The organism is Bacillus sp. FJAT-29814 (assembly GCF_001510715.1).
Lineage (GTDB): Bacteria > Bacillota > Bacilli > Bacillales > Cytobacillaceae > Neobacillus.
In genome coordinates, this window is record NZ_LMTJ01000019.1 from 1 (window position 1) to 45,111 (window position 45,111).

Annotated in this window: 43 protein-coding genes, 1 rRNA gene and 1 pseudogene; 34 read left to right on the forward strand and 11 right to left on the reverse strand. The window is 43.4% G+C overall.

The genetic code is table 11. The annotated features are described in order from the left end of the window. Positions 1 to 493: 493 nt before the first annotated feature. The 10 genes from AR334_RS28235 (at position 494) to AR334_RS28280 (ending at position 10,272) form a co-directional block, all read left to right on the forward strand. Positions 494 to 1,060 carry an MOSC domain-containing protein gene (locus AR334_RS28235; protein WP_082693150.1) on the forward strand — a complete coding sequence of 189 codons (567 nt, stop codon included), beginning with the start codon at positions 494 to 496 and terminating at the stop codon, positions 1,058 to 1,060. A gap of 437 nt (positions 1,061 to 1,497) precedes the next feature. Then, positions 1,498 to 1,842: a TIGR04076 family protein gene (locus AR334_RS28240; RefSeq protein WP_066322182.1), complete on the forward strand. Its 345-nt coding sequence runs from the start codon at positions 1,498 to 1,500 to the stop codon at positions 1,840 to 1,842. A gap of 5 nt (positions 1,843 to 1,847) precedes the next feature. Further along, positions 1,848 to 2,894, forward strand: coding sequence for an aldo/keto reductase (locus AR334_RS28245; RefSeq protein WP_066322184.1), 1,047 nt, complete (start codon positions 1,848 to 1,850; stop codon positions 2,892 to 2,894). Positions 2,895 to 2,951: 57 nt separating this feature from the next. Beyond that, entirely contained in the window at positions 2,952 to 4,406 is a 1,455-nt protein-coding gene (locus AR334_RS28250) for a Na+/H+ antiporter NhaC family protein (RefSeq protein ID WP_066322186.1), read from the forward strand. A gap of 255 nt (positions 4,407 to 4,661) precedes the next feature. After that, entirely contained in the window at positions 4,662 to 6,260 is a 1,599-nt protein-coding gene (locus AR334_RS28255) for a spore germination protein (protein ID WP_066322189.1), read from the forward strand. 35 nt (positions 6,261 to 6,295) lie between these two features. Further along, positions 6,296 to 7,402, forward strand: coding sequence for an endospore germination permease (locus AR334_RS28260; protein WP_066322197.1), 1,107 nt, complete (start codon positions 6,296 to 6,298; stop codon positions 7,400 to 7,402). Beyond that, positions 7,383 to 8,597, forward strand: a complete 1,215-nt coding sequence (locus AR334_RS28265; RefSeq protein ID WP_082693151.1) for a Ger(x)C family spore germination protein — start codon at positions 7,383 to 7,385, stop codon at positions 8,595 to 8,597. The genes AR334_RS28260 and AR334_RS28265 overlap by 20 nt, the downstream gene beginning before the upstream one ends. Positions 8,598 to 8,618: 21 nt before the next feature. Next, the gene (locus tag AR334_RS28270; RefSeq protein ID WP_066322203.1) at positions 8,619 to 8,819 is read left to right on the forward strand and encodes a CLC_0170 family protein; all 201 of its coding nucleotides are present in this window, start codon (positions 8,619 to 8,621) and stop codon (positions 8,817 to 8,819) included. Between the two features lie 190 nt (positions 8,820 to 9,009). Further along, positions 9,010 to 9,330 (forward strand): DUF378 domain-containing protein, encoded by a 321-nt coding sequence (locus AR334_RS28275; protein ID WP_066322210.1) that lies wholly within the window; start codon positions 9,010 to 9,012, stop codon positions 9,328 to 9,330. A gap of 156 nt (positions 9,331 to 9,486) precedes the next feature. Continuing rightward, on the forward strand, positions 9,487 to 10,272 hold the full coding sequence (locus AR334_RS28280; RefSeq protein WP_066322214.1) for a lipopolysaccharide assembly protein LapB: 786 nt from the start codon (positions 9,487 to 9,489) through the stop codon (positions 10,270 to 10,272). A gap of 37 nt (positions 10,273 to 10,309) precedes the next feature. On the opposite strand, the gene AR334_RS28285 is transcribed toward AR334_RS28280, so the two are convergent. Next, the gene (locus tag AR334_RS28285; protein WP_066322226.1) at positions 10,310 to 10,483 is read right to left on the reverse strand and encodes an asparagine synthase; all 174 of its coding nucleotides are present in this window, start codon (positions 10,481 to 10,483) and stop codon (positions 10,310 to 10,312) included. A 171-nt stretch (positions 10,484 to 10,654) separates the two neighbouring features. On the opposite strand from AR334_RS28285, the gene AR334_RS28290 reads away from it, so the two are divergent. The 4 genes from AR334_RS28290 (at position 10,655) to AR334_RS28305 (ending at position 14,372) form a co-directional block, all read left to right on the forward strand. Then, positions 10,655 to 11,086 carry a pyridoxamine 5'-phosphate oxidase family protein gene (locus AR334_RS28290; RefSeq protein ID WP_066322229.1) on the forward strand — a complete coding sequence of 144 codons (432 nt, stop codon included), beginning with the start codon at positions 10,655 to 10,657 and terminating at the stop codon, positions 11,084 to 11,086. Positions 11,087 to 11,152: 66 nt separating this feature from the next. Then, positions 11,153 to 11,935 carry a nitroreductase family protein gene (locus AR334_RS28295; RefSeq protein WP_066322230.1) on the forward strand — a complete coding sequence of 261 codons (783 nt, stop codon included), beginning with the start codon at positions 11,153 to 11,155 and terminating at the stop codon, positions 11,933 to 11,935. 349 nt (positions 11,936 to 12,284) lie between these two features. Continuing rightward, on the forward strand, positions 12,285 to 13,550 hold the full coding sequence (locus AR334_RS28300; protein WP_082693152.1) for an SH3 domain-containing protein: 1,266 nt from the start codon (positions 12,285 to 12,287) through the stop codon (positions 13,548 to 13,550). Between the two features lie 42 nt (positions 13,551 to 13,592). Then, entirely contained in the window at positions 13,593 to 14,372 is a 780-nt protein-coding gene (locus AR334_RS28305; protein WP_082693157.1) for a LysM peptidoglycan-binding domain-containing protein, read from the forward strand. 62 nt (positions 14,373 to 14,434) lie between these two features. Here the strand turns inward: AR334_RS28305 and AR334_RS28310 are convergent. From AR334_RS28310 to AR334_RS28330, 5 genes and pseudogenes are all read right to left on the reverse strand, one after another. Next, a pseudogene (locus AR334_RS28310) lies at positions 14,435 to 14,877 on the reverse strand (GNAT family N-acetyltransferase). A 282-nt stretch (positions 14,878 to 15,159) separates the two neighbouring features. Then, on the reverse strand, positions 15,160 to 15,534 hold the full coding sequence (locus tag AR334_RS28315; RefSeq protein ID WP_066322254.1) for a RidA family protein: 375 nt from the start codon (positions 15,532 to 15,534) through the stop codon (positions 15,160 to 15,162). A gap of 31 nt (positions 15,535 to 15,565) precedes the next feature. After that, complete coding sequence (locus AR334_RS28320; RefSeq protein ID WP_066322258.1) at positions 15,566 to 16,222, reverse strand: carboxymuconolactone decarboxylase family protein; 657 nt, start codon at positions 16,220 to 16,222, stop codon at positions 15,566 to 15,568. Between the two features lie 33 nt (positions 16,223 to 16,255). Further along, complete coding sequence (locus AR334_RS28325; protein WP_082693153.1) at positions 16,256 to 17,620, reverse strand: APC family permease; 1,365 nt, start codon at positions 17,618 to 17,620, stop codon at positions 16,256 to 16,258. Positions 17,621 to 17,783: 163 nt separating this feature from the next. Then, positions 17,784 to 19,004: a MalY/PatB family protein gene (locus AR334_RS28330; RefSeq protein WP_066322263.1), complete on the reverse strand. Its 1,221-nt coding sequence runs from the start codon at positions 19,002 to 19,004 to the stop codon at positions 17,784 to 17,786. 224 nt (positions 19,005 to 19,228) lie between these two features. Between AR334_RS28330 and AR334_RS28335 the strand changes: the two genes are divergently transcribed. The 4 genes from AR334_RS28335 (at position 19,229) to AR334_RS28350 (ending at position 23,445) form a co-directional block, all read left to right on the forward strand. Further along, a complete protein-coding gene (locus AR334_RS28335) occupies positions 19,229 to 19,708 on the forward strand; it encodes a MarR family transcriptional regulator (protein ID WP_066322268.1) in 480 nt (159 codons plus the stop codon). Positions 19,709 to 20,037: 329 nt separating this feature from the next. Next, positions 20,038 to 21,117 carry a Fe(3+) ABC transporter substrate-binding protein gene (locus AR334_RS28340; RefSeq protein ID WP_066322270.1) on the forward strand — a complete coding sequence of 360 codons (1,080 nt, stop codon included), beginning with the start codon at positions 20,038 to 20,040 and terminating at the stop codon, positions 21,115 to 21,117. A gap of 1 nt (position 21,118) precedes the next feature. After that, positions 21,119 to 22,765, forward strand: a complete 1,647-nt coding sequence (locus tag AR334_RS28345) for an iron ABC transporter permease (RefSeq protein ID WP_066322272.1) — start codon at positions 21,119 to 21,121, stop codon at positions 22,763 to 22,765. Further along, a complete protein-coding gene (locus AR334_RS28350) occupies positions 22,762 to 23,445 on the forward strand; it encodes an ABC transporter ATP-binding protein (RefSeq protein WP_066322278.1) in 684 nt (227 codons plus the stop codon). The genes AR334_RS28345 and AR334_RS28350 overlap by 4 nt, the downstream gene beginning before the upstream one ends. A gap of 150 nt (positions 23,446 to 23,595) precedes the next feature. Here the strand turns inward: AR334_RS28350 and AR334_RS28355 are convergent, their stop codons facing one another. Then, on the reverse strand, positions 23,596 to 23,922 hold the full coding sequence (locus AR334_RS28355) for an AzlD domain-containing protein (protein ID WP_066322281.1): 327 nt from the start codon (positions 23,920 to 23,922) through the stop codon (positions 23,596 to 23,598). Next, positions 23,913 to 24,632, reverse strand: coding sequence for an AzlC family ABC transporter permease (locus AR334_RS28360; protein ID WP_066322290.1), 720 nt, complete (start codon positions 24,630 to 24,632; stop codon positions 23,913 to 23,915). Before AR334_RS28360 ends, AR334_RS28355 begins: the two co-directional genes overlap by 10 nt. Before the next feature lie 112 nt (positions 24,633 to 24,744). Here AR334_RS28360 and AR334_RS28365 point away from each other — a divergent pair, with 112 nt between their 5' ends. Next, positions 24,745 to 25,806 carry a PLP-dependent aminotransferase family protein gene (locus AR334_RS28365; RefSeq protein ID WP_253701392.1) on the forward strand — a complete coding sequence of 354 codons (1,062 nt, stop codon included), beginning with the start codon at positions 24,745 to 24,747 and terminating at the stop codon, positions 25,804 to 25,806. A gap of 130 nt (positions 25,807 to 25,936) precedes the next feature. After that, on the forward strand, positions 25,937 to 26,146 hold the full coding sequence (locus AR334_RS30530) for a hypothetical protein (protein WP_253701393.1): 210 nt from the start codon (positions 25,937 to 25,939) through the stop codon (positions 26,144 to 26,146). 104 nt (positions 26,147 to 26,250) lie between these two features. Here the strand turns inward: AR334_RS30530 and AR334_RS28370 are convergent, their stop codons facing one another. After that, positions 26,251 to 26,898, reverse strand: coding sequence for a response regulator transcription factor (locus tag AR334_RS28370; RefSeq protein ID WP_066322293.1), 648 nt, complete (start codon positions 26,896 to 26,898; stop codon positions 26,251 to 26,253). Next, positions 26,876 to 28,954 carry a sensor histidine kinase gene (locus AR334_RS28375; protein WP_066322305.1) on the reverse strand — a complete coding sequence of 693 codons (2,079 nt, stop codon included), beginning with the start codon at positions 28,952 to 28,954 and terminating at the stop codon, positions 26,876 to 26,878. Before AR334_RS28375 ends, AR334_RS28370 begins: the two co-directional genes overlap by 23 nt. Positions 28,955 to 29,225: 271 nt before the next feature. Between AR334_RS28375 and AR334_RS28380 the strand changes: the two genes are divergently transcribed. Next, positions 29,226 to 29,786, forward strand: a complete 561-nt coding sequence (locus tag AR334_RS28380; RefSeq protein WP_066322308.1) for a hypothetical protein — start codon at positions 29,226 to 29,228, stop codon at positions 29,784 to 29,786. 108 nt (positions 29,787 to 29,894) lie between these two features. Here AR334_RS28380 and AR334_RS28385 read toward each other — a convergent pair whose 3' ends face one another. After that, positions 29,895 to 31,895 carry a bifunctional 2',3'-cyclic-nucleotide 2'-phosphodiesterase/3'-nucleotidase gene (locus AR334_RS28385; RefSeq protein WP_253701394.1) on the reverse strand — a complete coding sequence of 667 codons (2,001 nt, stop codon included), beginning with the start codon at positions 31,893 to 31,895 and terminating at the stop codon, positions 29,895 to 29,897. Between the two features lie 661 nt (positions 31,896 to 32,556). Here AR334_RS28385 and AR334_RS28390 point away from each other — a divergent pair. The 13 genes from AR334_RS28390 to AR334_RS28450 form a co-directional block, all read left to right on the forward strand. Next, on the forward strand, positions 32,557 to 33,666 hold the full coding sequence (locus AR334_RS28390) for an AAA family ATPase (protein ID WP_066322316.1): 1,110 nt from the start codon (positions 32,557 to 32,559) through the stop codon (positions 33,664 to 33,666). Continuing rightward, positions 33,659 to 34,909: a CpaF family protein gene (locus AR334_RS28395; protein WP_253701395.1), complete on the forward strand. Its 1,251-nt coding sequence runs from the start codon at positions 33,659 to 33,661 to the stop codon at positions 34,907 to 34,909. Before AR334_RS28390 ends, AR334_RS28395 begins: the two co-directional genes overlap by 8 nt. A 32-nt stretch (positions 34,910 to 34,941) precedes the next feature. Then, positions 34,942 to 35,832: a type II secretion system F family protein gene (locus tag AR334_RS28400; protein WP_066322333.1), complete on the forward strand. Its 891-nt coding sequence runs from the start codon at positions 34,942 to 34,944 to the stop codon at positions 35,830 to 35,832. A gap of 4 nt (positions 35,833 to 35,836) precedes the next feature. Next, the gene (locus AR334_RS28405) at positions 35,837 to 36,700 is read left to right on the forward strand and encodes a type II secretion system F family protein (protein ID WP_066322336.1); all 864 of its coding nucleotides are present in this window, start codon (positions 35,837 to 35,839) and stop codon (positions 36,698 to 36,700) included. A gap of 74 nt (positions 36,701 to 36,774) precedes the next feature. Further along, positions 36,775 to 36,960, forward strand: a complete 186-nt coding sequence (locus AR334_RS28410) for a Flp1 family type IVb pilin (RefSeq protein ID WP_066322338.1) — start codon at positions 36,775 to 36,777, stop codon at positions 36,958 to 36,960. Positions 36,961 to 36,986: 26 nt separating this feature from the next. Continuing rightward, complete coding sequence (locus tag AR334_RS28415) at positions 36,987 to 37,640, forward strand: TadE/TadG family type IV pilus assembly protein (RefSeq protein ID WP_066322341.1); 654 nt, start codon at positions 36,987 to 36,989, stop codon at positions 37,638 to 37,640. A gap of 37 nt (positions 37,641 to 37,677) precedes the next feature. After that, positions 37,678 to 39,921, forward strand: coding sequence for a DUF5702 domain-containing protein (locus AR334_RS28420; protein ID WP_066322344.1), 2,244 nt, complete (start codon positions 37,678 to 37,680; stop codon positions 39,919 to 39,921). An 81-nt stretch (positions 39,922 to 40,002) separates the two neighbouring features. After that, positions 40,003 to 40,815: a TadE/TadG family type IV pilus assembly protein gene (locus tag AR334_RS28425; protein ID WP_172799319.1), complete on the forward strand. Its 813-nt coding sequence runs from the start codon at positions 40,003 to 40,005 to the stop codon at positions 40,813 to 40,815. 20 nt (positions 40,816 to 40,835) lie between these two features. Beyond that, positions 40,836 to 41,399, forward strand: coding sequence for a DUF4352 domain-containing protein (locus AR334_RS28430; RefSeq protein ID WP_066322355.1), 564 nt, complete (start codon positions 40,836 to 40,838; stop codon positions 41,397 to 41,399). A gap of 130 nt (positions 41,400 to 41,529) precedes the next feature. Further along, positions 41,530 to 42,048, forward strand: a complete 519-nt coding sequence (locus tag AR334_RS28435; protein ID WP_066322358.1) for a prepilin peptidase — start codon at positions 41,530 to 41,532, stop codon at positions 42,046 to 42,048. A 15-nt stretch (positions 42,049 to 42,063) separates the two neighbouring features. Then, positions 42,064 to 43,698 (forward strand): DUF6382 domain-containing protein, encoded by a 1,635-nt coding sequence (locus tag AR334_RS28440; RefSeq protein WP_066322361.1) that lies wholly within the window; start codon positions 42,064 to 42,066, stop codon positions 43,696 to 43,698. Between the two features lie 19 nt (positions 43,699 to 43,717). Then, positions 43,718 to 44,611 (forward strand): hypothetical protein, encoded by an 894-nt coding sequence (locus tag AR334_RS28445; protein ID WP_172799320.1) that lies wholly within the window; start codon positions 43,718 to 43,720, stop codon positions 44,609 to 44,611. 441 nt (positions 44,612 to 45,052) lie between these two features. Then, positions 45,053 to 45,111, forward strand: a 16S ribosomal RNA gene (locus AR334_RS28450); the annotation flags it as partial.

Sequence of the window (45,111 nt, forward strand, 5' to 3'; positions counted from 1 at the left end):
AGCTTCTCAGCGCCGATGGTAGTTGGGGCGAAAGCCCCTGTGAGAGTAGGACGTTGCCGGGCAAGCGAAAGACAACCTGAAATATGGTTGTCTTTTTTGTGTTTTTAAAAAGGGTCATTGGCTTTAAAAATGGGGCATCGCGGATATATTGGAATAATCGCGGATATCTTGAATTTAACGCGGATAAAATCAAATTATCGCGGATATATCAAAGATGATCGCAGATATATGAAGAAACACCGCAGATAAAATTTTCTTTGGGCCTAATTAGTGAACAGAATGCCGAAATTCCATCCTAAAACCACGCCAATGGAGTCCATTGGAGCAGTAAACCCCAAATTTTCGCACTCCCACTACTCCAATAGAGCCTATTGGAGCAGTAAACCCAAAAAAATTTTACCTTCCGACTACGCCAATACACCAAAAGAACCTATTGGAGCACCATAAATATTGTGATAAATTGGAAGAAGCATGATTAAAGGGAGTTATGTTTATGAAAAAAGCAAAGGCAACTATCACAGCGGTCTTACTCGCAGATGATCCAGAAACGTTTGTTACTAGAAGGATTTCGGAAGTGGAGCTGGAATTTGGAGGTATTCCTGGTGACCGTCACTTTGGTTTAACCAGCAAAGCAGATTCTCGGCAGCCGATGTATCCAAGGGGCACCGAAATCCTTAACCGCCGTCAGATTACGATTGTATCGGAGGAAGAACTGGACCAGATTGCCAGAGAATTGGGAGTAGAAGTGGTGCTTCCAGAGTGGTTGGGGGCAAACCTCCTAATCCAAGGATTTTCAGAATTTACAAAGCTGACTATCGGTTCGCGAATCCTGTTTCCAAGCGGGGCAGGATTGATCTGTATGGGAGAAAATCTTCCTTGTACATTCCCAGGCGATGAAATCCAAAAGCAGTATCAAGATCATGAAAAATTATCTTCCCGGTTTGTCAAAGCGGGCTACCGGAGGCGGGGAATCGTCTGTGCAGTAGAACGGCCTGGAAAAATTGACGTAAATGACGAAGTCCAGATTTTAATCAATGATTTTGCCAATCCAATGCAGTAACTGGGTAATTCATCAAGACATTTCTAGCGTTGTTACCTTAGTTTGAAAAGTATGGAATAGCGTTACCACCAGGGAGACTGCCTTTGTTTTGATTTGTCTTAATATTAATATTATTCTTGACAATAAAAATCGATGATGCTACCATTTCTGTAAACCAAAGACGAGGGAGTAAAACTGTTAAACGATCTCTCAGCGAATCCGGGATGGTGGAAGCCGGACAGATGACGTAACAGAAAGTGGGCCTCCGAGGGCGAAGTGAAAGAATTTTTTTAGTAGCTTAGACGCAGAGCCAGCGTTATAGGGCTATGGGTGTGCAAGCACTCTGCTGAGAGGGTATGGTTGATCCATACCAAACAAGGTGGTACCGCAAGTTAAACACTTGTCCTTGAATGAATATTTAAGGACAGGTGTTTTTTTATTTTATGGAGGATAGGAGCATGTACATGGATGATAAATTTACGCTCTATAACTTAAAAGTAGAGGTCATAGGTACAGAGAAACCAATGGTATGCGGACATAAGGAAGGTGACTATTTCTTAGTTATCGGGGAAGACCTTATCTTTCCGGAAACGAATTCATTTTCCATGTACGCCTTAAGCGCAATATTACCGTTGCTGCCTGCAAAGCAGCGAGAATTACACGCAAACGACTGGATGTTGTCTGATAGTGTGATTGCCTGCCCAGATCCAAACTGTGGCGCCAGATTTAAAATAACGCGGATCGGGACGAAAGAATTTAGTCATGGGGATTGCACAATAGAACCTATACATAAAGGAGATTGACAATAATGGCAGAACGATTTCAATTAGCAAAAGATTATAGTATCAGCAGGGTGATCAACGGGTGCTGGCAGCTATCGGAAGGCCATAGCTTACAAACAAAATTAGATATGCAAGATGTCACGAAGGCCTTCCATATGCTTGCTGAAAGAGGGTTTACGACATTTGACTGTGCCGATATCTATACAGGTACGGAAGAGTTCCTCGGTGAATTTTTATCGGAACTAAAACATGGGAGCACCCTTTCACCACAAGATATTCAAATACATACGAAGTATGTGCCGGATATCAATTTGCTTAGTGAGGTCGATTATAACTATACAGAAAAAATCATTGACCGAAGCCTCAAACGTCAAAAACGAGATGTATTGGATCTCGTGCAGTTTCATTGGTGGGATTACAATGTGCCCGGCTATATAGAGACAGCGGGAGATCTATTGAAACTGAAAGAAAAAGGAAAGATCCGTAATATCGCCGTTACAAACTTTGATACAAAGCATTTGAGCGAGCTCGTTGATGCCGGTATCCCTATTGTGTCTTGTCAAAACCAATATTCAGTTTTTGATAGGCGTCCGGAAAAAGAGTTACTAGATTATTGTACTAGCAAAGGAATTTCCCTGTTGTGCTACGGTACATTATCGGGAGGCTTGTTAGCGGAAAAATGGCTCGGCCAACCATCGATTCAACCTGAAACGCGCTCACATGTTAAATATTTTCAGGTGATTGAGGATACATTGGGTTGGGATGGCTATCAGGAATTATTGCTATTGTTGCAAAAAATCGCTGCAAAGCATTCTGTTAAGGTTTCTCAGGTTGCGACAAAATATATTTTAAGTCAACAGGGTGTCGGGGCATCGATTATTGGTGTTAGAAATAGCAGGCATGTGGAGTCAAATGCGCAAATATTTGCTTTTGAGCTCGACAGTTCCGATATCGATGAAATAAAACAATTCTTAAACAACTATCCAATATTGGACGGCGAACCTTTTGAGTTAGAGCGTACGGTTGGGTCGAAATATCGCAATATTATGAAGATGAATTTAAATGAAGAATAAGAAGATGGAAGTTTAGTTTAGAATAGACAGTTTAGCATAGAAGAGGAGAGTTCTAGTATGAATCAAAAACTTGAATTTAGAGGCGGATGGGGCACTGCGTTTATCCCAGTGGGAATCTTTTTGTTTTTCTGCATCCAGTATTTTATTGTTTTTAAAGCGTTTGAAATGTATGCACTCGCTATGGGTGCTTTCGTTGCACTCATGGTTGGAGCGATTTTTGTAAAAAAGGGCCACTATGATCGTTTCTGGGATTCCGTCTATGATGGCGTCAAGGAGGCTGTCCCGATTGCGATTTTGCTGTTTGTCATCGGGATGTTCTCGGCGCTGATCAAAGCCACGAATATTTCGTCCGGTTTCGTATGGCTTGCCGATTTGCTTGGCGTGGATGGCGGATTATTTACAGCCTTTACATTCCTAGCCGTTTGTGTCATTTCGACTGCCACGGGTTCATCGATTGGAACCATGTTTACCTGCTTCCCTATTTTCTATCCGGCAGGAGTATTGTTGGGATGCGACCCAGCCATTCTTGCAGGAGCTATCGTCAGTGCTTCTATTTTTGGCGATAATTTAGCGCCTATATCGGACACGACCATCATTTCTGCAGGAACGCAAGAATATACCAAAAAAGAAGGGATTGCTGATATCGGAGGGTGCGTTGCCACCCGGCTAAAGTATTCCTTGGCAGCAGGGACAATCTCGTTTGTTCTTTTCTGGATCTTCGGCGGAGGAGGTACGGCAGGCGCGGGCGCTTCCGACATCCTTGAGAAGAACATGAATCCTGCCACACTGGTCATGCTCGTCCCGGTCGCCGTTATGTTATTCGTGGCAGTGAAAACCCGCGACATTTATAAGGCAATTACGATAGGTACAGTTTTGGGAACGATAACAGGCCTTGCATTTAACCTGTTAACTTTCGAAAATATTATCTCCGTTGCAGATGGTGCTCCAGTAGGATTCTTGACTGACGGCATCAGCAGCATGATGGCAACGGTCACGCTGGTTCTTTCCGTGTACGGGATCATGGGGGTCCTGAACGGTGCCGGTGTGCTTGAAAAGGTCACGACTAGCATTCTGAACAGCAAAATGGGCCAAACGGTTCGCGGAGCCGAGATCGCCATGATGTTGGGGATTTCGTTTACAACGTTAATTTTCGGCGGTGTAACCAGCGCATCGATGACGACATTTGGAAAGGTACAGAATGAGATTGGCAAGCGGGTTGGTCTGCATCCATACCGCCGTGCCAATCTACTTGATGGTTTCGCTAACTCGATTGTGCTAGTCATACCGTTTTTAAGTGTATTTGTATTCCTCGGCGCATTATTGTCAGATGGGTATGATTTTATTGCGCAACTATCACTAACACAAGTCAGCGGCGGCATGATTTATTGCATGGTATTGTTCTTGGTCCTATTGTTCTCTGTCCTAACGGGGTGGGGCCGCCAATTTGAAGGCGCAGATGGAAAAGCCATTAGCAATCCTCAAGAATACGCAAACCAAAGCGCTATCATGTAAAGGGGAAACCGCCGGTACCCCTGTGCTGCCACATAACGCTAATCCAATGCAGTGAACTTAACTTAAAGTGCCAGTGGCCCCCCTGAATTTGTCAACTTCTTCTTGACATTATTCGGGAGGCGACTAGGCACTTTTTTTATACAACCATATCCATTTGGATCCTTTCGATTGAATCGTCCTTCCGCTTCAAATCTAGGAAAAATGACCTAGGTTATTTTATATGATTTTGCGAATGTTATAGTTAGGGAGGCGGGTATGGTGGTTTTTTTTAAGAAGAATAATCGAATGAAAAAACCAGATAATGGCAAAGGAAAGGGGCTGTTTCATAAAGGGGGGAAGGCTGGCTCTGATGCGTTTCTTTCTGCTTCGCTTGATAAGACAGTGGCTGAAATCCAACAAATTTTAGGCCATAGTGATGATTTGGTGATGAAGTATTTCAAAGTTTTTGGACAGTATGAAGCGGTGATACTTTATTTTTCTAATTTAGTAAAACAGGATAGTATTAATCATGATATTTTGAAACCTCTAATGTATGTGCCGGACCACTTAAAGGATCGGAACCGGCCGTTAGGCCAATTAGCAGATATGATAATAAAAGAAACGCTCTATCATAGCCAGGCTTACCCTGAACGGAGTCGGGAAAAATTAATCGAGTTCATTTTAAGCGGTGAAACCGTGCTGATCATCGACGGGATGACGGAAGCGATTCATATCGGAACACGAAATGTGGAAAAGCGCTCCCTCAGTCAGCCAGAAACTGAACAGATTATCTTAGGCCCCCGTGAAGGATTCATTGAAAATATCCAAACCAACCTCGCTTTGCTGCGCTATCGTCTTCCAACTCCCGATTTACAAGTCAAGACCATGAAAATCGGACGCCTGACCCAATCCACCGTCGCCTATTGCTATCTGAAAGGCATCGCTAATGAAACCGTCGTACAGGAAGTGGAAAAAAGACTGTCACAAATAGATATCGATGCCATTATGGATGTTGGCTATCTGGAACAATTTATCGAGGATAATCCTTTTTCCCCGTTTCCACAAATTCAAAGTACGGAAAGACCAGATAAAACGGTTGCCAATATGGCCGAGGGCAGAGTGGCCATTTTTGCTGATGGCTCCCCGTTTGCCTTGCTCGTCCCTGTTGTTTTTAATCAATTTTATCAAACAGCAGAGGACTATTCATCGAGGTTTTTGATGGGCAGCTTTGTCAGAATGGCTCGGATGCTGGCCCTTGTTTTTTCCCTGATCTTTCCGGCGCTTTATGTCTCGTTCATTTCGTTCAATCCGGAATTGCTGCCAACCGAATTTGCCATCGCCGTGGCCGGCGGCAGGGCGGGCGTTCCCTACCCGGCAGTCGTGGAGGTTTTAATGATTGAAGTGGCCATGGAGGTCTTAAGGGAAGCGACCGTACGTCTGCCGAAGCAGGTGGGCGGCGCCTTATCCATCGTCGGGGTTTTAGTTGTTGGGCAGGCCGCCGTTGAAGCCGGTTTGGCAAGCCCCATCACCGTCGTTGCAATCGCCCTGACCACGATCGGCTCTTTTGCGACTCCTGCCTATTCCGCCGCCTTTGCTCTCCGCATGCTGCGATTTCCCATTATGATTTTGGCAGGAATTTTTGGTTTATATGGGGTCGTCATTGGCATCATCTTTATTTTTAACCACATGCTGTCGCTCCGATCATTTGGGGTGCCGTATATGTCCCCAGTTTCCCCGGAGAACTACCAGGGGATGAAAGATGTCATTTTCCGTGCCCCATTGTGGTTAATGCCAAAAAGACCTTCATTTCTTCATGGCGCAAACCGCAGTCGATTAGGCAAAACTATCAAGCGGAATGAGTTCGGGAACGAATAGCGTGCAGCAGTCGAGTTGAATGGAGGTCTCAGGAAATGAATACTAGAAAGATCACGACAATTCAAGCAACAGCGATCTTAATTAGCACCATTATCGGCGTGGGAGTCCTGCCATTGCCCTTATTTGCTGTACAAGAAGGCGGAACCGGGGCTCCGCTTGTCACATTTCTAGGACTGGCATTAGGGGCGATTGGGCTGGTTATTCTTACCCATCTGGGGATTCGCCACCCGCAAAAGACAATCATTACCTATAATGAAGACATCATCGGAAAGTGGCTCGGCCGATTTTGCAGCTTGTTTGTCATCCTGTTTTTCTTTATCTTAACCGGCCTTGCTGCCCGTGAATTTGGCGAGGTAGTGGTGGCTGGTGTTTTACAGGAAACGCCATTGGAAGTCACGGTCATTGTCATGCTGCTGCTCGCGTGCATTAGCTGCAGAAACAATATCAATGTATTTTCCTATATTCACAACTTTTATCTCCCTATTATATTGGCTCCTGTTTTAATAGTAGTGGCCTTATCGCTAAAAAATGCGAATCTTTTATACATACGTCCGATCATCGGCACCAATGTGACGCACATGTTTCTTGGGGCATTGACGATTTCCGCCCTGTTTCAGGGCTCGTTTATTGTGACGATGATTATCCCCTCGATGAAAAATCCCAATAAAGCCATGAAGTCCAGCCTTTGGGGGATTTCTATTTCAGGTGGATTGTATTTACTGCTTGTCATCGCGACGGTATCGGTGTTTGGAACGGAAGAGATGAAGCAAATCCTATGGCCGACGCTGGAATTGGCAAGAACGACAGCGGTGCCTGGGAATGTCCTGCAAAGGCTGGATGTCATCTTCCTGGCTGTTTGGGTAACAGCAGTATTTACCACTTTATTTTCCAGCTACTTTTTTACAATTTATTCAATCAAACAACTGCTGCATATTCAGGACCATAAGATGCTTTCTTATTTCCTTTTTCCATTCATCTTTATTTTGGCGATGCTGCCGCAAAATATATTTCAAATGTATGAATTTATTAAATTTGTCGGCAGAGCAGGATTGTTGATTACCATTTTGTACCCAGGCTTGCTGCTGATGATTGATTTCTTGAAGAATAGGAGGCTGAAAGGAAGTGCGTCACAACAAACGTAGCTTGGTGCTTGTGCTGGTATTCTTCCTCCTTCTCCCATTACTTTCCGGCTGTTGGGACGCGATGGAAATGGAACGCCGTGCCAATGTTTTGGCAATTGGAATTGATGAAGCCGATGAAAAGGATCAGAAGAAAGACGGAGAGGTCGCTCATCTGAAAGATAGTTTTTTTAAGCCAAAGGAAAAATTGATAAAGGTTACCGTCCAGATTGCGATCCCAGGGCGGATTCCGCTAGGGCCTGACCAAGGAGGAGAACAAAAGCCGGTTTTGGTCATGAGTGTCGTAGGCCATACATTGGAGGATGCCCTGATCAATCTTCAGCAGCAGATAGCCGATCAACTATTTCTGGGACATTTACGCATCATTGTTCTAAATGAAAAGGTGGCAAAGCGTGGAACGAAACGGCTGCATGATGTACTTCGGCGTAATCCGGAAATTCGAAGAACCGCGGCGCTCGTCGTATCAAAAGAGCCTGCTGCTCAATATATGAAGCTAATGCCGGGCCTGGATCGGGTTCCCTCGCTGTATTTGGCCGATATGGTGGATAATTTATCGGCTTTGGGCAGGTTTCCGCCTAGTTTTATTGGATTATTTTGGACCATTTACTCGAGTAAAGGCCAGGAAGCATACCTTCCGTACTTAACCATTAAGCAAAATGATACCATCGAGCTAAAGGGGCTTGCTTATTTTAGGGGCGATAAGATGGTTGGCAAAACGGCACCGCTGGAAATTGGCGTTTTTATGGCGATAAAAGGCGAAAGCATAGGCGGGTACGGGGCCTTTGTTCAAGTACCTGGCACTGACCAAATGGTTATGATGCGAGTAAGGAGCCGGAGGACCAAGATAAAAATTGACCTGAAAGACGGCCTCCCCCATATCAGGCTTAAGATTCGCTATGAATGCGAAATCGACGAGAAGGCAAGTTCCAAAATTAAGATCAGTGACTCCAGGGTCTTGAAGAAAATTGAAAAAGAAACGGCTAAAGACATGAAGAAAGGGATTGAAAAATTAATTGCCAAGACGCAAGCAGCCGGTTCCGATGTTTTCGGTATTGGAGAACACTTTCGGGCAAAGCTTCCCCAGTATTGGAACCGCAAAATAAAAACAAAAGAAAACTGGTCGAGAGCCTTCCAAGAGCTAACGTATGAAGTGAAAGTGGATGCTCAGATTCACCGCGTCGGCATGAAAGCGAAATAAACTAGAAAGGATGAGGTTCGTTTGAATATCGGTTATATGATCTACATCATCATTCTTTTCTTCCTATCCGGCCTCATACTTCTTTTAACAGACGTCAAAAAATATAAAAAGGCAGCGCAGGATAAGGAACAAAAAGTCTCGCTGATTCTAGCATGGATCAACATCTCCATTGGAATGGGATTATCGCTGGCCAATTGGATTTATCAGAACTTTGTTTGGTGAAACAAGAGGATGGTGAAAAAACGCCAAGGTTCGCCGATCAACATGATGAGTAATCAGGGTATTTATGTATGAAATCTGCCTTTCCTACAAATGATAATTTTACAAATAATATCCGTAAGGTGGAGAAATTTTACTGAGGAGTATTATTTGTGTTTGGAAGACATCATTAAACGGTAAAGGAGGTGTGGTCATGAATACCCTGCTAAGAATTGCCTTACTACTGACCATCATTGGGGCTATAAATTGGGGATTAATTGGCTTCTTTCAATTTGATTTGGTAGCAGCTATATTTGGCGGACAAGATTCGTTTTTATCAAGAGTGATTTACGGTTTGGTCGGTTTAAGCGGGTTAGCCTGCTTAACCCTATTGTTTAAACAATGGGAAGCGGCTGACACGAACCAAGAAGGTAACCGGACTAACTATAGTGGCGGTAAGGTTAATTATGGAACTGAGTTTGGTGAGGAATCAGACGTAACTGATCTTAGAAAATCCTCCAGAGAAGATCAATAAAAAAGAAAATGAAGAAAGCCATACAATCGTGACTTTCTTCATTTTCTTTTTTTGTCCAGGGGAATCATCCCTGTTTTTTCTTTTAAATTGATCAATTCTGAGCACACTAATAAGGAGACGCTTGGAATTCCTGCTGTCATTTTGAAAGGAGGAGCTATGAGACATTTTTGGTTTTTTGTTTTTTCGTGCCTGCTTTTGTCCGGTTGCGGCAATGACACGTACGATAAGGCAATGGAACAGGGAAAACTGGCGCTAGCCCAGGGCGAGTTTGAAAAAGCCCAAGGATTATTTGAATTAGCCTTAGAGGAAGAACCAAAAGACCAAGAGGCACAGCAATACCATGATGATTTAACCGCCTTGTTTGAAGTGGAGGAAGCCATAAATAACAAAGAATGGGACCAGGCTTTGACAAAATCAAATCAACTGCTAAAGGAGAAAGACCTGCCCGGCAGTATTAAAAAGGAACTAAACAAGCATAGGCAGACGGCAGAAACCGCAAAGAATAACGTTAACGAACAAGAGCAAAACGTGGCGGAAAGTCCGGAGAAAGAAAGTTCCGAGGCGAAAAAGGACACCGTCAACTGGAAGACCTATCACAACGAGAGATTTGGCTTTACGATTAACTATCCAGCTGAATGGAATCCTGGAGCTGAGCCGACTAATGGCGATGGCCGGGCGCTGCATCCGGGGAACGAATCAGAAGTTCTGGTGTATGCGAGCAACTACATGACTGAAAATCATCCTGACTTGACGGGCTATGAAAAAGTGACGACAAACGCTGGTTACGAGGCGTATATTATGGATGATCATGATTTCAGCTATGAAGGAGTCATCATCCATGATGGAATTGAATTCCACCTTAGTGCAACGATGAGTCCAAGCTTTAAACAAAAGTATTATGATGCGATCAAACAAATGCTTTTTAATGTGAAATTTGATTAACAAAAAGGCGAGTCCTTGATCACTCGCCTTTTCCTTTTTAACGCCGATGTTCTACAAGGTCAATTACCCCTAATACTACGTGTGCCAAACCAAAACCGAAAACGGTATCCGCAATCATTTTATTAGAACCGCGTTTCTGTCTAAGTGCCAATCCCGTTGCTGTTACGGCAGTCCCTAACGCTGTTGGAATTAAACCTTCACGTATGTTCATGGTCATTTCCCCCGCATCGAAGTTAGTGGGTGTTTTTGCACACCAATATTAGTTTCACCATGGCAAGATGAGATATTCTTGGTGCTTGCTGAGAATTTTCATCGATAGGTTCTGTTTACTTTTTCATTTTTTGAAGAAAATATAGTGAGACCATACATAGGAGGAACATACATGAGCGATCAAGATTTAAAAGCCAAGGTGCTGGACATCATCTCCAAGCATAAAACGGGTGTCCTTGCTTCTGTTGAGGATAATAAGCCACATGCAAGGTACATGACATTCTACAACAAGGAGTTAGTATTGTATACGCCCACGCAAAAGGATACGGAAAAGGTGGAGGAAATAGAGAAGAATCCGTATGTGTCGGTCCTGCTCGGCTATGAACAAAAGGGGCAAACCGATGCCTTTATTGAAATGCTTGGCACCGCCAGCATAACGGATGACCAAGCCTTGAAGGATGAAATCTGGGAGGAGTCGTTTAGCCAGTGGTTTGACGGTCCGAAAGATCCAAACTACATACTTCTTGAAATTCAGCCTGAAGTGGTCCGAGTCCTGAATCTGAATGGTGAAACTCCACAAGAATTATCCGTGAAAAATAGTTAGCTTCCCGAAAAAACCGATCCCCTAGTGATATAATAGTGATAATTATATCACCAGGGGGTTATAGCTTTGGAATTAAACGATGTTATTTTCGGTCACAGGTCAATTCGGGAATATGAAGATAGGGAAGTAAGCCAAGAATTGCTGGAATACATATTGGATGCGGGGATTCGGGCCTCGTCCAGCGGCAATATGCAAACGTATTCGATTATTGTCACAAGAGACAAAGAGCTTAAGGAAAAATTATACTCCGCCCATATGGAGCAATCGATGGTGGTGGATGCACCGATACTATTAACCTTTTGTGCAGATTTTAATAGAATGAGAAAGTGGCTCGCACTTAGTGATGCGCCGGGGATCCATTTTGATAATTTCATGAGCTTTATAATTGGGGCTATAGATGCAACGCTAGCAGCACAAAACTGTGCCTTAGCGGCAGAGAATGCCGGGCTTGGGATTTGCTATATGGGCTCAACGCTTGCCAATTGCGACCAAATCGGCGAACTGCTAAACTTGCCGCCAAATGTCGTGCCCGTTGTCGGGTATTCATTAGGCTATCCTGCGGAAAACCCTGCCCCGCGCGACCGTTTGCCTAGGCATGGACTTGTTCACTATGACAAGTATCAAGATTATTCAGATGAAGATATTCTGGAAATCTACAAAGAGAGAAATGAAAAGGGCTGGAACCGTTACATGAACGTGCCAAGGCTCAAGGAAATGACAGAACGTTTGGGCTTAAAAAATCTTGCCCAAGTCTATACCATTGCCAAATATACGAAGGAATCCCACCAAGAATATTCACAAACAGTCCTGAAATACTTGGAGAAGCAGAATTTTATGGAGAATGAGTGAGGTTTCTTTATTGCAATGGGGAGTGGAAACGAAAGCAAGACTTCATTAGTTATAAATCAAAAAGGCCCGACTAGCGGATAGGAGCTAGTCGGGCCTTTTGGCATTCACGGGTAAAATTTCTTTGCAAAATTCTAAGATTGCCCAAGAATAATAATTTAATTGCTATTATCTGCTTAAGAAAATATGCCAATCTGCCCAACATAAACTAATTTCGACGAAATATGCCAATTTTGGGACAGAAAATGATACTTTATAACGATTAATATAGGTGAGGGTTCATTTTGCATTGTGCATTTAGTAAAAAAGATACAGAGGAAGGTCCCGCCCTACAAAAGAGAGAATTGGAGACATGATGATTTTGACAAAAGATTTTGTTGTACAAGGTGAATTACCGTTAAGCAGAAAAGAAACATATGGAAAAAGCAAGAAAACACAAACTGTACCTGTTTTCACCTCAAGAATGGAAAAACGCGAATATTATAAAGGCATAAAATTCGATATTAGAAATGTACTAGATGTTAAAGGGTTTTTAAAAGATATACGGGAAAATTGGCATACATATGTTTCACAGGTTCACGAATGGATTCAAAGAAATATCGTAAAAAAGGTGATCGTGACGGGGATTTTCACGATTGTTCTTGGCATGTATACAGGCGCCGCGAATGCAGCATTTATTCAAGAATACACCTATCAGGTAAAGGCTGGTGAAAACATTGAAACAATTGCGGCCAAACATGGTGTCACAGCGCAGGAAATATTAGATGCCAATGGGATTTCAGCCATTGACGGTAAAAAAATTCTATTGCCAATGGTAGAAGACCGGACTGTTACCGCCACAACCTTAAATATCCGCTCCCAGCCAACCACGAAAAGCAGTATTATTGGAACCTATAAAAAAGGGGAAGTGGTCAAGGTTTCATATGTAGAAAACGGCTGGGCCGCTATCTTAATTAAAGGACGTGTATGTTTTGTGAGTGCTACTTATCTTTCAGAAAAACAAGCAGCTGTAACTCAAGCAAAAACCATGTATGTAACGGCATCATCGTTGCGAGTGAGAGAGGCTGCTTCTATGAGCAGTGCTGTACTTGGTTCGTTCAAATTAAACGAAAGTGTGTCTGTGATATCAAGCGCGAATGGCTGGGCTCAAATTCGTTTCAACGGCAAAACAGCATTTGTGAGTACAGCCTATTTAACCGATAACGCACCTAAAAATGAGCCTATTACCAGCAACAACAACAACACAGCGGCAAGTTCATCTGTGTATGTGATTAAGAGCGGTGATACGTTTACCAAAATCGGTAAAGCATTAGGGGTTTCTGCCGCTTCCATACAGGCGCTAAATCCAACAGTGGAGCCTACAAAGTTGCAAATTGGTCAATCCATCAACATCCCGGCCACAACCGTTGCAGCGCCAAATCAAATCAGCGTAACAGCTCAAATAGGAGGAGTACACCCTAAGGGAACATTTCGTTTCATTACTCCTAATGGCAAAACATACAGTGCTAAAGCATCTGGCAGCATGATCAATGAATTATTTAACCAGCAAGGAAAAAATGTAACCCTGACACTCAATGCAAAACGAGGTCAACCAATGACCTTGATCGCGCTGCAGTGAAAGTTAAAATAATTTTTTTGGGGGATTAGTTCTTTGTATACAATGAGAAAAGAAAGCTTAGCAGAACTGCGAAAGAAAAGGATGAAAGAGCGAAATCAAAAGCTTATCGCAGTTGTCATTGCTGGTGCTATTGCAGCACTACTATTCATGAACAACACCAAGGTTGACGCAGACAGCATGGTATATACCGTAAAAAAGAAGGATACCTTTTACAGCCTCTCCAAAAAGTTCCATGTCACGGAAAAACAGCTAAAGGAGGCTAATGGTTTACCATCGGGGAAAATCTTTGTCGGACAAAAACTTTTGGTGCCTAATCCTAATGATATGAAAATTGGAGATTCAAAGGCGGCCGACAGTCATTATACTGTCAAAAAAGGAGATACCCTTTACTCCATTGCTAAAAAATTTGCTGTTCGTGTGGATGAATTAAAAAAGGTCAATCATCTGCAAAGTGAGAAAATTTACCCTGGTCAAAAATTAACGCTTCCTGCTAACACCAAACCAATTTATGTAGCGAATCAAGGGGACACGTTAATGGGAATTGCTAAACGCTTTGGGGTAAAGGCAGAAGAACTGAAGAAGACAAATAAGCTCCGCCATGACACGGTTCTGATTGGACAACAGCTGAAGATTCCGGGCAAGGCCATCTATACAAAAGCAACAGTCGTTGGAGCTGCTGACAATACCAAAGTAGAATTTAAGCATAAGGGTGAATCATTGGTCTTAACCGTTCCTTATGGTACAGGTCCTGATTATCAAAAAATAGCGGGACAAAAAGTAACGATTATCCATAAGAATAACGCTGTAATTTCGACATATTAAAAGACCATAAAGCAAGTGCAGTCACTACCCGAAATTTGGGACATTATTCGGGTAGTGCACTCTTAAAAGGTAAAGCGTGCCACCTGTTCACCGTGGATGATAAGCCCGTCGATTTCTTGGAAACCCATTTTTTCGTAGACGCGTTTGGCGTGTTCATTACTTGGTTCATAAGACAAAGTAATGGTTTGATGGCGCTCCTCTTTCATACTCCTAATATCGTCGATCACGAGTTGAATCGCCTGTTTTCCGAACCCTTTCCCCTGATGCTGTTGATCAATCATCATGCGATACATCCAGTACTCATGGTCGTCCTCGTCAATCCCAAAAAGCGTAAAACCAACCATTTCCTCTCCATGATAGATTCCTTTTGCATGGAAATTTTCAAGAAAGTTAACTGGGCGAGTGATACCGCATTGGATGCCACAAATTTCACTTGGTCTTCCCGTACCCGCAGCGAAATCGCCTTCAGCCAATTATCCTTCGTAATGGGTTTTAGATGCAACATACTTCATCGTTCCTTTCAAATTCTTACCAATATCAATATGAAGTAAAAATGTTTTGAACAATGATCAAAACAAAATAAAAATTGCCTAACTGGCAGATATGGATTTTCTATAAGCAACATTTCTGGTAATCCTTATTACCTTTAGAAGTCTTAAATCTATTATACTACTTATGAGGGAGAGCGCTAACATGTATAGGGGCAATGATAAGTTTAATTTAAGTGGGGAATTAAATGAGTGCCAAATGCATACCCATTTGACACTCATTTTTACTGGCACGGTTCTTATTTGAATGCAATAACCTCAATCTCAATGAGGACGTCTTTTGGCAGACGGCTAACCTCTACGGTTGAACGTGCAGGGCGATGGTCACCCAAATGCTTGCTGTACTCCTCATTGACAGTGGCAAATTGGTTCATGTCTTTAAGAAAAATGGTCGTTTTTACGATATTTTTGATGGAAAGCTGCTGGCTTTCCAAAATAGCCTTTATGTTCTTCATTACTTGGTTGGTTTGAATAACAATATCATTTTCCACTACTTCATTTGTATCAGGGTCAACAGGAATTTGCCCGGATAGGAATAACAAATGACCGATTGAAACTGCTTGAGAATACGGCCCAATCGCTTTTGGGGCTTTTTCTGTGAAAATCGTTTGCATCTAGTATATCCATCCTTTTTCTATCAAGTTATTAAAAATCGTAAGCATTTAATGCATTGACACTGTGTGCCAGGGCTGAGCCGGCTTTTAGGGCGGTGGCCACAAAGATGGCTTCTGCCAGCTCTTCGCGTGAAACCCCTAATGCCTTTAAACTTTTTGTATGGACTTCAATGCAATACGGGCAGCCGGTTACATGGGCAACCGCAATAGCGATTAATTCTTTTTCTTTTTTGCTTAAAAGGCCCGGCTTCATTGCTTCTCGATCAAATTGATTAAAGGCAGAAAAGGCTTCGGGACTTAATTCATTAAAATCCTTGAATCGGGCCATATTGGATTTGGTATACAATTCATGTTGATTCTCTCCGTCAAATGCTTGCAAAGCGTTTAACCCATGGGCCATGGCAGATCCCGCTTTTAACGCGGTAGCAACCATAATGGCTTCTGCCAATTCTTCTTTTGAAGCTTCTAATCTTTTTGCAGCTGATACGTGAGCATCAATACAGTAGGGGCAGCCGGTTACATGGGCAACTGCTACTGCAATTAATTCTTTCGTTTTTCTAGGAATAAGCCCTTCCGCCAGAGCCAACTTATCAAATGCTGCAAATGCTTTAAATGTATCCGGGGCAAGCTTTGCAAGTTCCGGCAATCTACGAATATAGGATTTTTGGTATAGACTTTCGTTAGACATTTATATACCTCCATTTATAAAAAGAAATAATCTTTAAGCACTAATGTTATCCTTTGGATTATCCTCGAAGAAATCCATTTCCTTCTTAATTCCAAACTTTGGATTATTCCCCACGACGTTCACGTAAATGACTGCTGCCACCATGTAGGCAAAGGTTCCCAAAATGATCTTGAATGATAGAGAGGACATTAGTAAGTAAGCTTGGAAAGCCAGTAAAGCCATGGCAATATATACAACCAAATTTAAAACTAATGGCGGTAATTTAAACGGAGCTTTCTGATAAAGAACAGGATATTTTTTAGGTAATTTCGTTGCAGCAAATACTGTTATGACACTATATATTAGGAATACACCTGTTCCTAACGCCGAAACGACGGCAAGTGACATACCCGTGAGGATTGGAATCGCACCAATGACATAAAACAAAGTCAACAACCAGTGCGGTGTTCCATACTTGTTATTCACTTTTCCTAATGATTTTGGCAGCCATCCATCCTCACTAGCAATCATTAGACCTTTGGTCACCCATGAGAGTGTCGCATTCAATGTAGTGGCTAGTGCAAACATGGCTCCGCCAACCATAAAGAAGATAAACAGCGGTTCCGGCATGATGGTTCTGGCTACGTCTGTCAACGGCTTGTTTGCAACATCGGCGATTGGTAAAACAGCAACAGCGATTGTTGCCATAAAAGCATACAGGATTCCTACGCCGATTGTCGTTGTAATAATCGTTAATGGGATATCTCTTCCTGGGTTTTTGATTTCGCCGCCAAGTTCCGCTATCACTTGTGCACCGCCAGTAGCAAATGAAAGTAATCCTACAGCCATAAAAAACCCAGCAAATCCGCCAGGAAACAAATCCTTTGCATTAAAAACTTGATAATTAACCTCTGGCATCCCCCATACAACAAACACAATTAATGCAAGGAGGAGAACAACCACCATAATCTTTTCTACGATAGCTGCAGTTTTTACCCCAACCAAATTCGCAATAAAGAACACAGTTAGTAATGTAAAAGCAACCAGTTTTAGTGGGGCAGATGGGACTAATCCCTGAACATATTCTGCAAATGAGATCGCATACATGGCGATGGATAGTTGGGCTAGTGTAAATAGAGCCAACATGAAAAATCCGATTTTGGGAGATAGTAGTCTACTAGTGTAGCGATATAATCCTCCTGTTGTGGGAATGGCTGATCCCATAACAGCAATGGGAATAACTAAAAATAATGTAAAAATAGAAGAAAGGATAAATGCTAACGTAACCCCGCTTCCTGTCATACCAATGGCAATGCCCGTTAAGGCCATGACACCTGCTCCAATAATCTGCCCAACTGCAATCCCCATTAAATCCCCTAGACCCAAGACCTTCTTTAATTTTGATTCTTGACTAGACATTTATTTCACCTCTTTGTTCGATTTTTTAATATTCAGAAATCTACAGACGGAGTGCCGCCGTAAATTACCATAATGGACGGTAATTTGGCACTCGCGAAATTTTTTACAAACAAACCTATATCCCTTAGTTTGACCGTGTAAATTTACGATAAGATCTCAGTACTTATTTAACCAATGCCTCTTCTGGCGGATTTTTAGATTCAACATCTTGAAAGGCCAAAGCAATTCTTTCTAGTGCTTCTTTTATGAGCGGTCTTGGGGAAGGAATGCAAATTCTTTGGTAGCCTGTCCCTTCTTCACCAAACATCTCGCCATCTTCAAGTATGACGTTTGCTTTGTTATAAATACGATCGTGAACTTCCTTAGATGAAAGACCGTACCCTCTAAAGTCGAGCCACATCACGTAAGTTCCTTCAGGAATTTCTACTTTGACAGTTGGCATTTTCTTGGCGAGGAAATCTTTTACAAACTCCATTGTCTCATCAAGATAATCGCTTAATTGCTCTAGCCATTCCTCGCCCTCATTATAGGCAGCAATGAGAGCCGAAACCGTAAACGGGGATGGCAGCTGCATGCCCATTGCCTGGCTGAATGTTTCCCTGATTTCTGGATTCGAAATAATGACATTGGTACAATGAAGGCCGGCAACATTAAAAGTTTTATTAATCGCTGTACAAGTGATAATATGGTCTGTCTTGTTCGCGACTTTTACGATTGGAACAAAGGTTTGATTCTTTCTGATCAGGTCCCCATGAATTTCGTCCGCAACAATGATGACATTGTTTTCGGCACAAATATCTGAAAGCCTTTTCAAATCTTCTGGTGTGAAAATTCTTCCTGTAGGATTATGGGGGTTGCACAGGATAAACATTTTTGTATTTTCTTCTTTGGCTTTTTCTTCAAAATCCTCAAAGTCAATGGTGTAGGTTCCATCAGAACAGGTAAGTGCATTATTTCTTACGATTCTTCCATTTCCTTCGATGGCAGCCATGAACGGAGGATAAACAGGGCGTTGGATGATGACCCCATCTCCAGGATTGGTCAAGGCTTTAACCGCTACGTTCAAGGCATGAACGGTTCCCGGGCTAGGTACAATTTCTTCTTTTTTGATGGTCCAGTTGTGCCTCTTATGAAACCAATGCTGAATGGATTGATAATACTCATCTGGAAAGACAGAATATCCAAAAATTCGATGGTCCACCGTTTTATGCAATGCCTCAATTATTGGCTGCGCCACGGGCAAATCCATATCGGCAGTAAATAAAGGAATCGACTCATCATCGTATCTTTCGGTATAGCCAAACTTCTTTATTAACTCTTCTCCATCCCATTTTAAGGAATAGGTCTTTCGACGATTAACCATTTCGTCAAAATTGTATTTCATCAGGCAACCTCCTCGTTCGAGAAATTTTTGTAAAGAAGATAATAAATTAATAGCGCTTTCATTTATTATTCAAAAACAGTTTAGCACCTAAACAATTATTTCGTCAATAACATTCTGAACCTTTCAAAAATTCCATTTCTGTGGTAAAGGCTTAGAGGTGCATTTTTGTCTATGGTACAATGAAGTAAAAATGAGCGGATTCCAAATGGAAAGGGGGAAGCAAGATGGATCGAGAGAAAATTTTTTATGAACTGATGGAAACTATATATGAAACAACCAGGTTAGTGAGCGATTACCAGAGTGTCCCGAGGACATATGGCACGGAGGATGAACTCTATATGGTGGAGGCACATACACTTAATTTGATTGGCGATAAAAAAACAACCAATACCTCAGAGATTGCTGCCATTACAAATCGTACAAAAGGCGCAGTTTCCCAAATGATCGATAAGCTTGTAAAAAAGGACTTGGTGATGAAATATAAAAATCCGGACAACCATCGGGAAGTGAAAATAGAATTAACACCAAAAGGGAAAATTGTCTATGGTTATCATAAGGAATTGGATGCAGAGGAATATAGAAAACATTTAAAGAACCTTGCCCAATTTACAGACGATGACTTTAAAAAGTATATAATGATTTCAAAAATAATCAATAAAGGGACCATGAATGCGATTAATGGCGGGGATGTTCTTGATAAATAGCATGTAAGAACATAATGATTTTTTCCAAAATATTAATAATAAAGAAAAGTGCCAGTTACTACCCGTATTTGTTGAGTTTCGGTCGACTTCATTCGGGCGGTGACAGGCACTTTTTTTATTGTTTCCTTATGCCATAATTTGATTGGGGCTGACAATTTTTTTCGTGGCGTGTAAGAATGCAAATATATTATCATATCGCGATTTGCAGATTAAATAAATTATGTATTGACTAAAGTGATAAATGATAATAAAATTCATTTATAAGTGATAATGATTATCAATATCACAAAGAGTAAAAATACATTCAGATGAAAAGGTGGAAGCGGATTATGATTTTGGGCAAATTTGTTAAACCTCTATTGGTTAGTACTGTTTTAGCGTTCGGTCTTGCGGGCTGTGGGCCAACCCAAGATAGTTCTGATCAGAAAGAATCCACTGATCCAAAAAAAGCCGCGAATCAAGTGGTGAACGTCTATACTGCTAGACATTACGAAGCAGATGATCAGGTTTATAAGAAATTCACTGAAAAAACTGGCATCAAAGTAAATGTCGTAAAAGCTGAGGCAGAAGAACTGATTGAGAGACTTAAACGGGAAGGGAAAAGTACACAAGCTGACTTATTCATTACCGTTGATGGCGGTGTCCTTGCGAATGCCAAGAATAATGATGTACTTCAGCCTGTTACATCTGATTTAATAGAAAAAAATGTTCCTGAGAAATTTCGCGAAAAAGAGAACTACTGGATTGGAATGGCTACCAGAGCACGTGTTATCGTTTACTCGAAGGATCGTGTGAAACCTGAACAGCTTTCTACATATGAAGATTTGGCTGATAAGAAATGGAAAGGGAAAGTATTGGCTCGTTCTTCAACAAGCCTGTATAACCAGTCCCTGCTTGCATCATTTATTGAGTTAAATGGAGAAGAAAAGGCTGAACAATGGGCTGCAGGAATCGTGAAAAACTTTGCTCGTCAACCAGATGGGGGAGACCGTGACCAGGCTAAAGCTATTGCAGCTGGTGTAGGTGATGTAGCAATCATGAACACCTACTATGTTGGCTTACTTGCAAACTCTGAAGATCCGGAAGAAGTTAAGGTGGCAGAAAGCATCGGTGTATTTTATCCTAACCAGGAAACCAACGGGACACATATCAACATTAGCGGAATTGGTTTGACCAAGCATAGTAAAAATAAAGAAAACGCTATTAAGTTAATTGAATATATGACAAGCGTTGAGGCGCAGGAGTTTTTATCTGCAAACAATTATGAATTCCCTGTTAACCCAGATGCCAAACAAGATGAGTTATTAGAATCATGGGGCGACTTTAAAATGCAAGAGCTTGATTTTGACACATTAGGGGAACATAATCATAAGGCGATTGAAATCTTTAATAAAACAGGATGGAAGTAATATGAAACCTTCACCACTGAAACGTTATGCGCAAAAAGAGCTTAACGGCTGGTGGATCGTCAGTATGATTGCGGCGGCAGTAATTCTGCTGCCCATTCTTTATGTTTTTGTCGAACTATTCCAAGTACCTAATGAAAACTGGTTCCAGATCCGCCAATACTTAATCAAAAATTATGTTTCCAATACCTTATTTCTTGTGGTGTTAACAGGAGTGTTTACATCATTTTTAGGGATTACCCTTGCTTGGCTAACTGCCGCATATGATTTTCCGCTTCGCAAATTTTTTCGTTGGGGATTGATGCTGCCGCTTGCGATTCCTCCTTATATTGCTGCCTATACGTATCGAACCATGCTAAGCTTTACAGGTGTGATTCAAACGACACTAAGGAACAACTTTGATTATCAAATCAGTCCGGATCTGTTGTCGATTTCCTCCTTAAGAGGAGCGGTCTTTATATTTAGTGTCTTTCTATTTCCCTATGTATACATTATCGCCCGTGCGTTTTTGGAAAGCCAAAGTTCAGCTTATATTGAGAGTGCAAGACTATTAGGGCGAAAACCACTCGTTGTTTTTACAAAAGTGGTATTGCCGCTTTCAAGACCTGCTCTAATTGGCGGAGCTATTTTAGTGATTTATGAGGTGCTGAGTGACTATGGAGTCACCAGCTATTTTGGGATTCATACGATTACGACAGCTATTTTTCAAACATGGTTCGGTATGTACGATGTGGATACAGCAATGAGATTGGCAGCGTGGCTCATGATGTTCATTGTGGGTATGATGATACTCGAAAGGCTTATTCGAATGCGTCAGCGGTATCATATAAGCAATAAATCACGACCGCTGGTTCCAATGAAGCTCAAAGGAATCCCTGCAGCTGCTGCATTTTTCTACTGTACGGCAGTATTTTTGCTTGGGTTCTTAATTCCGTTTATCCAATTGATAGCGTGGGCGAAGTTAACGGTGAATAAAGTTTGGGATATGGAGTTTTTTACTCTTCTTTATCAAACAGTATTAGTTGCTGCCATATCTACGAGTATTATCCTGGTTGTTGCTGTTATTGTAGCGAATGTGAGTCGTTCTAAAACCCCGTTTTCGTTTGTACTATCAAAATGGGTAACATCCGGATACTCTATTCCGGGGGCGATCATTGCGATTGGCGTATTGGCCATATTTATTCGACTCGATGAGAATTTAGCGCCGCTTTATTCACTGGTGGGATTAGGAGATGCTCCCCTCGTGTTAAGCATGTCGATGGCCATGTTGGTGGTAGGTTATACGATACGTTTTATAGCTACAGGCTATAATGCCATTGAAGTTGGTTTTGAAAAAATTGGATCGAAATATACCGAAGCTTCAAGGCTGCTTGGAAATGGAGTAACGAAGACATTTTTCAAAGTAGATTTGCCACTAATAAAAGGTGCTTTGTTAAGCGGTTTTATTTTGACATTCGTAGAAATATGTAAGGAGCTGCCTTTAGTATTATTATTAAGGCCATTCAATTTTGAGACGCTGGCGACGAAAACCTATCAGTATGCAAAAGACGAGATGATTCAGGAAGCGTCCATCCCATCCTTAATGATTATAGGACTTAGCGTTTTGTCTGTCATCATTTTTCATATGATTGATAAGAGGGTGAAGCAATGAAAATTCTAGAAATACAGGATCTTACCTTTTCCTTTTCTCGTGGTCAGGGTCCAGTTATAAAGGATTTATCAATTTCTGTTGATAAGAGTGAAACAGTAGGTATCCTTGGGCCAAGCGGGAGCGGGAAAAGTACACTTCTGCGTCTTATAGCAGGTCTTGAAATGCCAACAGGCGGCAGCATTTCAATTGCAGGCAAACCAGTCGTAAACGATGTATTATTCGTTCAACCGGAAAACCGTGGAGTAGGGATGGTATTTCAGGATTACGCCTTGTTTCCCCATATGACTGTTAAGGATAATATTTTATTTGGTCTTTCTAAAATTTCAAGAAAAGAAAAAACTGCCCGTCTAAAAGAAATGCTTCAGCTTGTTCAAATGGAGGAATTTGAAAGAAGGTACCCTCATGAATTAAGCGGCGGTCAACAGCAAAGGATTGCATTAGCTCGAGCACTTGCGCCAAAACCAAAACTGCTGTTAATGGATGAACCATTCAGTAATCTTGATGCTGACTTAAAGGAGTCGATCCGTGCTGACCTCGGGTCGATATTAAAGAAAGCTGAAATGACTTGTATTATTGTGACACATGACCGAAATGACGCGGAGGCCATTTGCGACCGAAGTATCTTGATAGGGCAAAAGAACATTCACTTTACTCAAGAAAAAATAATTTCACTTTACTAAATTTTAAAAAATAATCCCTATAACTATATGACAGGAACTACAGGGACGGTTCTAATGGCATTTTTCTAGTGCCGAAAAAGCGGGCAGAACCGTCCCCTGTAAAGTTGGTCGATATTATTCGGGGTATGACTAGGCGCTTTTAACACCGATTTAAAACACAAACCGCAATACCATGATTGAGATGATTCCAGCTACAACCGTTCCCAATAAACTCCGTGTAACAATCGCAATGATAAAAGCAGGCAGTGCAGCGATTAGTTCTAGGTTATATTGCAAAGATACCAATTTTCCGTTAGTTATGAGCAATTCTTGCCCTACTAAGGCCGCCATAACCGCAATGGGAACGTAGTTCAACCAGCGCATGGCCCATTCTGGCAGTTCAACACGACTCAAAACTGCAATCGGCAGCACTCTTGGAATGAATGTTACTAGGGCTGAACCTAAGATAATTAAAAAAATCGACCATCTTACTTCCATTTTTCCACCGCCATTCCGATCGTTGCGGCAATGATGGTCGCCACAATGATCCCCACGCTTCCAGAAGTCACTAAACTTACCCCGACAACCACGGCAACCGCACTCAGGGCTACAAGAATATCTTTCAACAATTTTCTGCGGCTGGCCAATTGCAGGACAAGCAGGCCAATAAACATTCCCGGTAAGGCAAAATCAAGCCCGAATTTTTCCGGATCGGAAATCCATTCTCCGAAAAAGGCCCCTGCAATATTGGCGATGAACCAATTTAGATAAGCGGTTATATTTAGGCCGTACATCCATTTTTCGTTTAGCCATTTCTTGCTTGCCGCTTCATTCATTGCCACACCAAATGTTTCATCGGTAAGCAGAGAACCGATGAATATATTTTTGGAGGGATTGAGATGACGGAAATAAGGCGATATAGCCGCGCTCATTAACAGATGGCGCAGGTTCACAAAGAAAATCGTAAAGATGATCGCCAGAGCGGGACTATTGGCCCCAATCATCGCGGCAGCAATAAACTGCCCGGAACCCGCGTATAAAAGCAAGGAGATCAGTCCGATTTCAACAATCGAAAGTCCAGCCGTTTTCTCCACAACACCTGCGGCAAATCCAATACTTAAGTAACCCAGCACAGTGGGCAGACAATCCCGTACACCGGCAAGGAAGTTGTTTTCTTCCCGCAAAAGCGTGTTTTCACTTATGTTCATTTCTCCCTCACCCACTTTTCAGAAAAATTAGTATGTTATTAACTTTATCATCCTCATTGTATGGCTTCAATGATATAATTGTATGCAATACAATTTTTCAAGGTGGTATTATATGCCAGTTAATTCTTTCGAAAATTACCCGATGTCGTGGAAACCAAATAAAAAACAGCTTGTCCCGCCATTGTACCGTTCGATAGCCAGTTTACTAGAATATGATATTCTTAATGGCTTTCTAGCACCCAATACGAAGCTTCCACCGCAACGGGAACTGGCAGATTATCTTGATATTAACCTCAGCACGATCACAAGAGCCTTTAAAATCTGCGAACTGAAAGGATTAATCTATGCCGTTACCGGAAGGGGAACCTTTGTAACGCCCAATGTAAAAAATGCTATTTTCATGGCAGATAGTGATGAGAATAAGAATTTTATCGAGATGGGGATCATCAAGCCCCTAGATCACACAAACTCATTTGTCGCCCAAGCGATTAAAAGCATTGCCGCGAAAGATTATTTGGAAAGCTTACTAGATTATAGACACCCGTTGGGCATGCCTTATCATCGAATGGCCGCCAAAAAGTGGATGGGGCGCTTTAACATGGATGTCCCGATTGACAATATTGCGATCACTTCAGGAGGGCAGAATTCGTTTTCGCTGATTCTAATGGCCTTGTTTCATCCGGGTGATAAAATCGCGGTCGATCTCTATACATATCCCAATTTTGTGGAGCTGGCCAAAATTATGAATATCCAATTAATCCCGATTGAGGGGGATGAGCAAGGGATGAATCCGGAGAGGTTGGATGGTATCTGCACAACAACTTCTTTGCAGGGAATTTATTTGAGTCCCTCCTGCAATAATCCAACTGCGGTCAGCATGAACATGAAGCGCAGAAAGGAAATAGCAGAGGTCATCAATAAACACGGACTTATTTTAATAGAGGATGACGTTTACTCTTTCCTTGCCCCGGATGGCTTTTACCCGATTTCCCATTTTGTGCCGGAACGGTTTGTTTATATCCTGAGTGTTGCCAAATCACTCAACTCCGGTGTTCGCGTTGCCTTTATTGCTTACGCAGATCAGTTTATTGAGAAAATCACCTATGGAATTTTCAATCTCAACGTCAAAACATCTGCCTTAAATGCAGAAATTATAACAGAGTTAATTAATTAATACAGGGGCTGCCGAACAAATCATTAAGAAGAAACGGGAAATGTCACAGGAACGGAACCGGATCTTCCTGAAATATTTTCAACTCTATTATCCGAGCGAAAACCCGATCAGTTTCTTTCGATGGTTACCCTTGAAGAAAGAATGGCAACTCAACCAGTTTGAGCTTATGGCGTTGACCCGGGGGATTCATGTTTTTCATTCTCATCGTTTCTTGGTCAAAAAAGATGAAGCTCTCCAATTTGTTCGTATTTCCCTGACATCTCCCAAGGACGTCGATGAGTTGGAGGAAGGGCTTCATATATTAAAAAGTTTGGAAGCAGGGGACGGAAAAATACATTGAGATTAATCACAGGAGACTACCCGAAGTTTGTTGTAGATTGAAAGGATTTTTGTAGATAGATTAACAAAAACAGGTTGTTATATCGACCTGTTTTTGTTTTATCATTATACATCATCCAGGTTTTGGGACGATTTAAATAGCTTCTTTGCTTCATAGCGATCTGTTACCTGCAATTTATTTAATATATTGGTCACATGGTTTGCTACGGTTTTGGAACTTAAGTGAAGACTGGCGGCGATTTGCGCATTTGTTTTTTCATTGACAATCAACTCTAAAATTTCCTTTTCCCGAGGAGTAAGCTCAGATAGAACAGGATTATTCCAATTGGACTCATCTACTTTCGAAAAGAACTGTATCATCCTGGCGGCAATATCGGAACTGAATACGGCACCTCCATTCCCTACTAAGCGAATCGAATGAAGCAGCTCCAGCTCCCCGGCGTCTTTCAGCACATACCCGCTTGCCCCCATCTGCATCGCGGCAAACACGGATTTATCGTTTTTAAGCATGGTTACAATCAGGATTTTCGTATGTGGCAGCTTTTCTTTGATTTTTTGTGTTGCATCAATCCCGTTTATTCCGGGCATGCGAATATCCATAACGATCACATCAGGACGGAGAAGCAAAGCCATCTTTATGGCCTCTTCTCCTGTTTCTGCCTCCCCGGCCAACACCAAATCCTCAGTTGTTTCAATCAGATTCCGGACCCCTCCGCGGAAAAGAGGATGGTCATCCGCTAATAATATTTTCATGCTCGCTTCCTCCTATTGGAAAAGGCAAAATAGCCTTCACACGTGTTCCTCCGTCTTTAATGTTGAAAAATTCACAGCTTCCCCCAAGCTCCAGCGCCCGTTCACGAATCGATGTTAACCCAATCCCGCCATTTACGGATGGCTCTCTTTTCGCTGGTATCCCTATTCCATTATCAATAATCTCAATTTGCAGTTCGTTCCCTGCATTCATTTTTAAAATGATTGTACAAATCGTTGCATTTGAATGGCGAACGACATTAACCAGTGATTCCGTCACAATACGATAAGCTGCCACCTCGACTGCTGCAGGTAAACCGGGCAATATTTCCGGCAGCTCCAGGTGAAATGTAATAAGTGGAGCTTCTGTTGAGGCTGCCATTTGTTCGGATGTTTTCCTGATTTCATTGATTCTTGTATGAATCGACCCTAGAAGTCCAAATTCATCCAAGGTCGGAGGTCTTAATCCGTGGACCATCATCCTGATTTCATCAACTGTTGACCGAATCACATGACGCAAACCGCTTAATAGTTCCCGTGCCTTCCCCGGATTTTTTTCGATATATTGCTCGGCTGCGGCTACGTTAAAGGCTAAAGACAGTAAGCGCGGCGCGAGATCATCATGGAGATTGCGGCGAATCTGCAGTCTTTCTTCTTCCCTGGCGAGGACGAGTTTTTCACGGGATTCTTGCAAATTATTCGCGAGCAATTTCATGCCAATTGCCATTTTTACATTTTGTAGAATAGGCCCTGCCTGCCGGAGTAACACTTCAATCAGTTTATGGTCTTCGCCAGTAAACGCTTCATTTAAAGAGCGGCTTGATAAACGTAGTGTCCCAAGCTCTTCCCCGCCATGAATGATAGGGAAGTCATAAACATCCAATGGCAATTTTCCTGAAACAGAGGCTATGGTTTCTTTTCCATTCACGGTAAAAGTAATGGCTGCGTACGGAATCCTTAGTGCACTTCGAATCGTATCCATTACCTCGTTAACCATCTCTTCTGGAGGGATTGGTTTAATCAGTTGATCCCCTAGTTCTTTCAATACCGCATAAGGGTCATCGTGCCTGCCCTTCATGAAGCGGTTAACAATGCGCTGCAGTTTTTCTTTTAATGGGGCGAAAAGGACTGCCACAATGGCAGATGCCACGAGTGATATAATGAAATTTTGGCCTGTTTTAAAGAGACTGCTAAAATATAGGACAAAAAAAGGATAGATAAGAATAATGGCAAGAGATAATGCACCATAGACGATTGTTCGATTCACAAGTGGGTCGATATCCCAAAGGCGGTGCCTGAGAATAGCAAATGATAATGTTAAAGGAATGATCGCAACGAAAGCGTAAAGAGTGGCACTTAAATAAAGATAGGAGACTGGACTTGATGTGAACGACGGGTAGACAAAAAAGCCGCTGATGATGATGGAGCCTAAGAATGAAATAGCAAAACCGAATACGACCCATTTTGTTTGCTGGCGCTGAATGGAGGTTGATTGTTTTTTATATTGATATAGTTGTGAATAAACTGCAGCACCAATGATAGTTAGGTAATAGAAAAGTCTCGCTGTGCCAGGCCAATTTAATAAATGTAGAGGCGTTTCCGGGAATAACAAACTAACGATTTGAATTAAACAAAATGGTATAAAAACAGCAGCCGTCCAGCGCAGTGCGAATCGCCCGTTAGGAAACATGAGGAAAAACAAAAACAGTGAGATCCTGCCGGCGGCGCCTATTATCTCAGGGATCAGAGCTCCCTCCGATGCAATATAGACTAAAGAAGTATAGGTAGTACCGTAAGTTACCAATGCAAGCACAGCAACGAGGCTTAACATATCCTTTTTCCCTTTGATTAAAATAATCAATGCTGCTGTATAAAATAAAATCGCAAAAGTACATTCAATCAGAACAAAGAAAACTGCATAAGAACTCGGTGTTAAATGATAATGGCTAAGAGCTTCAATTGTGGTCGGCGGTGCCGGTGCCAATGAACTGCAAGGCTTAAGAATACATTCATCGCGGAGGGTTTCATAATAGCCTGGAATGGAATGGATGAAAAACATGATGGTTAAAAGGCTGAAAATAAGAACAAAGCATCGAAAAAGAAAGAGCTTCTTTTGTTCGATTGCTGGCCACCTCCCTTTTTCTAAAAATATATAGGAAAATTATAGCAGGTGTGAAAACCTCTGTATATTTCTTTTTTACTTGCGGCATTCCCGAATTTTCCTACAAAACATCCCGGACCAAATAGGAATCAGCTGCCCTTCAAAACAGGAATTAGCGCCTGTTAAGATTTGTTATGTAGAGTAAAAAAACAAAAGGGAGCTGGAAAAAATGAATGTAGAAAAAGTCATCAAGGTTTTAGGGTTTATTGCTTTTTTGGGGGGGATTGCGAGGATGGGGATGACTCCATCGGGCTTAATTTGGGGGTCGGACAGTATACCGGAGTTATCGTTTGCCTTTGCCGCAAGTATTTTAATGGCGATTTCCTCCGTCGCTTTGTTTATGGCTCAATCTTGTAAAACCGGGGTGTTTGGTTTTATTTCCACAATATTGCTAACGGTGGGCAACTTAATGCTGGCCGGAATTTTTTACGGTATTTTCTCTTACGGAGATTATCCGAAGGATGGGTTGTTCGTCAACATTTCTAACAGTATTGGTTATGGCGGACTTCTGCTTGGTACCATCATCCTGTTAATCGTTACCTTCCGAGCGAACGTATTTCCGCGCTGGTATGGAATTGTGTTTTTGCTGATGCTTGCTTCCCTTGGCCTTCCATTCTTGGGCGATTATTTCGCCTTCTTCTGGGGATTAACGTATGTTTTAATGGGCTATTCAATTTTTACGGGGAAGGGATACAATGCAAGTGGTGGAAAAAAGATAGAGGGAATGTAACTATATAGATTATTCCCACAAAGAAGCGCATTTCTATTGAAAGAAATGCGCTTTTCTTAATAATTGGGCTATAGGATCACTGCTCTGGTTACCGTCATTTAGACAAGGTTATTTCGTAATTAGCTGAGATTGTGCAACTGGCAGTTTTATAGAATACTTGCCGGCGCCGTTTGCCGCTTCACCGATAAAGGTAATCCCACTTTCAGGCGAAATCGCCTTTTGTGCAGCTAGAGAAGATTCAAATACAGCTGACACTTCATTTGCGACAGGGGCGAAGCTCCAGTTTCCATCTGCAGACGGATCAATGGTTTGCTGCTCCTGAATATAATCAATGATCGCTTGGCGGTTTTCATCTGGATACATTTCGACTGCTGTTTGATTTCTGACTCCAGGGAAATTGCCGCTGGCACGATAGTTGTTTGTCACAACAAGGAATTCCTGTTCAAGATCGATTGGCTGGCCGTTGTACTGCAGATTTTTTACACGATTTGCCTCAGCATGAACAAGATTGCCATTTCGATCATACTTAGCCGGCTCTGTTACATCAATTTCATACGTTACCCCATCGATTACATCGTAGTTATAGGTTGGATAGCTTCGATTAATTAATGGCTGCTCTTTAGCTGAAGCTGGGTCAATTTGATTAAACAGCCCGGCAGACATTTCTAGCCATTCTTTTACATCCGCACCGGTAATTTTAATGGTAGCAACCGTGTTTGAATAAAGATAAAGATCGGCTACATTTTTAATCGCAATCGTTCCTGCTGGAATATAGGTGTAGTCGCCCCCAAAGCCTGCTTTAAATGGCGCACCAGCAGAAAGAATAGGCAGGTTTTCATCAGGGGTACCCTGCACTTTTTTCTCCACATACCATTTTTGAGCGTTTGTCACAATCTGGATGGAAGGGTCATCCTGCGTAAGCGCAAAATAGCTGTGAATATCAGCTGTCGTTGTTCCTACCGGCTGGCGTACATAGTTAAGGGTTGCTTCGTGTGCTTCTTTAACAGCTGCCAATACCTTGTTGTCAGGCTCCGCCAAGCTTGTTTTTGTTGTTTGATCATAAATGGCCCGTAATTCTGATTCAGAATCTTTAACCAGCCATTTTCCTTTTTCTTTCGCAATTTTCATATCAATCACGCCAAGGTGGCTTCCCCAGCTCCCTGCCATGACAACAGGTACCCCGTTGATTGTCCCTTTTTTCGTGTCTACTCCTGGGAGATTTCCATAGTTTCCTGGGAATGTGGAATGGCTATGACCGGAAATGATGGCATCGATGCCTTCAATTTTTGTCAGATCATAGACGGCATTTTCCTCCATTTCACTGACTTTTTCATCGCCAATCCCAGAGTGGGCAAGGGCAATAATGAGATCAGCGCCTTCCTTTTTCATTTCCGGGATTTGGGATTGTACAGATTTTACTATATCCTTCGTGATCACTTTACCATCAAGATGGGCTTTATCCCATTGAGTAATTTGTGGAGCGACTGCCCCAACGACACCAACTTTAATCACTTGCGTTTTGCCTCTGTCATCTACTACTTTCTTCTTTAAAATAGTGTAAGGTTTGAAGTAATGTTCATCATTAGATGGATCGTTATCATGGTCATCCTTAAATACATTCGCACTGACATATGGCATTGGCGCATCGTCCAGTACTTCGTCAAGGAACTCTAGTCCATAATTAAACTCATGGTTCCCAACGGTTGCCGCATCATAGTCCATTTGTTTCATAGCTTGAAAGACTGGATGAAGTTCTCCCTCCTCAAGCTTGTCCACTCTTGCTTTATAATCGCCAAGCGGGTTTCCCTGAATTAGGTCACCATTGTCAAAAAGGAGAGTGTTCTTCGCTTCCTTTCTCGCTTCCTTGATAAGGGAAGCTGTTTTGGCAAGGCCAAATTCCAGCGTTTCGGCATCCTTATAATAATCATAGTTATATAGATTGGTGTGAATATCTGTCGTTCCAAGAATCCGGATGGATACCTCGTGCTTTCCTGTCTGATCGGGCTTGGCTGCCATCACAGACTGATAAGAAAGAGGAGCGGCTAAGACGGATAGTGCCATCGTAGTTGCTGCTAATCTCTTATATGCTTTCGCTAATGGTTTTTTCAACGGAAACAGCTCCTTTTTAATGTTTTTGTTTAACCATTTTTAATTATAAAGGGAAGTAACCATTGTTAAATGGGCCTTGAGAAGGCTGTATTCTAAATATTTCGTAAACCTAGTGTAAATCATTAGGTCTAAATTCCTATTCGTGCAGCTGGGGAAGCATCTTACCGTTTTAGCCACTATATCTTAAAAAGAATCTTTCGACGAAATCACCTAAAAAAGGACTTTTTTCCTATAAATTTCTGGTTTTTATAAATATTCGAAAAATTTGTGTTAATCTTCTGTTAAAAACGACCCAATCTATTGCTTTAGGACTATAACTATTTTCACATAATGACCGGAATGCTTATCAAAAAGAGGGAGTTTTATCCTAGTTACTATTTCAATCAGTTATTCCAGATTATTGTAAAAAAATTAAGGGTATTGTATTATTTTTGTAATATTATGAGTAATTATCTAGTAGTTACATAATTTGGAAGAGGGAAAGAGGGAACTGCTGTGAAAAAGAGTTCATCGCTTCGAATCGCCATCCTGTTGGGGGTTCTTTCTGCTGTTTTTATCGTTGGGGGAGTTGTGAAAATTTTCCACGTTTTGTGATTTTTGATTTCACGGGGGATAAAGGAACCATCCTCGGGGCGCCTGCTTGGCCTGAAAGGAGATCGATATGAGTAGAGTGACGGTTATTTTGGCCGATTCGGATTTGGGTTATATCACGTCCGTGTCGAATTTTATTCGGACATCGGAGTTAAGCAGTCAATTGGCTGTGAAGTATTTTAGCAATCAGGCAGATTTAGAGGCGTATCTTGAGGGGACGACGCAGACGAATCTATTATTGACGACCGCGGAGCTGCTTCCGGAGAGCTCGGTCTCTGTTGAAACGGTGATTGTTCTGGCTGAGACGCCGAAGGACCAGGTGCTCGGCAAGGAAAGTTTATTAAAATATCAATCTTTGACCTCCTTATTCTCAAAGGCGCTGGAAATTTATTATCAGCAGCATCAACTTGCCAAGCCGGTACGAAGTGCGGGTGGCAGCACGAAGGTAGTGTCCGTATATTCACCGATTGGCGGGTCTGGAAAAACGATCTTAGCCGTGAATCTGGCCCGGTTGATCGCCAGTGAGGGACAGCGTGTCTTCTATCTAAATCTGGAATTGATCAGTTCGATGCCGCTGTTTTTCAAAACGGAGGAGGTGGCGGACTCATCCGAGGTGTTTTATTACTCCAAAGCAAGGCCGGAAGAGCTTGCTTATAAATTGGAAACCTTGACCCGGCGCGACCGCAATGTGGATTACTTCAATATTAAAAGCATTCCCGAAGAGATGATTGATTTGGCCGCCAAGGATACCGAGGCCATCATCGGCGCGCTGGTGCAGAGGGATATGTACGACTATATCATCATCGACTTGGATTCTTCTCTCGATGAGCGGGTGCTCGCTTCGCTAAGAATGAGCCAGCTGACCCTGTGGCCGCTTGTTGTCGATATTCAAAGCTTTTATAAAACGAAGATGGCGCTCGAGGGCTATAAGCGGATTCTTAAGGACGATGATTTGGAGCACAAGATTGCCTTTGTGCTGAACAAGTTTTTGGGTGAACGGCAGATTCCGGCTGAACTCCACGAATTCGGTCTGGATACCTCGTTCGCGCTGCCATACGTCTCGGAGTGGAAGGCCGTCGGCAGTTCGCAATTACTGACGACCCACCCGTTTTACAATGATCAAATCAGGAAGCTGTATCAATTGCTGCTGGAGCATAACCGAGGTGTTGAAATTGGTTGATGAAAAGATCGTCGAGGAGCTGCGGTCCAGGGTGCATGATATTGTCACCGCCTCGCCTTCCTTTGATGGTGAAGACGGCGACGAAAAAGTCTATGATCTGGTGGAAAAACATGTCCTGTTCTATTCGAGGGAGCATTATTTAACAGCGAGCCAAAAGCAATGGCTGATTAAGCGGATTTACGCAACGCTAAGAGGGCTCGATGTGCTCCAGCCATTGCTGGACAATCCGGCGATTACCGAAATTATGATTAACAGCCATGAGGAGATTTTTATCGAGCAGGAGGGGCAGATTTCCCAAGTGCCGGTCCGATTTGAAAGTGAGGAAAAACTCGATCAGATTATCAAGCGGATTGTCGGCAAGGTGAACCGCGTTGTCAATGAAAGCACGCCGATTGTCGATGCCCGCCTTCTTGATGGCTCGCGGGTGAATGTTGTCCTACCGCCAATTTCCCTGAAGGGGCCGACGATGACGATCCGGAAGTTCCCGGAACAGCCGCTGCTAATTGAGGACTTGATTAAGTGGGGCGCCATTTCCAAGGAAGTAGCGGATTTTCTCCAACAGCTGGTCATTGCCAAATACAATGTTTTTATTGGCGGGGGAACAGGCTCCGGTAAAACAACTTTCCTCAATGTGCTGTCGAATTTTATTCCAAAGGATGAGCGAATTATCACGATTGAGGATTCGGCGGAGCTGCAAATCAAGAACGTTCCCAACCTAGTCAGCATGGAGACACGTAATTCCAATACAGAGGGCAAAGGCGAAATTACCATACGGGATTTGATTAAAACCTCACTGCGGATGCGGCCTGACCGGATTGTCGTCGGAGAGGTGCGCGGCCCGGAGGCACTCGACATGCTGCAGGCCATGAATACTGGGCATGACGGCTCGCTATCGACCGGCCACGCCAACTCGATTGCCGATATGATAAGCCGGCTCGAGACGATGGTGCTAAGCGGCGCAAGTCTGCCGGTACCGGTCATCCGCTATCAGATCAGCTCGGCAATCGATATTATGGTGCATTTGGGCCGGCTCCGTGACAAGTCAAGGAAAGTGCTGGCAATTAGCGAGGTGCTCGGCGTCACCGACGGCGAGATCCAGCTCAATCCGCTGTACCAATTTGAAGAATATGACGAGGTGAACGGGAAGATTGTCGGAAAGCTCGTCCATACCGGGAACAAGCTTCATAACGAGCTCAAACTTCGGTCTGCCGGCATTCGCCCCAACTCTCTGAAGTATGAATAAAAAACCTGTAGTTCTAAAAGGAGGGCAGCATAATGGAAATTATGATTGCGGCCGTGGTGATGGTGCTGCTGACGTTGCTCGGGTTTTTTATCTATGACCGGCGGAAGGCCGCTCCGAAGGAGAAGCAGGATCCCGAGTTTGTTGAATATCAGCGAGCCAAAGCACGCAATACCGAGCTGATTCACTATGCCGACTACAAACTGACAAAGCAAGAATATGCGGCAGCCCTGTTGATGGGTGCCGGGTTCTTTTTCCTGGTTGGCTTTTTATTTTACAAAAATCCCATCGTTGCCCTGATTATTGCCTTATTAGGGTTTATTTTTCCAAAAGTTAGAAGGGTGCAGCTGCGCGACAAACGGAAGCGTGATTTGACACTGCAGTTTAAGAACATGTTGTTTTCCTTGTCGTCATCACTGTCGGCGGGGAGTTCCGTTGAAAAGGCGCTAAAGGCGGTGAAAGCCGACCTTGGGCTTCTCTATCCTGACCCGAATACATACATTATCCGCGAACTTGATTTGATTAACCGGCGGATTGCCAATGGCGACCCGATTGAAAAGGTCATCCGGGAGTTCAGTGACCGCGCTGACATTGACGATATCCAGAGTTTCTCCGATGTATTTACCGCCGCCACGAACACTGGTGGAGACTTGGTGGAAATCATCAGCCGGACGTCGATGATTATCACCGAGAAGCTGGAAATACAGCAGGAAATTCAGGTACTCGTGGCTGGAAAACGAATGGAATCGAACATTTTGATGGTAGCCCCGCTCATGATTATTGCCTTTATGACCTATGCCTCGGATGGCTATATGGAGCCGCTGTTTGCGTTTCCGGGGGCCGGGCCGGTGATCATGACGCTTTGTATGGGGATGTTGTGTTTTGTGTTTTGGGTCATTAAGAAAATCATGGACATAAAGGTGTGAGCCGATGCTTGGATACTATATTTATCTCGCCGTGATTGTCGTGGTTTTGCTCATACTCTATTTATTAAGTTTTAGGCGTTATCGCGAGTTTGTTCAGGAATACAAAGCTGATTTCAAGCTTACGGCACTGGCGCCGATGTCACTGCTGCTGATCGACCGCCTCAAGCTGATGCACCGGTTTCCCAATGTGTTGAGTGACATTCATCTGAAAATCCGCCAGCTGTATGACGAGCGGCGTGGCACCGAGTTTACGAAAATGCATCTCGCTGAGTGTATCTCGATGTTTCTGGTGATTGTACTGTTCAGCGCGATTTTTGGAGTTGCCGCCGATGGCAACCTTGGGATGGTGATTTTTGGTGTCGTTTTTGCTGTGCTCATTCCAATCGTGCTGACGCAGAAACTGACTGACCGGGTCAAGGAGCGGCAGGAGGACATCATTTTGGAACTTCCAGAGTTCGTCAACAAGCTAGTGCTGCTGGTAAATGCCGGGATGAATGTTGAAAAAGCAATCGTCCGTGCCGTCAGTCAAAAGAAGGATGCGGAGAAAAACTACTTATACCGCGAGCTGAAGCAGGTTGTCGCAGAAATTAACAACAACGGCAATTTCGCCGCAGCCATCGAGCAGTTCAACAAACGCTGCCGAATTCAAGAGGTGTCGGTGTTCGCCTCGACGCTCCTGCTCAATTACAACCGCGGCAGTGAACTCGTCATTGCACTCCGCGGCCTGTCGCGCGAGCTGTGGGAAAAGCGAAAAGCGGTCGCAAAAATCCGCGGAGAGCAGGCTTCCACGAAGCTGGTGTTCCCAATGGTCATTATTTTTATTGTCATACTGGTTATGATTGGATATCCGGCTATGGCTTTAATGTAGTTAATTTTTGTCGTTCCACTCAAGGGAAGGCAAGTTAACAATCATAAATACATTTTTTTGGAGGTTGAAAGGGAATGGGAGCGACTCAAGAGTTGATGCAAAATTTTTGGAATGACGAAGAAGGGATTGGTACAGTCGAGATTCTGCTGATTTTGGCGGTCCTCATTGCGCTTGCGCTGATTTTCAAAAATGAAATCACCGCGATGGTTAACAAAATTTTCGATGCCAACGGAAAGAAAGTCGACGACCTGATTAAGTAATCGTGAGAGATTACGAGAAAGAAAGAATGTGGGATAAGATGCGTGCCGCTTTCTTAAAAAATGAAAAGGGAAGTTTTATCATTGAGGCTTCCCTAGTCTTTCCAATCATTTTTATTACGATCATCATGTTTTTATATTTAAGTATTTATATTTATGAGCATGCGCAATTGTATACCTACGCCAATAAGGCGGCCAACCGAATTGCTTACGCCTGGACCAACAGCAAAACAGATCCCGTCACGTTCGAATTGAAGGCGCCGGGGGAAAGCGATGGCTTGTATTGGCGGCTGACCGATGATCGTATGCTCGGTTCGTTAATCGGGCTGTCCGGCGGGGATTCAGGTAGCATCAGTGTAGGTGGCAGCGGTAGCGGGCTTGTCGGAGAAAAACTCGCCAAATTCACAGGAGTTACGATTCCTGATTATGTCAAGGGCACTGTTTCCTATAAAAATGTCCTCGTGGAGAAAGCCGTGGTCGTCGAGCTGAACCGGCCGCTGAGCTTCCCCAAGGTTGTTGAAGATCTGCTTGGCAATGACGTCAAAGTAAAGGCAAGTGCGACGGTCACCGACCCGGTTGAATTCATCCGCACCATCGAATTGATTAAACTATACGGGCAAGAGCTGCAGGACAGCGGGGTGTCAGCTATTTTACAAAAACAAAAAGGTGCGGAAAAGAAATAGAGGTGGTTTCTCGCTCTCTAGTTTCGGAGGGATTTGTTTGAGAACTTTTTTTAAATCTGAAAAGGGCGTTGTTTCTGTTTTTTTAACACTGATTATTTTGGTTGTGTTTGTGTTTCATGCAGTGTTAATTGACTATGCCCGGATTGTGATTGCCGAAAAGCAAACAGAACGGGCGGTCAAGGCAGCCTCCCGGTCGGTGATGTCTTCGTTTGATAACAGTCTCGTGCCTTATGGGCTTTACGGCCAAACCGGGGAAGCGGCAAAGATTTTTGAAAAAGTTGTCAAAAACAACTTGGCAGAGGAGAATCCGACTACGTTCCAATTTATCGATACCAAGGCTGAATCCACATCGGTAGCGATGTCAGGCAAGGAATACACGCTCGGAAACCTCGATGTCTTTGAAGAACAGCTATTGCAGCAGATGAAATACATGGCCCCAGTTGAATTTACGAAAATCATGCTGGAAAAATTCAAGCTTTTGGATTTGCAGCAGGATGTGCAGGAAGTGGACACCTTTATTGATGTGATGAGCAAGGTCGAACCGCTATACAATGACCGTGAGAAGGCTCTCGATCACCTTGATGATGAGATTGCCTCCGATAAATTGCTGTCCGCGATCAAGAAAAAGCTCGAAGACAAGGACATCACGGAAATTATTGAGGCCACCCGCAGTGAACTGCCGGCCGATGAGCGTTATATCGTCAGTCTCGGCAATATCGCAGTTCTTGATGATATTGTCAGCATGTCGGCGTTGGCCGCGTTTGCGATTACTGCGTTGAAGAAGAAGGAAGCAGAGCTTGAGAGCCTGAAGGCAGCCGGGGAAGACACCGCCGAACTGGAGCAGCAAATCAAGGACCTGCAAAAGGCAATCGATGCCTATAAAGACGAGTCGCAAAAGCTGGTTGAGAAGGTATATAACCACTTTAACGGCATGTCTAACGGCAAAACCGGTGCCATCAAAAAGGCGTTGGAATATTTAAATACGGCGATTGAGAAAAACAACAAGATTAAAGCGATTGTTGACGACGCGATGGCCAAAAACGGAGGCTCGATGCCGGATGGAGTATCGCTGACCGACATGTTTTATGATCCGGCAATCCTTGAAGGCTGGAAGACGAAGCTGATGACGGTCAAAGACCATGTCGATCCGCTGAGCACGGCAGCTGAATCGGTGAAATCCGCGTTTAATGTGATTAAGTGGGAGGACCCGGTGTCGGTTACCAAGTTTGCCGCGACGATTATTGGCGATATCATCATTATGCGCGAGCGCCTGCCAAAGGCGAAAGCAGCAGCGGTTGATGTACATAAAGTATTTCATGAGCAGCGCGTGCGGATGACCCCGGAGCAGAAGGATCTGAAAGACAAAAAGGAAAAGGAAGCCAATGGTGGTGTGGACACCGTGAAGAAGGAAATGGAGGCCATTGAAGCGGCAGCCGTCGAGGATGCTACCTACCAATCAGTACACAATAAATTTTTGGCATATCAAAGTATGAATAAGGCGATTTCCGATGCCAAGGAGGAATTGGCTAAGCTCGATGATTATGAGGGTGCCGCTGATTCCGCGCTGAATATTTTTTCAAAAATGATGAAGGCCGTCCAGGATGGACTTTATGGCTTACGCGACGAATTGTATGTCAATGAGTATATTTTGAAACATTTTAACAGCAGCGAACCATACGATGTCACAAAATATGAATCGTACTTGTTCGTCAATAAAGAGATTGAGTATATCATGTACGGTTATAACGTGCCGTATATGAACTATGCAGCCGCCTATTCGCAGCTGTTTGCGATGCGGTTTGCCATCAATATTGTCGACCAGATGATGAACCCGGCCAATAAGGCATTAGGTCATCCTGTGCTTGTATTCGTGGTAGTTGTCGCGGGGGCATTGTTAAAAACGATTGAAGAAATGAGCGACTTGACAACAAAGGTAACGGACATAGATTTTTTACCAACGAGGATAGCGAACAAACTTGGTGCCGGGAAAGCGCCGGGAATGGGCCTTAAAGTAAACTACCGTGATCATTTACGGTTCTTCCTGTTAATTAACGGCAGCCATGATAATAAATTAATGCGCACGCAGGCAGTGATTGATCACAAAACTGGAGTCAATTTGGGAGAGCGCCCTGTTCAAGTAGTCGGTAAAGCCACCAGCACCGTCAAGCTCTGGTTCCTGCCCGGTGTGATGGATATGCTCGGCCATGGCGGGATCCTCAACGGCCACGTAGTCGACAAAAACCGCTTCGAATTCACAAAAAAGGCGGCTTACTCCTATTAGCGGAGGACGTTTCTGGCAACTGAACAGTGTTATCCACAAGTTGGGGAGAGTTATCCGAAGTTGAGGAGAGTTATCCGCAAATTGTGGAGAGTTATCTGCAAATTGGAGTGTTATGCGCAAGTTGTCGTGGGTTATCCACAAGTTGGAGAGTGTTATGCGCAAGCTGTCGCGGGCTATCCGCAAGTTGAGGAGTGTTATCCACAAGTTGAAGCTTGTCATCCGCCAAATAGTAAGTCACTTTCAAGGAAGGGAGCGAAGATAGTGTTGTTCAAACGTGAAGAAGGCAGTATTGTGGTTGAAGCTTCATTAGTCCTCCCTTTCTTTTTGATGTTTATCATCTTTCTTACATCGATGATCAAGCTGGCGATCTATGACACCGCGCTCGACCATGCTACTGCGGAGGCTACGAAACAAATTGCCACCCATTTGTATCCGGTGGCGCTGATCAAGGACGCCGCTGCGGATAGGATTAAGAAGACGCCGGTGGGAGAACAGTTTTCGACTTATAAAGGAAAGTTCGACGATATCAAGAGCTTTTTTGAAAGCAACATTAATCTCATCAGCGGCCTATTCAATTCCCAGATCGGCAAATCGTATAATATGGGGATGGAAAAATTGAACAGTATTCTCCCGAATGGTTCCGGGGTAAAGGAAATGGTGGAAGGGGAAGCGGCGCCGTTATTCAGCCCGATTGTCCGCCATTACCTCGATATCAATATCGGCAATGAAGACGACCTGAAGGTGACGAAGGTAACATTACCGAGTCTAATCACCGGCGGGGATGCCTATTTTGGCATCGAAGTAACGTATAAGCTTAATCTGCCGCTGCCATTCATTGAAAAAGAAGTGGAAATCAAAAAACGTGCCTACGAGCGGGTTTGGATTGGAAAGTAGAACCAAGAGGAGGGATAATCATGAAAAAATGGACGACTGTACTATCAAGTGTTCTGGCCATTTCTCTATTAGCGGCCTGCGGGAATGATGAGGATGCCGGCAAAGCACCAGATTCCAAGGCTGCGGAAACGACGGCGCCTGCGAAGGACAACAAGGACAACAGCAGCAAAACGGCTGAGCCTGCGAAAAAGGGCAGCAAGCTCAACTTAAATCAGTCAGCCAAAATTGAATCGACTCTTGGAGAGTACGAAATGACTGTCAAGAGTGTGAAAAAGATCGATGAGGTGGAAGGCTTTAAGGCGGAGCGTGATTTGCTCCTAGAACTAGAGGTAGTAGTCAAAAACCTTAAAGACAAGGAGCTATTACTACCACTGCTCAGTGATAACCGGATTATCAACGAGAAATCTTCGCGCGGATTTGACACTTTACAGGTACTTGATGGGAAGGAAGACCGCACGATTGAGCCAAACCAAACGGTGACCCTTAATTTGGCCTTTGACGTCGAAGAAGCGTCCCAATACGAGTTCGTCCATGGCAACGGGATTACGATTGACGAAGTAGCTTGGCAATTTAAGGCTCAATAACCCGCGATTTCAGCGGGTTTTCCTGGTTGTAGTAGTAGAGAGAGAAAACCCTAGTTGATAGGGGCTGGTTTGAAAATTGAATCCCGCTTCGCACGTTTATTAGGGATACATAGTAGAAAGGGGGATCTATGTGGCATTATATTTTTATTTACTTATTGTATTCTTGCTAGCCGCGTTTTATTTTGATGCCAGGATCCAGAAGATTCCTAATTGGCTGACGGTTACCGGCGTCGTTGCCGGACTGTTTATCCATGTGATCAGGTCAGGTTTTGCCGGGCTAAAATTTTCCTTTTACGGCATTATCGTCGGCTTTGTGATCATGTTTGTGCTTTATTTGGCAAAAGCGATTGGTGCCGGCGACGTCAAGCTGTTTGCCGCAATCGGCGCATTGACCGGGGTTGAGTTTTCATTATATGGCATCATGTATTCGATTATTTACGCAGGCTTGATTGGGGTTGTCCTGCTGCTCGTCAGACGAGAATTTGTGTCGCGTACGGTGGGGTTATTTTTAAAAATGAATGAACTGAAAGAGGCGCAAGAAAAGGGAGAAGTCATGGAAGCGTACAAGAAAAAAGAAGTCCTGACGTTTCCGTTCATGTACGCGGTGATTCCCGGAATCGCCACCACCTATTTCTACGTGATTCTTTAAGGGAGGGGGAGAAGCATGCCGAACCAAATGTATTCATTTGATTATCAAGTCTATGACAGCAGTGCCAGAAAATTCATTAAAGTCACAAGAAGCCGCCCTCCAATCCACCATGATGAATTAGAGGACCTTTCTGTGAAAATGATTCAGGCCAATGCAATTCCGCCGCTTGTCCCGCTGGAAATCGAGGAAATCAATCTTGATGTCACACTGCACTATGAGATCACGGGCAGGGTTTCATTAGAGCAGTACCTTTCCACGAGAAGCCTAAGCTTGCCGGACTTTTATCAGCTGCTCGATCAAATTATCGGCAAATTTGATGAGAGCCGCGACTACCTGCTGAACGAACAGAAATTTGTCATCCATGAAGCGTTTATTTATGTTAAAGATAACCTCAAAGATGTTCGCTTGATGTACCTGCCGTTACGGGAAATTGCGGGCAAAGTGCCGATTCAGCTGGAATTTCGCCAATTTATGCTGAATATGGTCAGCCGTATCAGACAGTTATCCGGAAACGGTTTTCAGGAGTTATTAAACTATTTGAAAAGCAGCCAATTTTCACTGGAACAATTTCGCAGCATGGTGGCGATGAACCTAACTGCCGCTAGGGGCGGTGTCGGGTTTGCCGGCTTGCAGCAGAACGGGGCCGAAGCGGCTGCAGGGACTGGAGTTGCTGCGGGTCCCATTATGGGTGCCGGACTTGGCAAGGGTCCAGATGCTGGGGCCAGCCGGAGAATGGAAGGTAGTCCGGCACAAGCAGCGGAGAAAAACCAGAAATCCTGGTTTAGAAAGTCCAAAAGAGAAAAGGGTGCAAAAGGAAAGCCCGCCGGAGAAAAGATCGGTATAGAAAAGCCATGGCATGACGGGGCTGAGGGACAGCCAACGGCAGAAGTCGCCGGGCTCAATCCGAAGGTCAAGTTGTATACGATATTGGCAGCCATCCTTGCCGCTGCTGGGATTTGGAAGCTGTATCTCAGCAGTCCGAGTGAGGGTATGTTGTACTTGTGTATTGGGTTAACGATTCTTGTAGCAGACTTGGTGTATATCGTTTTGGCGATTATCAAGCCGGGTGGACAGGTGCCTGTGCCGGTTAAAGAAAAACGGAAGAAGGAAAAACCGGCTCTGAAAAAAACGGGTAAGAACAAGAAACCGAAGGAAGCGGCGGACGAGGCTGAGCCAGACCTGGCAGTATCCCTCGCTGCAGTCATCCAACAGGCACCAGTTATCCATAATCCAGACGACTATTACCTTCATTTAGGAAACGAGACGACGCTGCTGATGAAGCCGGAAGACAATGGGGAAAAGGAAGTGGCCGCGACCGTACTTCTGTCAGAAGTGGAACAGCGGATCTTTCCGGTTGTGGAGATTGAGCAGAACGGCAAGGTGGAGAAAGTCAAGATTGATAAGGAACTGTTTATTATTGGGCGCAATCCTGAACAATGTCATTATGTATTAGACGCGGTCGGGATCTCGCGCACTCATTTTGAGATTACCGGCAGCGCTGACGGGCAGTACGGCATCCGTGATCTGCATTCGAAAAACGGCACCATGCTCAACGGGCAGAAGCTAACGCCTGGACAAATCTATCCCATCAAAGATCGGGACAGCATTTTTGTGGGACGCTTGACATGTGTATTTAAACAGGAAGCTTAAGACCGAAACTGGAGTGGAAATGATGTTTAAAAAAACAGGGGTTCTTCTTTTTACGGCTGCTATGATTCTGTCTGGCTGTGGTGAAACGAATGAATCCGTCAAACCAGAAGTGAAATCTGAAAATGTTCAGGACCAAAAGTCAAAGGAAGTCAAGGACTATCGGCCGCTGATAGAAAAGCAAACCAATGAGCGGAATCAATTTTTGCAGGCGGTGAAATATCCGCAGGTGCAGGGTGGCGTTGGGCTCGTCAGTGTGGAAAAACAAAAGCTGATTTCGTTCTATCAGAATGACGCTGGCTTCTCCATCCATGTGGAAATTGATAAAAATCTTGCTGTTCCAACCGGTGCTGATGTGAAGGAAGCTACACTGACAAACGGGGAAACGGCATCCTACACAGACAACGGTGTTGTCTATTACAAGGATCCGTCTTCTGGATTCACCTATGTAATTTCCAGTGTGGAAACAGGTATTGAGGAATTGCTTGCGATAGCCGGAAGTTTGACGGAGAACAACGAGGCGCTTATGGTTGCTCAGTTTAAAGGGACGGATTATCTGCTGCCCCGCAATCTGATCGATAATAACCAGAAGCTCGACGCAATCGGTGCTGTAGTAGGAAAGAAAGCAAACAATATATCTGGCGAACTTGGGAATTATCTGTTTTTGAAGTACAGCGGGTTTGAGCTGGAGATCCTCGCTGAACCGGCCAAGCTGGAGCAGGAACGGGCAAAGCACGAAGCCACCCGGAAATACGAAGAAGTCAAGCTTGCTGATGGCACCCCAGCCTACTTCGTCGAAGTCAACAAGGAAAAATCCCTTGAATTCACAAAAGACAGCTACGGCTATAAACTATCCGACAACTACCAAAAACTAACGAAAGACCAACTAATTCAAATCGCAAATTCTTTTAAATAGGGGGAGCCACGGGGATTGTCCTCGTGGCGCTTTTCTATTATTCGGTGAATCAACAGCAGAACGGTCCAATGTTTCTTTAAAAAAAACAGAAGTTTTTCTCGGGAAAACTTTTCGTGAAAAAAGTATTGACCTGGATGAAGTATTCTAGTAATATTAATTCTTGTCGCCGATGGAAATTAACAAAAACATTTGATTTTAAAAAAGTGATTGACTTTGAAAAATGTTTTTGCTATAATAAATTCCTGTCGCTGAAACAGTCAATTATTTTTAAAAAAGTGGTTGACTTGGTGATGAAGAGATGATATATTATTATCCTGTCTCCGAAAAATTGTTCTTTGAAAACTAAACAAACAAAAACGTCAACAATAAAAAACATCATGTTTCTTCTATATATAAGAGGAACATGAGCCAACGTAACTTTATGAGCTAATCAACTCAACTTTATTGGAGAGTTTGATCCTGGCTCAGGACGAACGCTGGCGGCGTGCCTAATACATGCA

Excerpts from the sequence above, each read along its gene's own strand:
- AR334_RS28250 (WP_066322186.1), top strand. The coding sequence starts at position 2,952 with ATGAATCAAAAACTTGAATTTAGAGGCGGATGGGGCACTGCGTTTATC.
- AR334_RS28400 (WP_066322333.1), top strand. The coding sequence starts at position 34,942 with ATGGAAATTATGATTGCGGCCGTGGTGATGGTGCTGCTGACGTTGCTC.
- AR334_RS28305 (WP_082693157.1), top strand. The coding sequence starts at position 13,593 with ATGAGAAAAGAAAGCTTAGCAGAACTGCGAAAGAAAAGGATGAAAGAG.
- AR334_RS28390 (WP_066322316.1), top strand. The coding sequence starts at position 32,557 with ATGAGTAGAGTGACGGTTATTTTGGCCGATTCGGATTTGGGTTATATC.
- AR334_RS28235 (WP_082693150.1), top strand. The coding sequence starts at position 494 with ATGAAAAAAGCAAAGGCAACTATCACAGCGGTCTTACTCGCAGATGAT.
- AR334_RS28240 (WP_066322182.1), top strand. The coding sequence starts at position 1,498 with ATGTACATGGATGATAAATTTACGCTCTATAACTTAAAAGTAGAGGTC.
- AR334_RS28275 (WP_066322210.1), top strand. The coding sequence starts at position 9,010 with ATGAATACCCTGCTAAGAATTGCCTTACTACTGACCATCATTGGGGCT.
- AR334_RS28375 (WP_066322305.1), bottom strand. The coding sequence starts at position 28,954 with ATGTTTTTCATCCATTCCATTCCAGGCTATTATGAAACCCTCCGCGAT.
- AR334_RS28355 (WP_066322281.1), bottom strand. The coding sequence starts at position 23,922 with ATGGAAGTAAGATGGTCGATTTTTTTAATTATCTTAGGTTCAGCCCTA.
- AR334_RS28445 (WP_172799320.1), top strand. The coding sequence starts at position 43,718 with ATGATGTTTAAAAAAACAGGGGTTCTTCTTTTTACGGCTGCTATGATT.
- AR334_RS28370 (WP_066322293.1), bottom strand. The coding sequence starts at position 26,898 with ATGAAAATATTATTAGCGGATGACCATCCTCTTTTCCGCGGAGGGGTC.
- AR334_RS28360 (WP_066322290.1), bottom strand. The coding sequence starts at position 24,632 with ATGAACATAAGTGAAAACACGCTTTTGCGGGAAGAAAACAACTTCCTT.
- AR334_RS28350 (WP_066322278.1), top strand. The coding sequence starts at position 22,762 with ATGAAAATTCTAGAAATACAGGATCTTACCTTTTCCTTTTCTCGTGGT.
- AR334_RS28330 (WP_066322263.1), bottom strand. The coding sequence starts at position 19,004 with ATGAAATACAATTTTGACGAAATGGTTAATCGTCGAAAGACCTATTCC.
- AR334_RS28280 (WP_066322214.1), top strand. The coding sequence starts at position 9,487 with ATGAGACATTTTTGGTTTTTTGTTTTTTCGTGCCTGCTTTTGTCCGGT.
- AR334_RS28365 (WP_253701392.1), top strand. The coding sequence starts at position 24,745 with ATGCCAGTTAATTCTTTCGAAAATTACCCGATGTCGTGGAAACCAAAT.
- AR334_RS28440 (WP_066322361.1), top strand. The coding sequence starts at position 42,064 with ATGCCGAACCAAATGTATTCATTTGATTATCAAGTCTATGACAGCAGT.
- AR334_RS28315 (WP_066322254.1), bottom strand. The coding sequence starts at position 15,534 with ATGCAAACGATTTTCACAGAAAAAGCCCCAAAAGCGATTGGGCCGTAT.
- AR334_RS28325 (WP_082693153.1), bottom strand. The coding sequence starts at position 17,620 with ATGTCTAGTCAAGAATCAAAATTAAAGAAGGTCTTGGGTCTAGGGGAT.
- AR334_RS28415 (WP_066322341.1), top strand. The coding sequence starts at position 36,987 with ATGTGGGATAAGATGCGTGCCGCTTTCTTAAAAAATGAAAAGGGAAGT.
- AR334_RS28245 (WP_066322184.1), top strand. The coding sequence starts at position 1,848 with ATGGCAGAACGATTTCAATTAGCAAAAGATTATAGTATCAGCAGGGTG.
- AR334_RS28345 (WP_066322272.1), top strand. The coding sequence starts at position 21,119 with ATGAAACCTTCACCACTGAAACGTTATGCGCAAAAAGAGCTTAACGGC.
- AR334_RS28405 (WP_066322336.1), top strand. The coding sequence starts at position 35,837 with ATGCTTGGATACTATATTTATCTCGCCGTGATTGTCGTGGTTTTGCTC.
- AR334_RS28430 (WP_066322355.1), top strand. The coding sequence starts at position 40,836 with ATGAAAAAATGGACGACTGTACTATCAAGTGTTCTGGCCATTTCTCTA.
- AR334_RS28320 (WP_066322258.1), bottom strand. The coding sequence starts at position 16,222 with ATGTCTAACGAAAGTCTATACCAAAAATCCTATATTCGTAGATTGCCG.
- AR334_RS28290 (WP_066322229.1), top strand. The coding sequence starts at position 10,655 with ATGAGCGATCAAGATTTAAAAGCCAAGGTGCTGGACATCATCTCCAAG.
- AR334_RS28300 (WP_082693152.1), top strand. The coding sequence starts at position 12,285 with ATGATGATTTTGACAAAAGATTTTGTTGTACAAGGTGAATTACCGTTA.
- AR334_RS28260 (WP_066322197.1), top strand. The coding sequence starts at position 6,296 with ATGAATACTAGAAAGATCACGACAATTCAAGCAACAGCGATCTTAATT.
- AR334_RS28380 (WP_066322308.1), top strand. The coding sequence starts at position 29,226 with ATGAATGTAGAAAAAGTCATCAAGGTTTTAGGGTTTATTGCTTTTTTG.
- AR334_RS28255 (WP_066322189.1), top strand. The coding sequence starts at position 4,662 with ATGGTGGTTTTTTTTAAGAAGAATAATCGAATGAAAAAACCAGATAAT.
- AR334_RS28335 (WP_066322268.1), top strand. The coding sequence starts at position 19,229 with ATGGATCGAGAGAAAATTTTTTATGAACTGATGGAAACTATATATGAA.
- AR334_RS28340 (WP_066322270.1), top strand. The coding sequence starts at position 20,038 with ATGATTTTGGGCAAATTTGTTAAACCTCTATTGGTTAGTACTGTTTTA.
- AR334_RS28410 (WP_066322338.1), top strand. The coding sequence starts at position 36,775 with ATGGGAGCGACTCAAGAGTTGATGCAAAATTTTTGGAATGACGAAGAA.
- AR334_RS28285 (WP_066322226.1), bottom strand. The coding sequence starts at position 10,483 with ATGAACATACGTGAAGGTTTAATTCCAACAGCGTTAGGGACTGCCGTA.